This is a genomic window from Nocardia abscessus, assembly GCF_015477775.1.
GTDB classification, from domain to species: Bacteria; Actinomycetota; Actinomycetes; order Mycobacteriales; family Mycobacteriaceae; genus Nocardia; species Nocardia abscessus_A.
In genome coordinates, this window is the sequence record NZ_JADLQO010000009.1 from 226482 (window position 1) to 284152 (window position 57671).

Consider the following 57671-nt stretch of genomic DNA (forward strand, 5'->3'; position numbering starts at 1 on the left):
GACCGATCTCATCGCCGCGCGGACGCCCTGGTTGACAGTCCGCTACGCATTCTGAACCGCCGAGTCGCCCTCTGCCGAAAGCCGTCCGGGTCGACGGTCGTCAGCAGGTCTCGGACGTGCACCTGCGCTTCGTTACCCGACGCGGTGGCGGGGGCAGCTCACCGCTGGTTCCCGCCGTGCGGCGCCAGAGGGGGATCGGGGCGCACGTGCGCCCGCATCCCTTGCAGGCCGAACAGGATGAGAAGCTCGACCACGCCGCCGTCGGCGCTGCCCAGCCAGTGCGGCAAGGACGTGTCGAATTCGGCTGCCTCACCGGCGGACAACGTCAGGTCGCGCTCGCCGAGCACCAGCCGCAGGCGACCGTTGAGCACGTACAGCCACTCGAAGCCTTCGTGCGTCTGCGGCGTCGGTTCCAGCGGTTGCGGCCGAGCGGGAATGATCATCTTGAACGCCTGGGTACCGCCGGGCCGTCGGGACAGCGGAATGAAGATCATTCCGAACCGCCGGATCGGCTTCAGGTGGATGCGGGGGTCGCCGGTGCGCGGGGCGCCGACGAGTTCGTCGAGCGGAACGTCGTAGGTGCGGGCCAGCGGCAGCAGCAACTCCAGACTCGCCCGGCGCTGCCCGCTCTCCAGCCGCGACAGGGTGCTCTCCGACACCCCGGTCCGCACCGCGAGATCGGCGAGGGTGATGCCGCGGTCGCGCCGCAGCGCACGTAGCCGCGGCCCTACCGAGTCGAGCACATCGTTTGTTTCGCGGTCCACGAACTCATCTTGCCGGAACCGCAAGATTTCGTGCCAGATCGGGGCCGGCGCGGCGAGACTGAGCGCGTCCCGACCCAAGGAGCCTCGATGAGCACCACCGATGCGGTCACATTCTGGGACGGCGTCTACGCCGCCCGATTGGAAGCCACCACCCCGCAGTCGAATTACCTTCTCGCCGAGATGGTTTCGAGCCTGCCGCCCGGAAACGCGTTGGACCTGGGGTGCGGCGACGGCGGCGACGCACTGTGGCTCGCCCACCAGGGGTGGCACGTCACCGCCATCGACATCTCGGTCGTCGCGGTCGAGCGGCTCGGCCGCCTCGCCATCTCACACGGCCTCGGTGACCGCATCGTCGCCGAGTGGCATGACCTGCGCGAGTCCTTCCCGCAGGGCTGGTTCGACCTGATCTGCGCCCACTACCTGCACACCCCCTTCGACCTGGACAGGGCAACCGTCCTGCGCACGGCGGCGCAGGCGCTTCGTTCGGGTGGGCGGCTACTGGTCGTCGACCACGGATCCACCGCGCCGTGGTCATGGAACCAGGATCCCGACCCCCGGTACCCGACCCCGCACGAGGTCGCCGCAGGGATCGGGCTCGACCCTGCGACGTGGACGGTCGAGCGGGCTGACGCGCCCCGCCGGATCGCGACCGGACCGGACGGGCGCACCGCCGAGGTCACCGACCACGTCCTGCTCATCCGCCGCACCGCCTGACCTGCCGCCGAAGCCGCTCCCGCCGGAAGGAGCCACCATGCCCACTGCCTCCCGCCGCGCCGACACCCCGCCGCCACGGACCTCGAGCAGCGAGATCGAAACCCTGCGCGCTTTCCTCGACTACCTACGAGCCTCGATCACCGCGAAGGTCGACGGCGCCCCTGAACCGCAGGTCCGGACAGCCGCAGTGCCGTCGGGCACGAACTTGCTCGGACTGCTCGAGCACCTCACTTTCGTGGAGCGCTCGACATTCTTCGGAGACAAGGTCACCGACTGGCAGGCGACCTTCCAGGCCCCACCGGCCGACAGCGTCGCCGAAGTCGTCGCCCGCTACCGACGAACAGTCGAATTCGCGAACAAAGTCCTCGACGGGTGCACCGACCTCGGCGCATCCGTCCCCCGGCCGCGGCCGGACAGCCCCGCTCCCAGCCTCCGCTGGGCACTCACCCACATGATCGAGGAAACCGCCCGCCACGCCGGTCACGCAGACATCCTCCGCGAACTGATCGACGGCGCGACAGGCCGCTGACCCTTTGTCCGGGAGAAGGACCCCATGATCACCGCAACCCGGCCGCCGACGCGCGGCCTCCTCCGATCCGCACGAGCGATGGCTACCCTAGCGCTCACCCTCCTGCTCGCGATAGGTGCCGCAGCCTGCTCCGCCACCACCCGTGACGTCGCCCCCTACACCGCCGCGACCCAGGGCGACCCCGCGTTCGAAAACACTTTCCGGCACGAGTTCGCCGACGTCGACGGTGTCGGTATGCACTATGTGACCGGCGGCAGCGGCACGCCGGTCGTCCTGATCCACGGCTGGCCGCAGACCTGGTACGGCTGGTGGCCGATCATGCCCGCACTCGCCGAACACCACACCGTGTACGCCGTCGATCTCCCCGGACTGGGCGACAGCACCGACTCGCCGACCGGCTACGACAAGGCCACCCTCGCGCGATACATACACCCCCTCATCGCCGACCGGCTCGGAGTGCGCGACGCCCGCGTCATCGGCCATGACTTCGGCGCCGCCGTCGCATTCCAGTACGCCGCTCAGTTCCCCGCCGACACCGCACGTCTCGGCTATCTCGACCTGCCGCTGCCCGGGCCCGCGATCGATGCGCCCACATACCGCTCACTGAGCTGGCACATCGCCTTCCACACTCAGCGGCGGGTCCCCGAAACGGTGGTCGGCGACGACGTCCGCGAGTACCTGGCCCTGTTCTACCCACAAGTCTCCTTCGGGGGAACAGCATTCGGCGGCACGTCGGACCGAGCCCCCTTCACCGACGCCGAGATAAACGAGTTCGCACGTACCTACAGCAGGCCCGAGGCCCTGGCGGGCGGCTTCGAGCTCTACCGCGCCCTCGACAAAGACGTCCGCGACACCATGGCGGCAGCACCGACGGATGTACCGACCCTTCTCATGACTGCCCAGGGGCAACTCGATGCGGTCCGGGCCACCGTGGCCCCACGCCTGACCAACATTGTGCAGGCTGTGGACGTGCCGCGCGCGGGACACTGGCTCGTCGAGGAGAATCCCCACTTCGTCACCGCGGAACTACAGCGCTTCCTCGATTGATGACACCGTGCGCTTCCATAGGATGAGGACCGCTGTCACGGCAAGCAAGTCGGCCGGATTCGGTGGCAGCGGTCGATCCGAATTCCGGAGGTCGGGACTAGCGCAACCAGTTGTCCTCGTCGCGGTGCCGCCAGGGCATATCGAGCGGGCCGGGGTCCGTGAGGTTCGGCAGATCGGGGATATCGTGACGGTCACGGGCGGCGGAGTGTTTCCACTGATGGGTCTTTCCCTTGGAGATGCCGTCGCTCAGTGACAACAGTATCGCGAGCGTCAGCACGACCAGAGTGATCAATACGATGCGCGGGACGCCTTCGATCCCGGGCCAGACGCGATTCATCCCGATCGCGGTCAGCATGCACGCTCCCACTGCGAGGAAGCTGGGCATGATCTTGCCGTGGTTGTCATCGATGAACCCTGATTCGGCCAGCCATCGGCATCTGCGGGCGCTCATCGGATGTGTCTGCCAGCTCTCGGCGAGCCGGGTGACGATCCGTGTCATCACCCCCGCGACCAGAGCGATCGGGCGGCGAACTCCATCGGTCCAGCGCAGGGGAGACAACCAGCCGGCGCGACGGATACCCGCCGGCGCATCGGTGCCGCCCTCGAGCGCCGCCCACACCTCGGGGTCGGCTCCCCATACACGGGCATCGTGATCGGCTACCTGCTCCCGGGTGCGTTGCAGGCCCGCGTAGATCAGATGGCCCGTCACGATCAGCGATCCGAGAAAAGCCAACTCGCGCAACGGGTTCGCGGCAAGGTTGGGCCAGTTCCTGGCGTAGGTGCCTGCCGGGACCAGGCCGGTCGACAACCAGAGATGCACTGCCGCGGCGGGTACGGCGACACCGATGACGAACGTCAGCCACAGTGCGCGCGCACCGTATCCGATCAGGACGTCCCGGTTGTGGACGTGGGCCAGTTCATGCAGCACCACCGCCCGGAAAATGTCGGGCCGCCGCTGCTGCCTGCGCTGTCCGGTCCTGCCCAACTCCTGCTTGACCAGCCCCGCGCCGAGGCAGATCGTCGGTCGGCCCCGACGGCGGATGGTGACAGCATCCGTGCTGCGATCGAAGATCGCGACAACGAACTTCGGTGGGCGCGAGGTGAGTCCGGCGATCTCGGTGAGGTCGTCGACCGTGGCTCGAAGCTGGGTGGGCACCGTCCCCAGCGTCGCACGCCGGGCCCACAGCGGCCCGATCCAGTAGATGACCAACGCCGCGATCAGCACCGCAGCGGTCCACCAAAGCGCCGGCCGCACCGCCTGGGACACGGTTGCCGGAAAGCAATGAGAATACCGGCCGAATCCGACGGGGAGGCGCAGCATCTCGACGCCCCATGGGTCGGCCGGATCGAATCCGGCCGAGTCCAGACAGCGTTGGTAAGCGGCATCACCGTTCAAGGCCAGCAGCATTCGGGTGGACAGTATGAGCGACCATGCAGGGATCACCGCCAGCAGCAGTACACAACGGCGGCGAGTACCCCAGGAGAGAAAGCCGCGATGCCGCCGCGCACCGTCGGCGTTCCCGGTCACTGTCCGATATCCGGTTCGATAGCCCGGAGCCGGGCTACGACCTCCTCGGCCAGTTCCTCGGCCCTGGCGTTGTCGAATCCGCGCGCGACCGCGCCATCGACGACCTGGCTCCGCACGCGCCGCAGCGTTTCCGAATCCACCGGGGGCACCACCGGCTCCACCGATCGCCGCCTGCCGACCATGGCGCGCACCCGAGTACCGATCCTGGTCGTGGCGGCGTCGACCGCCTTTCCGGTCGCATGGTCGGAAAGTTGTTCGACCACCATCCAGACCAGCGGCAGCACGAACGGCGCGACATCGGCAAGCCCGAAACGCACCGGTCCCCGCCATCGCGCACCGGCGCGGCGCAGCGATCGGCTCACCTGCTCATCGTCCAAGGAATCCAGATTTTCCAGTAGCCACCGCTCTTCCGGAACCTTGCTTCCGACGACATCCCACACGATTTGGCGCACCGTCGTGACCATGAGCACCCCCTATTCGCCAAGTTCACCGAAATTGCGATAGTACCGATCGGGTACATCGGGTGCGGCTGCCTCGCGATGACCACATCGGCTCACAGACGCTCCGTCCTGTATGGGCCGCCACGGAGGTTCCGCCTCCAGCGCAAGGTGAGCTCGACGAGGCGCCCACAGCTCACCCAGGCCCCGAACCTCGCAACCGCGCCCAGTACCACATCCCGGGTCCTGACCACTCGATATGCCGCGATGGTCCTGCGCATGTACGAGCGCCGCAAACCGATCATCGCCGCCGTGAACGGCCCCGCGGCCGGTATCGGCGTGACGATGATCCTCGCCGCCGATCTCAGGATCGTCTCCGCCGCAACCGAGTTCGGCGAGGTGTCACACGGCGCGCAGTGGTGGCGAGCGCGGTTCCTCCGGCGCGTGCTTGGCACGCAGACCGCGACGAAAGCACCGTAGATACAAAGTGTAGACCTACACTGTTGACATAACGGTCTGGGCGGCGTCTACTGAAGGGACCAACCGATCCGAGCCAAGGCTTCGAGGATCGCCATGATCATCACTGTCAGGCCGGCCGAGTCGAGGCATCTGCAAGTCGGCTCGAGCGTCACCGCTCGACGTCCGGCGCGAACGCGACGCCGACGCTACGACCTCGGACTGGTCGGTTCAGCCCGCGGCGGGCCGCAGCCCTTCGACTCACGGGGCACCTTCGCTCGACACGGACACCCCAGCACCGCCGCCGGTGTGTCCGGCAAACGACCCCACCCCATCCTTCCGCACCGAATCAGGTACCGCTCATGATCATTCTCGGAATCGTCCTCCTCGTCGTCGGATTCCTACTCGGCATCCCGTGGCTCGTCACCGCTGGAGTCATCGTCGCGCTCATCGGCGTGGTGCTGATGATCGCGGGCATGGCCGGCCATGCCGTCGGCGGCCGACGGCACTACTACTGACCGATCCCCGCGCAGCCGGGCCGAGTTCCGGCTGCGCCGCGATTCGCCTACGCGGCAAGCGATGCAAGGAGAACACAATGCGACACTCCGCTACTCACAACACGATCGAGACAACGTCGATCCGGGACAAACGAACTCGATGCCGAGGTCAGGCGAGCGCTGTGCCCGACCCGCCGGAATTCGGTGGAGGTGCATGATGCGTCGTTTAGTGCCGTTGCTTCTGCTCATCTGGTTGATCATCGGTGTCATCGCCGCCGGTCAACGCGGATACTTCACCGAGCGTGACCAGAACTGCGCCAGCGCGGCAACCATCGCCGTCACCGTCATCGCGGGCCCGCTGAACTATGCGGGCGTCAACCCCAAAGTGAACGACTGCGATCTGCCCCAACCCAGCCCGTAACACGACACCGCGACGGATGTCCCGGCACCCACCGGTGCCGGCATCCCTGAACTCGTGCCAGGCCGAGGCGATTCCGGCCTGGCGTCACATCGCGACTCGGCGACCTTCATCAACCTCGGGTCGCCGCTGCACACCCCGTTCACCACCGCGGTTGTCCGGGTGTCCAACCTCCGTCGATTCAGCTGGATCCGAGGCAGTACCGATGACCGATAAGTCGACACGGACTCTCCCTGCGAGGACGCCACACACCCGCCGCGGCACCGACAACTACGACCATCTCGAACCGCTGTTCGCCCAGCTCGCCGAGCTGGATGTGGACGACCCGCGCCGAGTTACCCTGCGGGAGGTGCTGATCGGGCGATGCCTGCCACTGGCCGAACACATCGCCCGCAAGTACGCAGGCCGCGGCGAGAACTTCGATGATCTCCTGCAGACCGCCCGGCTGGGTATGGTGACCGCCGTCGACCGGTTCGACCCCGATTACGGGGCGACGTTCCTTTCTTTCGCGGTACCGACCATCATGGGCGAGATCCGCCGCCATTTCCGTGACTTCACCTGGGCGCTGCGAGTACCGCGGCGAATCAAGGAAATTCAGCAGAGCCTCGGCCCCACGATCGAGATGCTGTCGCAACGACTGGGCCGCATGCCCAAAGCCGGCGAGATCGCCGAGCAGCTCGGCGTCGGCGTCGGCGATGTCACCCAGGCAATGATCGCCCACAACGGTTACCAGACCTCTTCGATCAACGCGACCGCCGACTACGACAACGAGAACGCGCCGCTGTCGTTGCTGGACATTCTCGGCGTCGAGGAACCGGACTACTGCACCATCGAGGACTGTCTGACGGTTCAACCTCTCATCGCCGCGTTGCCCGAGCGTGAACGCGAAGTGCTGTTCATGCGCTTTTTCGAATTCCAACCCCAAACCCAGATCGCCGAACACCTCGGCGTCTCCCAGATGCACGTCTCGCGCATCCTGGCCAAGACGCTGAACTCGTTGCACGAGACGGCATTACGCGACTGAGCAGCCTGCTCGAAACATTGGAAGGCCGGAGAACCCGGCCGATGAGGCCCGGGGAGTGCACGCATCCAGCCTGTTCGACCAGCAGGTCGGATCGTCCCACGGCCGAATCGTTCGAAACGCTGTTCTGGGCCGGCCGGCCATGGAGGGCGAGTTGTCGTACGAGGCCGACAACGATGCGCCAGGGGGCGTCGAAGGACGGACTGTCGTCCGGGACGAGGCTAGCCCTGCATCAGTGGGGTGAAGCCCGCCGGAACCCACCTGAACGGTTATCGAAGAGTGTCCGTTGTGTGGCTGTGCCGCGCTGTCAGCGCAGCCCCGCCTTTACCGGCCGGACGTCGAATGTGGGACAGGTTCCGTCTAAGCGTCCATCGGTCATTTTTCCAGTTCAGGGCTGGTCCATCGGCGTTAGGGTAGAGGGGGGAGAGTGCGAGGAGTCGAAAGATGAGCACCACCATTGTGATCGTGATCGTCGTCGCGGTTGTTGTCATTTTGCTTTTGGCCGGTGTGTGGGTGTTGATGCGCAAACGGCGCGAACACCAGCGGGTCGAAGCCGAAGGCATTCGTAGCCGCGCGGCGGAACAAGAACTCGAGGTCGGTCAGCGGGAGGCGCGGGCGAAGGAGACTGCCGCCAAGAGCCGGGCGGCAAAAGCCGAAGCCGACGCCAAGGCGGCGCAGGCCGAGCAGCTTGCCCAGCAGGCGCACGTGCATCGCGGTGTGGCGGCGGAATCGCGGACCGAGCTGGACAAGGAGTGGGAGCGCGCGGACAAGGTCGATCCGGACTCGAAGGCAGGTGAGACGCCACGCGGGGCTGATCCTGAACGGCCGTCGCCGCCGAGAACCGGTGGCGTTGGGTGAATTCCACACCCCTGGACGCGCTCGTACGCGACAATGCCTTCGCCCGCGCGAGGGCACTACTCGAGCGCCCCATCGGCATCTCGCCGACTGAACCGGCCACCGACCCACACGGACAGCAGGTCGCCTGAACGTAGCCGATCCATAGGTTCCAATAATCTCCAGGCCGCAGCCGGCCGACGGAACAAGTCACCGGCGTAGTAAGCACCGGCCGTCGGAACGCCTGATGGGCGGTCGATGGAAACGGCGTGAAGAGCTTCCTGGACAGTCCGTGGTCATGGGCGACGACTTCGCTCGGCAGGACCGAAGTCGTTCACTGCTCAGGGTCTAGATACATTGTATGTCTACAGTGTAGACTTACAACGGTAACGGGACAGAGTTCCGACCGAGAGGAGGCGTCGAGTCGATGAGCCGTGTCAAGGCCGGACCAAGCGGTTCCGCAGACGCCTCGGCGGACCGCACCGCCCGGGAGGACCACACGGGCAGCCCGCTGACCCGGTCCGCGATGCTGGCGGCCGCCCTCGAGATCATCGATCGCGATAGTGTCGAGCACCTGTCGATGCGGCGCCTCGGCCAGGCGCTCGACCGCGACCCGATGGTGCTCTACCGGCACGCGGCCAACAAAGCCGCACTCCTCGATGGAGTCGCCGAAATCGTGCTCGAACAACTCACCGTCGACCCCACCGACCCGGACTGGCGCCGTCAACTGCGCATCATCGCCCGCGACTTCCGCCGACTGGCCGTAGCCCACCCGAACGTGGTTCCCTTGCTGGTCACCCACCCGCTGTCCACCCCGCTCGGACTGCGGCCGCTCAGCATCCTGCGGCCGCTGGAACGCACCCTCGACCTGCTCACCCGGGCCGACTTCAGCAGTACCGACGCCCTGCACATCTACCGCGCGCTGTTCGGATTCCTCTATGGTCACGTCCTCAACGAACTCCAGGAAATCATCGAACGCCCCGAAGAGACCGACGACGTGCTGCGTCTCGGCTTGTACCGCCTACCCGTCGGCGAATTTCCCTTACTTCGCGGCCTCGCCTCGGATCTGGCCGCCTACGAAGGCGGAGTCGAACTCGAACGCGGCCTCGACATTTTGATCAGTGGTCTCACCGAGACCATGACACCAGCCGCCACGCGGCCGAGATAGGAGCGTCGACCATGACGCCACCATTGACCACAACCACCCCGGGGTGGCCGGTGCCGTCCACCTCTCGCCCGCGGCTCGAGTTCGACGCAGCGGGCACCGGCGGGGTGTGGCGGCCGCGCGGCAACGACCTCGTGACCGAGCTACCGGATGTGCTCACAGCACTCGGGGTCCGGATCGGCCCGATTCATCGAGTGACCTATCACCTCGACGAATGGACCACCCCACCACGCAAACTCGCCAACGGCGGGCGTCAGGTCCGGCTCGACGGCTACCGGCACAAGCCCGCGCACACCGTCGATGCCCTCGGGGTCAGCGGTGACAAACTCACTCTGCGAGTGCACTTTCCGTTCACCGACAACGGCGAAATGATTGCCGCACAGCAATGTTGGGATTCCGAAGGCGGAACCGTCGACACGGACTGAGCGCCACGCATCACCCTGATCCGGGCAGCGTGGCGGTGAGACCGGTGAGCAGGATGTCCAGACCGCGTTCGAGCTCGGCTTCGCCGTCGTAGGCGGCCAGGGCGGGCGCGAGTTCGCGCAGCAGTGGGAACTCCGCTATCGGCAGGCGATGCAAACCGAGCCGCAGTACGTCGTCGGTCTCCTCGGGACGCTCCACGATCTCCTGCAACTCGTTGAGAACGTGCCCATACAGGAAGCCGAACACCGCACGGTAGACGTGCAGGGCGTCGGCGCCGGAGAACCCGGCACGGGTGAGCAACTGGAGGATGTCCTCCAAGGGACGGATCACCGCATACGGCCGCAGCCCCAACGGTGTGGCCAACGGCCGGGTCACCAGCAACGGCACCACCCGCGGATGCGCCAGCGCCAGCCCCCGGAAATCCCGGGCGAGGGCGCGCAGTTGCGCGACCCAGTCCGGGGCGGCGGGATCGACCGACAATTGCGCCAGCACCAGTTCGGTCACACCGTCGAGCACAGCCGCCTTGTTCGGGACATGCCGGTAGATCACCATCGGGTCCCGCCCGACCGCCTCGGCCAACCGCCGCATCGACAGCGCCTCGACACCGTCCCGATCGATGATCTCGAGCGCCGCGGTCAGCACGGTCGTCCTGGTGATCGGACTGTTGCCCCGGCCGCTGGCGGCGCGGTCGGGCCGTCGGTTCCCAGAGCGAGAGTTCGGGCGATCAATCGGAACTTCGGCCATCTCGGATGCCTCCCTCGTCATCAGAATCTCCGATGGTGTGTGACGAGTGTAGACCTACATCGTTGACATCCCGCGGTTCGGGGCATCCAGTGCGATCGCGGGACGGGATGTCAGCGGGTTGGTCTCCGCTCCCGTTGGTCGGACGGTGCGCCATGGGGCATTTCGACCATGCCGCCGACTGCCACTCGAGGGTGTTGTCGAGTCGGGAAGCGGAAGGAAACCGGTGTTGTCCGTAGCCATGGCCTGTGGGCGTCAGTGCGCCGACCGCTGAATCCGCCACGCGCGCAGCGGCTCGCCCATCAGTACGTCACCGTGGCCGACGCAGACGATATCGACGTCCAGTGCGGTCAACCGATGCGCGGCTGTGTCGACCGCCGCGCTGTCGAGGTTGAACACGCCTGGCATGGTGACACCGCGAACGTTGGCCAGTGTGTCACCGGTGAACAGCACGCGGTGGTGTGGCAGATGCAACGCCAGACTGCCCGCGGTATGTCCGGGGACAGCGAGGATTTCGGCGCCGCCGCCGAAGTCGAGCACCTCGCCGCCGCGTAGCTCGCGGTGGACCGGGGCCGGGCGCGGAGGTGGGCCCAGTTCGAGAGCCTCGGCGATCGGACGTTCCCAATCGCGCAACACCGGTGCCGGCTGCGGACGTTCGCCCCGCACGATATCGGCATCGGCGTGATGGGCCCAGATCTCGGCTCCCCATGCGGCGAGGTCGGCGGCTGAGCCGATGTGGTCGTCGTGGGCATGGGTGAGTATCACCCGCCGCACCTGGTCGGAGGCGAAACCCAAAGCGCGAAGGCCTTGCTCGATCTCTCCGGCAGCCCCCGGCAGACCGCTGTCGATCAGCGTCACCTCCGCTCCGTCGTTCCACACGTAGACGTTGAGGTCGTTCACCTCGGCGAACCGTAGCGCCCCGAGCTGCGGCAACACAGATACGATTTCCACTCTCGGAATTTACTGAGAACGAACCGGTCTGTCCCACGCGATCTGCTCTGAGCCAAACACACCCGTTGACACCGGGTGCTTCCGTTTTGTTGAGCGGTCCACCGATCATCAACTGCGACAGCATGTCTGGGAGAAATCCAGCAGCAGCTCGAAACGACTGGGCGGCCCGTCGAAGCTGCCGCCAGGCTCCCTTGGCTGGCCGGTGTCGGTGCGGGGACGTTATGATCGACGCGATGATGACTCATTCTGTTCAAAGATTGGGGGTTCCATTCGTGCAAGGTGAGTGCTGATGCTCACTCACATCGCGAATGGGGACGACTCCCGTTTTTCCTTCTGGCTGCGTGTGCGTGAATTCGCCGTGCCGCCCTCCATGATCGAGACCGCTACCGCCCGCCGTCGCGTGGGGGACTGGGCAGGCGCGTGCGCCGCGGCAGGCTTCGATGTCGATTTCAGTTTGCGGTCGGTGGCGCGTAGCCACGGGCACGAACTCGCGGCTCGAATCCGGACCGATCTCCGCCATCTGGCTCCTGACCTGTTGCGCTGGCATCTGCCCAGGGTTGCTCCGGACGGGTTGTTGCGGCCAGGTCTGACCATCGCCTTGGCGCGGTACGACGCGGCACCAGACCAGCGCGGCGGCGCACATCCCGTGCAGCTTGTCGTCCGGACCGCGCCGGCATGGGCGGATGCCGGTCAGCGAGTCAGCCTCGCGCTGTGGGACGGATCCGCCGCCGGGCCCGGTGCCTGCCTCCATCCGCATCCTCGTCCCAACCGGCGTTTCCGCCTGGATCTCCATCGCCACCTTTGGGACGCGCGCAGGGTCGATGAGCTGGGGACACGGTCCGGGGCCCAGCGGGCCGCAGACGACCGCGCGATGCTGGATGCCGAGCTGCTCGCCACGGTTCCGCAGGTCCACCGCTGCGCCGTCGACCGCTGGGCGGCCGAGGCGGAGATTCTGCGCCACGCCGAGGGACGGCGTAGCAGTACTTTCGTCGTGCGGTTCGGGGCCCGGCAACGGTTGATTCTGGACCTGGACGCCGACGGCGACGGGCCGCCCGTGGCGCGGATCGCGTCGGGATACCCGGTCGGCGACGTCTCCGCGCTGCCGGTCCTGCCCGACGCGGCGACCTGGGTGCTGCCTGATCTAGAACTGATCCGCACCGGCGCGATTGCCGCCGATCGGCTGCATCCGCTGGTCGCCTCGGCACTGGCACCCGGCTGGCCGCCAGCTGATGCCTCTCGGATCCCGGACCGGGCTGGTCAACCGCGCGTCGTGCAGTGCAGGGGAGAACAGCATCGGATCGGACTGGTCAACGGGGTCTTGTCCGCGCTGGACCACGACCGGGCCGAAATCCGGCGGGAGGAACTGCTGGTCGCCCTGACCGGCACTCCGCTGCCTTGCCTGCAGGCTATTGATGAGGCGCACCGTCATCCGGACTGTCTTGTCGGCGTCCGTGAACGGTTGGACCATGGCGACACCGCCGGCGCGCTGGCCATCGTAGAGGGACTGCTCGGTGCCGACGCGTTACTGCGCGACGGTGCTCTGCGCGACGAACTCGAAACGTCCGCGCAACGGCGAATCACCTACGGACTGTTCAGGGCAGGCCTGTCCGATCCCGGACTCGGCCGCATTCCCCCGGTTCGCCGTCCACGCGAGCGCCGCGCGCACCCGCGCCACGCGACCTCGCACTGACCCGGCGACCTTCGTCCCCTATCCACTCGACCCCCAAGGTGATCACACATGCTTGCTGCTGTCCGCACATCCGCCGATCCGGCCCAACCCTCCCAGCTCGACCTCGCCGACGAGTTGCTGACGCTGCTGCGCGAGGTAACCACCGAACCACGCCCCGACACCCAACTGGAAGCCCTGGCGCTGGCCGTGGCCGCCGACCTGCCGGTTCTCCTGTGGGGTGAACCGGGGATCGGGAAGACCGCGGCCCTGACCCAGCTCGCCGCCGACCTGGACCTTCCGCTGACCACGGTAATCGCGAGTGTGCATGAGCCGTCGGACTTCTCGGGCCTGCCCATCGTCGGAGACGATCCCGCGGAAAACGGAGTCCCGATGGCTCCGCCGGACTGGGCCGTACGACTCGTCCGGGCCGGCCGCGGACTGCTGTTCCTGGACGAGCTGTCCACTGCGCCGCCGGCTGTGCAAGCCGCCCTGCTCCGTCTGGTCCTGGAGCGGCGGATCGGCAACATCCAACTGCCGCGCGGTGTCCGGATCGTGGCCGCGGCCAACCCGCGATCTTCGGCGGCCGATGGCTGGGAGCTGAGCCCGCCGCTGGCCAACCGATTCGTGCACCTGCAATGGACCCACGATCACGACGTCGTCGTGCGCGGCCTCGGCGGGACCTGGCCCCACGCGACCTTGCCGCGGCTGGCTCCGGAGAAGTTGCGCGAGGCTGTCGCTTTCGCGCGCCGCGCGGTGTGTGTGCTCCTCGCGGCCCGTCCCGCTCTGGTGCACCAACTACCCAGCGCTGAAACCCGCCGGGGTGGTCCCTGGCCGTCGCCGCGAAGCTGGGAGATGACACTGTGGCTGATCGCCTTCGCCACCGCGGCAGGCTCATCCCGCGACGTGCTTTCCCTGCTGGTCCGTGGCACGGTGGGCGATGGGCCGGGCTTCGAACTGCTGGCCGGCCTGGACCGGATGGACCTCCCGGACCCGGAGGCGCTGCTCGCCGATCCGGCGGGCGCGGTCTTGCCCGAGCGAGGGGATCTGCGTCAGGCCGTGCTCGACGGTGTGGTGGCGGCAGTCCGCAAACGCCCGGAGAAATCCCGCTGGGATGCGGCATGGGCGCTTTTGGTCAAGGCTTCGGAAACCGGAGCGCCGGATCTGATCGTCGTTCCCGCAACCACTCTCGCCACGCTACGCCAGGACCACTGGGACGTGCCGGCGGCGATCGAGGAACTCGCCGGAGTGGTATCGGTGTCCCAGGAAGCGGATCAGGCGGCCGACCGTGTCGCCGCGAAGGCAGGCCGATGACCGCGAACGCGCCAGGGACGCTGGACCGCGACAAGCTTTACGCCGCCCGACTGCACGCCGCCAGAGTCCGGCCCTATCTGGCGACCGCACTGTTCGCCCTCTGCGTGGTCGAGTCGCGCCGAGTACCGACGATGGGCGTCGACCGGTACTGGCGGTGCTACGTTTCGCCGGCGTTCGTGAACCGAACCTCGGTGCAGGACTTGGCCGGAGTGTGGGTGCACGAGGTGTCGCATCTGCTGCGCGACCATCACGGTCGCAGTGACCGATTCGCCCGGCAACACGACCTGACCGGTCCGGCGGAACGATTGCGGATGAACATCGCCGCGGACTGCGAAATCAACGACGACGCATTCGGCGACGGGCTGGCCCAGCCCGAGGCGGCTGTCACGCCCGCGTCCTTGGGGTTGCCCGAAGGGGAACTCATGGAGGACTACCTGCGCAAGTTCCGGCTCGGACCGAATACACAGGGCATAGCCTGGCTCGACTGCGGCAGCGGCGCCGACGGATTGGAACGCGAGTGGGAGCTGGGACCGGACGGTGCGGACGGCCTCAGCGAACAGGAACGAGACGCCGTCCGGTTCCAGGTGGCGCAGGGCATCATCGGCCGTCCGGGCAACACCTCGAAAGGATGGCAGCGCTGGGCGGAAGAGGCGTTCCACCCGCCACAGCCATGGCGCGATCTGCTGGGAGCGGCCATGCGCTCGGCGATGTCCGGCGCCGGTGCGGGCGAGGACTACACCTATGGCCGGCCCGCCCGGCGCTCGGCTGGAGTGCCCGGGGTGGTGCTGCCGAGTCTGCGGCGAACGCCGCCGCGGGTCTCGGTGCTCATCGACACCTCGGGGTCGGTCAGTGACACCGAACTGGGCAGCGCGCTCCTCGAAGTGGCCGCCATCTCCCGCGCCGTGGGCGGCCGCCGCGACCTGGTCACCGTGCTGCCGTGCGACGCGGCGGCGAGGATCGTGCACCCGCTGTGTCGGGCCGAGCGAATACCGCTGGTGGGCGGTGGGGGCACGGACTTGCGTACGGGCATCGCCAAGGCGCTGCGAGCCCAACCCCGCCCCGATGTCCTGGTGATTCTGACCGACGGCCAGACACCCTGGCCGACCAGGCGGCCACCGTGCCGGACAGTGGTGGGCCTGTTCCGCCGGCAGCACGCCGCTTCGTGGCGCGAACACGATCCCGAGTACGTTCCGGACGCGCCGCCCGCGTGGGCCCGAGTAGTCGATATCGGGTAGATGCCCCGCCGCTCGGGGACTGTGGGCGCCGACGACAACTGATCGGCCCGGGCGGTCGGCTGTCCGTTGGGCATGATGTGCGAAATATCCGGGAAAGCCGTGCGGCTTGCGAATCGGGCGTCCGAGCTCGAGAATAGCGGGTTGGTATGCCGGGTGGGGAACGCGAGGAGAACAATCCAAATGCCATATGCTGTAGTGGGTTTGATTACCCTCATGCTGTGGGTCTACTGCATGGTCGACGTGATCATGACACCCGAAGCGGAGATCCGGCAGCTGCCCAAAGGCCTGTGGTTGGTGATCGTGCTCTTTGTCCCAACAATCGGAGCGATTCTGTGGCTGGTGCTGGGCCGACCGCCGAGTGTGCCCGGACGGTCGCAGACAAGCCGATACCCGGAGTACGAGCGTCCGGGTCGTTACGTGCCGCAGAATCCGGCTGCCGATGAGGAGTTTCTGCGAGGATTGCGGGAGCGAGCAGAGCAACAGCGTCGCGACGCGCAGCGGCAGGAGCAGCAACGTCAGGCCGAGGCGGAACGGCGTCGGGCGGCCGAAGAGCCGTAGAACATCAGCCGCTGCGCAGTGCCGGCAGCCCTGTCTCCAGCAGCGGTCCGTCACGTCACCAGCACCCGGCGACTCGTCTCCGGATCATGTACATGGCAGGGGAACGGATCATGCCGGGCCTGGCGATCGGGCCCGCTTCGAGGCGGGATGGGTGTGCGCTGGGGTCAGTCCGCGCGGGGTTCGAGCCGCACGGGAAGAGTGAGGGGGCCGCTGGTGATGAATTGCGGGCTGTGCGGGATCAGGGCGGGGTCACAGGCGAGGCTCAGGCGAGGGAACGCGTCGAACAGCGCGGACAACGCGATCCGGGTTTCGAGCCGAGCCAGCGGTGCGCCGAGGCAGAAGTGCGGTCCGTGACCGAAAGCCAGTTGGTCGTGGTGATCGTGATCGATGTCGAAGACATCGGCGTCGGGATACCGTCGTAGATCCCGTCCGACCCCGGCGAACCACCCGACGATGGCGCCGGCGGGGATGTCGACCCCGGCGATGCTGACATCCCGCAGCGCGTAGCGGTTGAACATCACGCAGGCCGACGAACGGAAACGCAGTGCCTCCTCCACCACATCCGTCCACCGGTCCTCGGCGCGGGCCTTGGCGAGTTGCTCGGGATGGGCGCACAATGCGATGACCGCGGTGCCCAGCAGGTGCACTGTCGTCTCGTGTCCGGCGATGATCACCAGCCACAACGTTTGCACCAGTTCCTCGTCGCTGAAACCGTTCTCGGCGTTGGCCTGCAATAGGGCCGAGGTCAGGTCATCACCGGGTGCGCGCCGCTTGCGGTCGAGCAGTTCGGCGAGGTATGTCAGCATTTCCTCCACCGCGGTCTTCGTTTCGTCGCCTGTGCTGGTGTGTGACACGACCGCCGTGGTCCAGCGCCGGATCTGTGCCCGTTCGGCGGCGGGCACCCCGAACAGTTCGCAGATCACGCGCACCGGTAGCGGTGTCGTGAAGTGGGACACCAGATCGACTTCGGTGTCGCGACCGCGGAGGTCGTCGAGGAGTTCGCCGGTGATCTGCCGAATTCGCGGTTCCAGCGCGGCTACCCGGCCGGGGGTGAACGCTTGGCCGATCGTTCTGCGCAACCGGCGGTGATCGTCCCCGTCCTTGTTGAGCATGTGATCGATATCGGTCAATGCACGCAGGGGCCAGTCCGCCGGGATGGTTCCATCGTGCAATGCGGGGCAGTTGCGGGCGTTCTTGCTGAACAGTGTGCCGTCGCCGGCAAGGACTTCGCGCACGGCCTGGTGGCCGACCGCGAGCCAAGCCGCGACCGCACCGGGCAACTCGATCGGGACCACCTGCCCCCGGTGTCGGATCCGCTCATATGTCTCGAAGATGGATTCTCCAGCGGTGGGCAGTTGGATCACGGCTTCGGCCATGCTGTCTCCCAAAATCGCGAACAGGTGGCGCACGCAGCCGGGTCGGGTGCGGTGCCCGATGAGTGTGGATCACGGCTCTGTGCTGCTTCGGCCGAATCGGAATCCTCTGCCCCAGAACGGAATTTCGCGGAACGAAACCGATCGACGGGGGTCGTCGGGACTGGATGCGCCCGCGCCCTGAGGTAACGAGGTCTCGAAGTGCCGTTCCAGCTGGACGGACTTATGTCGGAGATGTGCCGCACCGATGAGTTCGTCGGCCTCGTGTCGTCTTATCGAGTATGACTACACCCACAATCGGCAGTCTGTTGTTGTCCAGCACCGATCCGGCCCGTCTGCGTGATTGGTATGCGGCGGTCTTCGCGCCGAAGGTCGACCGTACGCCCGGCGAGCCCGGCTACGATGTCCTGGACTTCGGCGGTTTCTACGTGATGATCGACAGCCGCGACGACGTCGGGGCGGCGAACCCCGAACCGGGCCGGATGATCCTGAACGTCGATGTGGACGACGCCCGGGCGGTAGCCGGTCGCATCGATGACCTCGGCGGGCGATGGCTGGCCGAACTGGACGACCGAGACGGCAGCCTGTTCGCCACCGCGATCGACCCTGATGGCAACTACGTTCAACTCATCCAGCTGAGCCCACAGCATCGGGCTGCGATGACCGAGAGAGGCGAGTGATGCTCACCGACAGCAACGCGTTCAGTGGATTCTCGGTAGACGACATCGAGGCGGCCGAGAGGTTCTACGCCGAGACGCTCGGGCTCCGGGTCTCCGAGGAGAACGGGATGCTCCAGCTGCATCTCGGCGGTGGGGGCACGGTCCTGGTGTACCCGAAACCGGACCATACGCCCGCGACCTTCACGGTATTGAACTTCCCGGTCCCCGACATCGAGGCGGCCGTCGACGAACTCATGCGCCGCAACGTGCGCTTCGAACGCTACGAATTCGCCGAGCAGGACGAGAAAGGCATCCACCGCGGAGGCGGCCCCCTGATCGCCTGGTTCACCGACCCCGCGGGCAACGTCTTGTCCGTCCTGGAGCAATAACGCGCCACCACCATCGCCGTCATGGCAACCCGAGCGCAGCACGCCGCACACGATGTCGGCGTGCTGACGCGAACAAATAATCGGTTGCCTGTCGGCGATGGTGGCGGCTGCAATGTCCGGCATGGTCACCCAGGCGCGCCCGCCATGGCGCGATGAGATGAACGCGGAGCGGACCGACGGATCCGTTCAGATCGGCGCTCTCGTTCCGCTGACTCGGCCTGGCTGGGTCGAGGCGGGCAAACACCTGCTCGCTGGACTCGAGCTGGCCGTTCGCGAAGTCAATGAGGCCGGCGGAATCGCCGGAAGACCACTCGAGCTGGTGGTCCGAGATACCGCGGCCGATCCACAGAGGGCCGCGGCGGCCGTAGACGAATTGGCTCACCTGGGCGTGGCTGCTTTGGCGGGGGAGTATCACAGTGTCGTCGCTCGGGCCGCTGCCGCCAGGGCCGACGCCCTCGGCCTGCCGTTCCTCTGCTCGTCAGCGGTTCTCGACGCGCTCACCGACCAACGAACGGAATGGGTCGCGCGCCTCGCCCCGGCGCAGTCCCACGGCTGGCAGATCTACGCGGACTTCCTCCTCGGCGCGGGCCACAGGCGGATCGCCTTAGCAGCCGAGTCGAGTGTCTACTGGGCATCTGGAACCCGCATCTTGCGGGACTACCTCGCTCCACGCGGCGGCACCGTCATCGAGCTCGACATGCACGCGCTCGCCCCCAGGGCCGTGTGCGACGAACTCGTCGACAATCGCGCGACAGCCCTCGTTCTTCTGGTCGGCCACCCGGAGCCGGCAGTGTCGATCGTCAGGTCTGTCCGCCGCGACCAGCGCCTCGCCGAGATCATGATCGGCGCTCCGGCCGGGCAACCGGAGTTCGCCGAATGGGCGACGTTGCTCGGTGACGACAGCGCCGCGATCCCATTCCTGCGCTACCTGCCCGAGCGCCTCAGCCCACTCGGTGCCCGAGTCGAGACGGCGTTGCGCGCGCGGCTGGCCGAAGCGCCCTCCTTCGTCGCCTTCGAGGGCTACGACACGGTCGCGGTCCTCGCCGATGTGCTGCGTTCGCACGGCGCGGACCGAGCGCGCATTGCCGAGGCCTGGTCGCGCGTTGCGGTCGAAGGCACCCGCGGGCAGATCCAGTTCGCCCGCGCGCCAGGCATCAGTGTTTGGCAATGGGCCCGGACGCCGATCCAAGTCGCCGATCGAGATCCGATGGAACCCGATCGCTTTCGGATCCTTCACGCCAGCTGAGACCAGTACGAAGGTCCGACTGCCCAGATCCGTCCGAATCGAGGCTGTCTACTTTATGGCAAATTCACCGCAATTACGCGCAACAGGTGATGGGGGTTGCGTAGCGGCAAAAGGAAATCCGGCCCCCCAAAGGGGGTGGCATGGACGAAGCGGTGATCTGCCGAGTCCGAATCAGGCGGCAGGCTGGGGCTGGTTCAGGTCCCTGACGCCGGTGATCGCATCGATGATGTTCACGATGGCGGAGGTGCCGCCGTCGAGGGCCGAGCTGCCCGAGTCGAGCATGGCGGAACCGGAGGACGAGCCGGCCGAACCCGTGGACGAGCCGCCGTCGGCCGAGCCCGAGGCCAAGCCCGCGGAACCGGTGGCGGCGGAGCCAGTGGCGGCGGAGCCGGAGGCGGAGGCCACCGCGACCGGGCCGAAGAACAGGGCGGCAGCGGAGATGGTGCCTGCGGCGACAACGATCTTGCGAGAGAACATGTACGGAGCTTCCTTCCACAGTTGGATAACAACGCCATCACGGCGCGCACCAGCAACGTTAAGAAAAAGAAATCTCCAAATCCACTTCTCTTATTGTGGTAATAATCACCGTTAATAGTGGGCTAACAACATATTGTGCCGAGGTAACGCAATTTGATCTTTACTCCAGGTGGGAATTCGATGATCAAATTCGGTTGTTTTCGCGACGGCGCCGCGTATCGGCATGCGGCGGAACCGATCCCAAACCGGTTCGAGGTTGAAGGACCTTGCAGAAGACGAAGCCGCGCAGGGCCAGGAAGCGCATACCGCCGACCCCCGCCATGATGGCGATCACGGCGCCCGCCTGGGCGATCTCGCCGAGGCCCGGGGCCCAGAACTCGAAACCGGCCAGCGCTGCGGTGCTGATCAGAAGGCCGATCAGCGCTAGTCCGCCGCCTTCCCACTGTGCGGTGAACCAGCCGACCCGCCCGGCCGCACGAAAGGTGAGCCGCCGGTGCAGTTCGTTCGCGATCACCGTGCTGACGATCGAGCCGGCGATATTGGCGGCCAGCGGGCAGATTCCGTGCACGGCCACGAACAGCAGGACATAGGCGACGTTGCTGGAGCCGCCGACCAGGGCGAATCGAATCAGCTGGGCGAAGGCGTGATCGCCGCGCAGATACCGCATCACGCGGTCGAGTCGGTCGAGCCATTCCGTGCGCAGCATTCGGTAGGGGACGGCGCCGATAGCCTGAGCGATGCCGTCGACGATCGCCTCGTTCCCGTTGGCCTTCCGCAGCCCCGAAGCGGCAATTGCTGTGCTGTTCACATGAGTACTGTCGCCAGCCCGGCTGACACCGATCTGACGCCGACCTGACACGCTCCCTGATGCGATGTTCGGCTTGGCTGCGCGGACCTGTCAGATCGGTCTCGTAGCTCGGCCACATCGAGGGGACCGAGCCCGCGGTGATCGCCCTGGCCCTCATGGGGACGTGCATCAGCCTCGGCCGGCGCGCCGGCATCCGGCAACTCGCCCGCAGAGACGACACCGCGGTAAACCCCTACGTCGGTGGCCGCATGGGCGCCAGGATCAAGGAGGTGACCTGCAAGGTCGCGAGGACTACGTCGGCCCGTGGCTGCCCGAGCCGCTGCTGCTCGACGAGCGCGACGCGGCGGCTGACATGGTGCTCGCCGAGTCGGTGTCGATGGCGATGCTCGTGCTGCTGGAAGCACTCACTCCCGACGAGCGAGCGGTGTTCGTGTTGCGCGAGGTGTTCGGCTTCGACTACGACGACATCGCCACGGCGGTGGGCAAACCCGTGATGACGGTGCGCAAGGTGGCCCACCGCGCCCGCTCGCACGTGCAGGCGCGACGCAAACGCTTCGAACCCGTCGACGGCGACGGTTCCGCGTCAGATCAGCCGGTAGGGAGCCGACAAGCCGCAGTGCAGTGAGCGACCCCGCACTCGGCCCGCCACGCACCGGCAGCCAAGGTTCGTTGTGAACAGCGAAGACCCGAGGTGCGTTCCTCAGCTGTCGGACGTGACCACGGTGCCGGCTTCAGCTGCGGTGCGCCGCCGCCGGGCGCGGTGGGCGAGTGCGTCGAGGATGCGTTGCCATGCCGGTGATGCCTCGGAGATCCGGGAAGAGACCAGCTTCAGGTAGCCCGGCCGGCTGCCGTCTCGTTCGTATTCGATCTCCCAGGCGTCCAGGTCGTCGATGAGCTGGTCCAGGCGTGGATCGTGCGGATCCCAGTCGACCGATTGATCGCAGGCGAGATACAGGCGCGTCGTCTCGGGGTCATCGAAGCCGGCGTTCTTTTCCCGGATCCGCTGCGGCATGGCGCGTGGATCCAGTGCTTGCATCAGGATCCACGAGTCGCGCTCGAGTCGTACCCGCAATTCACTGATCCCGAGACCGCGCATTCGGTCCAGGATGGCGACCACTTCGGCAGGCAGGACAAGCCGTTCGCCGCTGGCCAATTCGGCGATCCGGCGGCGGTTATCGGCGAGCTGGTCGATCTTGCGCTGCAGTTCGGCGTCGATGTCGGTAATGGCCGAGGCGAATTCGGCCGGCTGCGCGTGCAGCAGCGCGTCGATACGGGCCAGCGGAACGCCGGCATCGGCGAGTGTCCTGATCCGGATGAGATCCACCGCCGCCTGCGCGCTGTAGCGACGGTAGCCCGAAGAGTCACGGTCGGGCTCGGGCAAGAGGCCGACGTGATGGTAGTGACGAACGGTGCGCACGGTCACGCCGGCGGTCACCGCGAGTTGACCGATCGTGAGCACCGTCCTCCTATTCTTCGTGAAACGTGATCGTGCCGAGTCTAGGGGCGAGCCGCGCGGTCGATGACGTCGCGGATCGCCTGGACCACGGCGTCGGGGCGGTCGAAGCAGAGCCGGTGGTGCACGGTGTCGGAGAGAATGCGTTGTTCCCCGCGCGACACCGCGCTCACCAGGACCGCGTCCATTCGCCTTCTGCCGTCCTGCATCTTCTGCATCGTCTCCGCCTGCTGGGCGGGGTCGGTGCCCAGCACGCTGAGAGCGACCACCGGGACATCAGGAAGGTTGGGTCCGGCCCGCAGTTCGGTGGCCAATTCGGTCAACATGCTGCGCTCGGCGATGCCGACCCGGATCCATTCGTCACTCGACTTGGCATCGATCAGCGACCGCCGGATGTGCTCCGGGTAGTCCGCGAGCAACTCGGCGCGCATCTCGCGCAGGGCTGAGCGCAGCCGTTCGAGCTGATCGGGATCGGATGCCATCTGCTCGGCCGCGGCCAGCCGCATCGCGGGCGGCATGAAGTCGTCCCAGTCGCGGTGCAAGCCGTCCAACCAGACCAGACCGGCCACCTCCCGCGGGTACAGCTGCGCGAACCGATGCGCGTAGAAGGCGCCGAGGGAGTGTGGCGCGAAAATGTACGGGGCGGGGATGTCCTGGGCGCGCAGCAGTTCGTGTAGTTCTGTGGCGACCGCGGCGGCGGTGCGCGGCAACGGGAGGGGATCGCTGTAGCCCGTGCCGCCGCGGTCGTACACCACGGCGGTGGTGAACTGCGAAACATGTTGCTGGACGCCGAAATAATCCAGACCGACCGCGCCGGCGCCCGGCAGGAACACGACGGCCGGTCCGCCGCTGCCCAACCGATGCACGAAAATGCGGCGGCCGTCGATCTGCTGGAACCCTCCGACCGGCGGAGCGAGCCGAGCCGAAGCAATGCTGTTGTTCGTCATGCGACAAGGCTCCAACCCTGACGCAGGGTCAAGGTCAAACCCATGTCACCACGGCACTATCCCTGCGTCGTCGAAGAACCCACCGGTCGGTCCTTCGTCGGGCAGGGTCGCGAGCCGGATGGCAATCGCCGCGCCCTGCTCCGGAGTGCGGACGCCACGAAATCCGTTGAGATCGGTTGCGGTGAAGCCCGGGCAGGCTGCGTTGATCAGGATGTTGGTGTCGCGCAGTTCCTTGACGTATTGGACGGTGACAGCGTTCAGGAACGTCTTCGACGCGGAGTACGCAGCGGAAATCGGGCCCGTATCGATACCCGGGGTGGTCTGCAGAGTAAGGGAGCCGACCGTGCTGGACATGTTGACGATCCGCGGTGAGGCGGAGCGCCGCAGCAGCGGTAGCACCGCGTTGGTGACGCGGATGACGCCGATCACGTTGGTTTCCACGGCGGCGCGCACGGTCGCGGGGTCGACGGCGGAGGGCGTCTGTGGCATGCCGCCGGTTATTCCGGCGTTGTTGACGAGCACGTCGAGGCGTCCGATGCGGTCCTCGATCAGCTCGGCGGCGGCGACCACGCTCGCGTCGTCGGTCACGTCGAGCGGTACGCCGAACGCATCGGCACCGGCCGCCCGCAACTTCTGCACGGCGGCTTCGCGGCGCTGTTCATCCCGGGCGCCGACACCGACACTCCAACCGAGGGCGCCCAAGCCGGCCGCGATCTCGTACCCGATGCCCTTGTTCGCGCCGGTCACCAGCGCGATCGTCTGTTCACTCATACGGTCGATCCTGTTCCGGGTCCGGCGGGACGTCCAAGACCGACTGAGTGGACAGCGATACCGCTCGGGTATCGACCCGGCTGGACGCCGGATAACCTGAGAATCGTGGAGACACGGGAGCTGCGATACTTCGTCGCCGTCGCCGAGGAACTGCACTTCGGGCGGGCGGCGCAGCGGCTCGGGATCGCGCAGCCCCCACTGTCGCGGGCGATCGGGCAACTCGAACGGCGGCTCGGGGTGGTCTTGCTGCAACGAACCAGTCGCGCTGTCACCCTGACCGAGGCCGGGTCGGTGCTCTTGGGGGAGGCTCGGGCGGCGCTGGACGCGGTCGAGGCCGCCGACCGACGCACCCGCCGCGCGGCCCTCGCCGCGACCGGCCGCGCTGGTGTGGTCCTGGCCACGAAGGCCGGAGCGTCCATCGAACTGCTGTCCAAACTTCTCGACGCCTACGCCGCCGAGCCCGGCTCGGTCGCCGTCGAGGTGCTCCTGTGCGGGATCGGCGAACAGGAGCGCCTGCTACGCGACGGGCGCGCCGACGTGGCTTTGTTGCATCGGCCGTTCGACGCGATGGCCGGATTCGACATCGAGGAGCTGTACACCGAGGAGCAGGTCGTGCTCCTGCCTGCCGGGCATCCCCTCGCCAACCGGACACACGTGCGGATGGCCGAGGTCGCCGAGCTGCCCGGCCTACCGCTGCCACGCTGGCCTCGACGAGACGGTACATACCCGGACGGCCCTGGTCCGCAGGTTCGCGACCATACCCAGCTGCTCCAGTTGATCGCGCTCGGACGGGCTTCGGCGATCCTGCCGGAGTCGGTCCGAACCCATCTTCGCCGCGACCACGCCGCCGTGCCGGTGCTGGACGCGCCGACCGTCACGACGGTGATCGCGTGGCCACCGCACAGCCGATCCAGAGCCGTCGCCGATCTCGTCCGGACTGCTACACGCCTCTAGGTTGTGCCGAACTCGCGTTCGACAAGGCCGAACGCAGGTTAGGATTCACATGTCATGGGGCAGCGCAGGCCCGTATGCGGAGCCGGTAATCTGCCGTCGGCGGTCACGAGTTTTGTGGGTCGACAGCGGGAGATTCGCGAGGTCCGGGCACTGCTGGCGACTGCCAGACTGGTCACTCTGACCGGCGTGGGCGGGGTGGGGAAGACCCGCCTGGCCACGGAGGTAGCCGCTGCGTCCGGCCGCTCCTTTCCCGATGGGGTGTGGTTGGTCGACCTGGCTGCCGTGGATGATCCGCAACGGGTGGCGCGGGCGGTGGTGACCAGTCTCGGGATGCCGGATCTGTCGCACCGGACAGCGGAGCAGCAGATCGTGGAGCGCCTCGCCGACCGGCAGGTGCTGGTCGTGCTGGACAACTGCGAGCACCTGCTGGACGCCTGCCGCCTGCTGTGCCACTACCTGCTGCGTGCCTGCGCGGGGCTGCGGATTTTGACCACCAGCCGCGAACTGCTGGGCGAAGCGGGTGAGCACGTCTATCCGGTCAGCCCGCTGTCGGTGCCTGCTTTCGACGAGTCCGTCACACCTGTGGCGGTGGCGGGTTTCGACGCTCCGATGCTGCTGATGGAGCGTGCTCGGGCGGTGCGTCCGGACTTCGAGGTCACCGAGCGTAATGCGGGCACGGTGGTGCGGGTGTGCGAGCGGCTGGACGGGATTCCGCTCGCGATCGAGCTGGCCGCGTCCCGGCTGCGATCACTGCCGTTGCAGGCGATTCTGGACCGGCTAGAGGATCGGTTCGCGTTGTTGACGGGGGGTGCGCGAGCCGCGCTGCCGCGACAGCGGACGCTGCGTGCGCTGATCGACTGGAGCTATGAGCTGTGCTCGCCGGCCGAACAGCTCCTGTGGGCGCGACTGTCGGTGTTCGTCGGAGGGTTTACCCTGCATGCCGCGGAGGACGTTTGCGCAGGCCGTGATCTGCCGCGTGCGCAGGTGCTGGACCTGATCGATCACCTCGTCGCGCAATCGGTCGTCGTGCTTGTCCCGGCCGAGGATCAGACGCGTTATCGGTTGCTGGAAACGATCCGCGAGTATGGATGGCAGCGGGTGACCGAGCGCGGCGAGGGCTCCGCGCTGCGCGACCGGCACCGCGACTACTACCTCGCGTTCGCTGAACGGATCGCCGGACAGTGGAACGGGCCCGGCCAGGAGACCGGCCTTGCCCTGTTGCGCGCCGACCGGGGAAACCTTGGAGGGGCGTTGGAGTGGGCGACCAGCAGTCCGGGGAGTTCCCGCGAGGCGCTGATTTTGGTTACGGCACTGCGCTATCACTGGTGCGCCGACGGATTCCTCGGCTCCGGGCGACGCTGGATCGACCGCGCCCTACGGATTGCCGCCGACTCGGACGCCGGGCGGATCTCCGCACTGTGGGTAGCGGGATGGGTGATGGTTCTGCAGGGCGACCTCGACGCCGCCGAGGCGGCGCTCGATGAATGCGCGGCGCTCGCCGCAGAAGCCGGAGACCACCGTGCGCTCGGCTGGGCCAGTAGCCTGCGCGCCACTGCCGCGGGATTCCGGGGAGATCTCGCCGCTTCCGTGACAGGATTCGAACGAGTGGTCGAGAGCTTCTCCGAGGACGACGAGCTGGTCCGGATGACACTCTTCCAGCTCGCGGTCGCCTATACGCACGGGCGTAATCCGAGAGCATGTGCGACGGCGCGGCGAGCGATCGAGCTGGCCGACCGGCGCGGCGAGAAGTGGACGAAGTCGTACGCGGTCTGGGCACTCGGCTACGACCAGCTGGTTCGGGGGGATTTCGACGAGGCGATCGCCTCGGCTCACGCTGCCCTCGAGATCCAGCGCGAATTCAACGACCATGTGGGTACAGCGCTGATGATCGAGCTACTGGCCTGGACCGCGGCCGCCCGCGGCGAGCACCGCCATGCGGCCCGACTCCTAGGAGCGATCCACATGATGTGGCGGCGAATCGGTACCTCGATCGCAGCGTTCGGGCCCCGGATGCCGGAACTACACGCTGTGTGCGAGCGCATCGTGACCGATTCGCTTCCTGAGGCGACGGTGCGTGCGGAACGAGTGCGTGGCGAAGGACTCGATCACGACCAGGCGATCGCCTACGCGCTCGACCGGAGTGCGTGCGGCCCGCAACCTGCGACGGTGCAAGCGGGCGTGCTGACAGCACGCGAGCGGCAGGTCGCCGAGCTACTCGCCCAGGGCTTGAGCAACCGGCAGATCGCCGAGCGACTCGTGGTGTCGCCCAGAACGGTCGACCGGCACGTCGAGAACATCCTCTGCAAACTCGGCTTCTCTTCTCGCGCGCAGGTCGCCGCCTGGACGGCGCGTCCGCGTTGAACCTGCTGTTCGGGCGCACCCGGGGGGCGCTCACGAGGCCCTGCCACCAGCTTCTCGCCAACGAGATCGGTGCCGGACCGGGTCGTCGGTCCGGCGGCACATGACGCTTCAGGCGCCCGCGAACTGCGCAAATGGGTATCGAGTGGGTGTTTTCACCCATGCCGCGCAGTGCCGGATCTGTGATGCTCGTCAGATCGTGACGAGCAGGAGGTCGGTTTTGACAGCATTTGACATCGCCGCGAAGTACCGTCGGCAGTCGGAAAGCAAAAGAATCGCAAGTCGCGCCCGCGATGTGCACCGCAATGGGGGCGGAGATGAATGACGTCCGTCGAACCGAAGCGGAGGGCCTAGGCGTCACATGGCGCTTGCTTCAGGACCATTTGATTTCGATTCTCGCGGTGCACAGTACATACGATGCATCGCCGATCGTCTCCTTCGGCCCCGACACTTACCCAGATCTCGTGCAAGCACGAGAACTTCTTCCAGAACTGACGAGGTTGTGGGACGCGGTGCGCCACGAATTCTGGGCAAGGCTCATTCCGCCACCACCTCGATCGTCGCAATCAAGGTGATCAATTGCGTGTAGAACTCGCGGCCACTCACTCACCTGAGTGCCGCTGCAGTATCAAGCGGCAACAGCGCGGTCAGTGCGCCGAAGCGGCCCGCGGGCGGCGGCCAGAGGTCGGCCGAACACGACGCGCAGTGCCGTGACAGCCATATCGGCCAATCCGCGCACACCAGGCGCCATCGTCGCGACCGAACGTACCGTGCGTGTGTCGGCGGGCGGTAACTGTTCGGGGTAGCGGTGCCCTTCGGGAGTCGGGTTGGCCTCGATGACTTGGTCGAGAATCGGGTACAGCGGCCGTAACGCGGCGATCACATTGGCGGCAGCGCGTCGGCGACCAGCAACCATTCCGCCTGCGTGACAGAACCGCGGGCGCGGGCACCGCGCTGCAGGACCAGGAGGGGTCGCAGCGTTCGGTGACGGCATCGATTGCCGATTGGAAGGCCAACAACGGCCGATCGGGATCCGGTGCGGCACCTGGGGGCAGTAGCACTGTGGTGACCGCGGCCTCCGCCCGGCCGTGCAGGTCGCTACTGCGATACAGCAGTTGCCATGCCGAAACTTTCTGCGGCACAGCCCGACGCAAAAGCGGGTTGTGTCCGGCCCGCCGTCGACCGCGGACATCCAGACGCATTCCAGCGAACATCACAAACCTCTGGTCGGTAAAGGATCAACGAAATTTGCTCGCCGGACAGTTCGGCCTATCGGGCAACGAGTGCCACGACGCTGCTTGGCGTTCGGCGTCAGTTGACTCGTTCCGCGTAACCGGGCGGCAATTCGCTGGGGGCGCAGGCGATGACGGTGTCGTCGTTCTCGCCGACATGTTCATACCACGTGATGGTGGCGAGTTCGCTGACCATATGGATCGGATAGGTCGGGCCTTGGTCACGATAGGAGGTCATCCGGTCGAGGAAGTCGTTTTGGAACAGCACTGTGCGCTGGGGGTGCTCGTGCACCCAGCGCGGGAAGAAGATGACTCCGTGCAGACGCCGCTGCTCGGGTGAGATGTTCACGGCGACGGAGGTGCCGGTGGGCTCGGTCCAGGAGACTTTGAAGTGGCCTGTAGCGATGCGGACGGCGTCGACGTGCTGGTCTTTGACCCATCGTCCACCGACCATGCCCGAGTGTATTCGGTAGTCGATGGTGTGGTCGTTCTTCACGTACATCTCGTACTGCCATCCGTTGTCATAGCGGTATATGAACCGGTGCCCCACCAGGCCGGCCAACTCGGCCATCGGCGCCTCGTGGTCTTCGGTGAGATGTGGGACGGTGCTCATCGGAGTAGCTCCTGGGGTGGCTGGGGCGGCGAGCGCCCACGAAGCGGTTACTTTTGTCGCAAAAGTAATCACGGATGTCCACCTGATGCAAGTGCACAATGAGGTCATGGATGCCATCGCCGTGCGGGCCCGATCGATGCCGGAGCCCGATTTCGAGGCTCAGCTCAGTGCCCTGCTCGGGCCGTTGCGGCGTGCGGTGCTGCATCGCACGCGGGCCGCCGAGGGGTTGCCGGACCTGCCGGAACCTCAGATCGAATTACTGCGGTTGCTGGTGGCCACCGGCGGCCTGACGCCCACCCGCGCCGCGAGCGAACTCCGGATGGCGCCGTCGACGATCAGCAACCTCGTCAAGACGATGGCCGAAGCGGGACTGGTCGATCGCAAGCCACTGCCTTCCGACCGGCGCGGCGCGATACTGATGGCCTCCGCTCGGGCGCGGCAGTTGCTCGACCGGTATGACCGAGCCAGCGCCGCGATGTTACGCGAAGCCCTCGACGAGCTCCCGGCCTCCGACCGACCCGCGATCGAGTCCGCACTGCCCGCGCTGCAACGTTTGCTGACCATACTGGCGAGTGATCCCGACGCCGAGTAGCTGCCCGCGACCCGGTTCGTCCAATCCTTCCCGCGCTCGACGCCACCCCTGTAGCTTGCTTTTGTCACAAAAGTAGATTTGTTTCAGGTCGGCGCCTCCGTGGCGATGTATCAGGCGTCGACCCCAGGTGTGCAGGAGTGTTCTCATGCCGGTCAGCGTCGGGATATCCCAGCGTGTGCGCCCGCTACGGTGGTTGGTCGTTGTCGTGGTCTTCGTCTTCGGGGTCGTCAACTGTCCCGCCACCGGTATAGCCGGCGCCGACGAGGGCCCCTCTACGAGTGTTTCCGGTGGCGTGATCCGGGGCGCACGCGTCGACGGGGTGATCGAGTATCTCGGAGTCCCGTTCGCAGCCTCCACCGGGGGCGTCAACCGTTTCGCGCCGCCGACGCCCACCCCGCCATGGACGGGTGTACTCGCGGCCACCGCGCATGGTCCGCAATGCCCGCAATCACCTCCGCTGCCGTGGATTCCAGCGGTGCAGCCCGCGAGCGAGGACTGCCTCAATATCGATGTCTATGTCCCGGAACATCCTGCCGCGAGCGAACTTCCGATCATGGTGTGGTTCTACGGTGGTGGATTCGTACTGGGATCCAACGCACAGTACGACTCACCCGCCCGGCTGGTCCGGGATGGCCAGGTCATCGTCGCGATCCCCAACTACCGACTCGGTCCGTTCGGTTTCCTGGCCTTACCCGAACTCGCTGCGGGCGAAGGTGGTGTCACCGGAACTTACGGCACTCTGGACCAGCAGGCAGCACTGCGATGGATCCGCGACAACGCCGCGGCCTTCGGCGGTGACTCGGACAACATAACCCTGTTCGGCGAATCCGCCGGAGGCATGAGCGTCTGCACGCAACTGGGCTCACCGACCGCCCGCGGTCTCTATGCCAAAGCCATCATCGAAAGCGGTTCCTGCGCTCGCAGTCCCCTCGCGCCCGCCTCGAAAGAACAGGCCTATCAGCGATCAGCCGACTACGCCACCAGTCTCGGCTGCGCCGAGGCCGCAACTCGCCTCACGTGCCTTCGGGCACTACCGGCCGACCGGATGCTGGATTCTCCCACGACAACTTTGCACACGATGGCTGTCACCTGGGCTCCGGTGCGCGACGATGTCGTCGTCACCACTCCGCCGGAGAACGCCCTGGCCGACGGGGCAGCGCGCGACATTCCGCTTGTCGTCGGCAGCAACGCCGACGAAGGCGCGACCTTCCTCGCCCTGCTCGACTACGCTCGCGCCACAGTGCCGAGCTCAACAGACTACGTGAGCTGGGCTCAGGAAATCTTCACCAGCAACGCCGATCGCGTTCTGCAGCGATACCCCGTATCGGCCTTCCCGACCGCGGCCGAGGCCAAGCAGCACGTGATCACCGACGGTTTCTTCGCCTGCCCAGCGCTCTTCACCACACAAGCGGCCCGCCGCGGCGGTGCTCGAGTATGGCAGTACCAGTTCAACGAGGCGCCCTTGGGACGAAACCCGCTCCTGCCCGGAGCCTTTCACGGCGCCGAAGTGCCTTACATCTTCTCCGGACTGATGGGTGTGGCCATCCCGCTACCGCCCGCAGCGGACCGCCTCTCCCAGCAAATGCAGCAAAGCTGGGCACAATTCGCACACACCGGCGACCCCGAAACGCCGGCCTTCACCCCGTGGCCGTCGACTTCGAACATCAGCCTCGAACTCGGCAGCGACAACATCACTGTCACGCACTCCTTCGCCCGACAACACCACTGCGACCTATGGTCGGGCATCAGCCACATCGGCTAGGTTGATCGGATCCGGCTCTCGCGGCCAGCACCTCTCCCAACGCCACTGGGGATTCAGCGACCGCTATTCGGCACGTGCGTGCGTTCGCCCGTTCCGGGGACGAGCGCTTCCCGGAGCCCTCATTTCACGGGAGCACCGAACGCGGCATGGCGGCGGCGATTTCGCGCCGTGACCGCAGGCCGAGTTTCGTCAGGATGCTCGACACGTGCGACTGAATCGTGCGTTCACCTGATGCCTTTCGGATGGCACAAGGACTGACTGCCGCACCGAGGCGGCGGCGGGGCCGGGCGCCCGGCAGGTCATTCAACTTTTCGCGGACGGTGTTGGTTCGCGCGGATCCGGGATTTCCCCGGATGTATCCCTTGTCCGGCCACGACGCCTCGGCCACCTTCGATGCGCTCGACTAGGCGCTCATCGACCTCCGCGATCGTGAGCCAGAGCTACCCCAGCCGGGCGTGAGGCGGCCGGTGAGGGCCGCCCGGTGTGTGATCGGCGGGGATATGCGGGCGAGGTCGATCTGACTGCCGTGGTTCGGATTGTCGACGGGCCGCACACCAGGTCGGGCTCGATCCGAGACTCTCGCGACGAATCGTATTGTCGCGGTGCGGATTGCGTTCAGCGGGGATGTAGGGTGATGCGGGCGTTGTGGGCGGGGCTGAGGCCGGTGTGATAGCGCCGTGGGGGCTCGACGGGGCCGGGGGCTACACCGATGCGGCGATGCTCGAGGATGGTGCGGAACAGGATGCGCGCCTCCGCCAGGGCGAATTGGGCACCCAGACAGCGATGCGCGCCTGCGCCGAAGGTCAGCCAGGTACGGCCGTTCGGTGGCTCGTCCAGAAAGCGTTCGGGGCGGAAGGCCATCGGGTCCGGGTAGTGCCGTGGTGATTCGTGGATGAGCAGGATCGGGACTATGACGATGGCGCCCTTGGGGACGTGAACACCGTTGACCACTGTGTCGCGCAGTGCCCGCCGCCCGGTGAACGGTGACACCGGGCGGACCCGCATCGTTTCGGCGACCACGGCGTCGAGGTATGTGTCGAGCCGGGCACCGTCGCCGGCGTCGACCGCTGCGTCGATCTCGGCCATGGCTGCCGGGTGGACGGCCAGCATGGCGGCGATCCAGCCGAGCGTGATCGCGGTGGTCTCGTAGGCGCCCAGCAGGACGCCACGCATGTTGCGGGCCAATGCGGCGTCGTCGTGCTGATCCAATTCGGTGCCGACATACCGGGACAGCACATCTTTGCGGCCGTTCCCGTCTTCGGGCGAGGCCCGGCGCGCGGCGATTTCCTCGATGATGATGGCGTCCACCTCGGACTGCCGACGGCTGAGCGGCGGGTAGGGCAGGGTGTAGCCGCCGACCAGCGGGGTGAGCAAGGTGACGGCGAGAAAACCACGACTTTCGATTTCCCCGAACCACCGGCTCACCGCCTGTTTCAGCCGGTCCCTGCGGGCCGGAGCCACGTCGCCGAAGACGACGCCGAGCAGCACGCCGATGGCCAGGTCGTAGCCGACCTTCAGAAATTCGAACGGTTCAGCGACAGGCCAGGTGGGCAGTTCGCGCTGGACCACCTCCACCATGAGGTCTTCGTAGGACCGGAGTGCCTTGCTCTGGAACGGCGGCGCGAACAGCTTACGTTCGCGGCGATGTTCGTCACCGTCGAGGAAGATCAACGTCTGTTTGCCGAACATCTTGTCGTGGCTGGAGAAGCGGCTCAGCACCTGCCCGACCGAGAAGTCGTCGTGGTTGGCGAACAGTTCTCGCACATCGTCCATGTTGTAGGTGACCAGCATGGCCGGAAATCCTGGCGGCGAGACGACGAACCGTTCGCCGAATTCCAGCAAGGGGGAACGGTGCGTGCCGGGGCGCATCAGCCCACCGATCTGCGCGATGTGGCGGTTGCGTAGCCGGGGTAGTTCACGCAGAGATATCGGGGCATGCGACATGTAGCCATCCTTAACCTGTTGCTCGGCGACTCGCAAACATGAAATCCCCGCAGTGGCAATAGGAAGCGAGCGCCCTGGCACCGTCCGGCGTGGGTGAAGTGGTCGACGTATCGGCAATCCCGCGACCACGTCGTCAGGCGCGTCCGGGGCCGGGACGCTTCGGTGGACACCCCACAGACCCGAGCGATGTCCACACGGCGGATGCCCGGCTACGAACTGCCCGGCGGGTTCCGGCCGGTAGCTGACCGGATCCGCTCGGGCAGCAGGCAAACCGTCCGGCCGATGTCTGTTCGACCTCCGAGAAACGTGTCGGGCAGCCGCGGAGCGAAGGTGGGCCCGGCAATGTGCGAATCATCACCGGGGCCTAGCACTTCAGTGGGTTGCAGCCCGTCGGGGGCGGTGGATCCTGCCCCGAGCTGCTCGCCTGGCCGGCTGCCGCCGTGTGGAACCGCCCATGGTGCCGGGCGTCGCAGACGCCGGTCACTACACCATCGGTCCGGCTGGAGGTCGGGCAGACGTCACCTGGACGTATGCGCGAGGACGGCGGCGGCCAGCTCCTCGTGCACTTCCAGCGGCAGCGTGTGGCCCATGCCCGCCACGATCATCAGCCGCGCCCCCGGGATCCGCTCGGCGATGACCGCGCCGTGGCCTGCCTTGACCGGCTCATGGCTGCCCTCGATGACCAGCGTGGGCGCTTTCACCTTGTGCAGCACGTCCACCGGCTCGAAGTCCGGCTCGGCCGCTGCGGCCAGCCGGTGGTTGGCCACGGCGTTCAGGTCGCGGGCCCGGTCGTAGATCCGTTCCTGTAGCCGACGCGCCGCGTCCTCGTCGAACGGCAGCCCGGTGCCGTGCAGCAGGCGCTGCTCGGCGATCATGCCGTCGATCCGGGCGCTGCGGTCCTCCGGCGGTGGGGTGGCCATCAGCGTGCGGTAGAAGGACGTGAACTCCGGCGCCGGCTCGGGCAGGCTTCCCTCGAGCTGCGGCTGCCCGAGCAGAGCTCGCATGATCACCTGACCTTCGCCGCCGCCGAGCGGTGAGGAGCCGATGACGGTCAGCGAGCGCACCCGCTCCGGCCGCTCCACCGCGATGAACTGGGCGAGCAGCCCGCCCGCCGAGTGGGCTACCAGGTGCGCGCTCTCCAGGCCGTGGGCGTCCAGGACGCGGTACACGTCGTTCTTGATGTCGTCCCATGTGTACGGCTCCGCCGCGAAGTCGACGGTGTCCGACATTCCGGTGTCACGGTGGTCGTACCGGATCACCCGGCGGCCGCCGGCGACAAGGCGGCCGACGAACTCGTCCGGCCACAGGATGCCCTGGGACATCGAGCCCATGATCAACAGGATCGGCGCATCCGTCGCGGCGCCGAACTCTTCACTCCATATGTTCACGTCACGCATAACTGAGAAGCATGTCCTCCCGGCCGGTTTCCGGCCTCGTCGAGATCTTCACGGCATGCCCGGGCCTTGCCAGAATCCCGGAGATGCCAAGTTGTTCAGGCGGAAGGATTTCCTTCTCGCTGTGATTCGGTTCGTGTCATCAACCCGGATCACCGGGTGCGGCGGACCGTGCCGGCCGGGGCCTTACCGCGCTCCGCGCCTGCTGTGCCGGGGCCATCCGTTGTTGGCGTTGGTGTCAGCCCGGGGAAGAACGGGGCAGGCCACGAATCGCTGCGCCTTGTTTCGAATCGGGTAAGTGCCGTGCTGCTTTCGCATATCGGTCGCGCCTTTCGTGAAGCCGGTGAAACACGAGCCTTCGGCAGGGATGAGACGAGCTCCGCCTTACCGCATCAGTTGTAGTACTCCACATGAAGTGATTGAACCATAGTGCTACAGATGGAGTGGTGTCAAGTGGTTCCGCGTGGATTCTGAGAGCCGCCCGGCGTTGCTGGATCCATCGACCGAGGTCTTGGCCCGGGAGGGGCCCGCAGACTCACATTCCATGCGGTGGACAGGGAGGATTTCTCGCGCTCCGCGAACCCGGCGTCGAAGCGCCGATCGGCTACGGCGGCGTGTCGGCCAGGTTGTCCGGATCGGAGACGACGCCGGCGTTCCAGTCCGCGGCCAGCAGGGTACGCGACACGACGAACTTCGGTTTGGCGCGCCAGATCGGCGCGAAAGCCTGGTCGTGTGGATGCGTGGACAGCTGTTCCGCGCGTGGCCAGAAGAACGACATCATCTCCCACACCGCCCGGCCGTACAGGAAAGCGTCCGCGTCCTCGGCCAGCGCGTCGGTTTCTTCGGACATTCCGGAATCCATGACGGGCCAGTCGAATTCGCCATTGGGTCCTTTGGCGGCACCGGGGCTTCGGCGGTCGGCGGCCGTGTCGCAGGGTCCGGAGAGGACCCCGCGACCAGCTGTCAGCTGTGCGCCGGTCCCGCACTCTGTTCAGGCGGCGTCGAGAGCCGCGGTGATCTTGCGGGCCATCGCCGCCACGGCGGGGCTGGGCTCGCCCTTACCGGACCCGGCGGCGGCTTCGACAGCGACCAGGACGGTGTCGCGGAAGTTGTCGGCCTCGGCCGGATCCTGCTTGCCGAGCAGGTTCATGGCCGCGGTCAGGCTCGGCAGCACCTGGTCGGCGAGTTCGGCGACGGACTTGCCCGGCAGGTGGATGTCTTTGGACTTGGCGGCCAGCACGTGCCCGGCCAGCCCGGTCGCCGAGGTCAGGGCGATGGAGCCGTGCGAGATGCCCTTGTGCGGCGCGCCCGCGGCGGCCATCAGCGACACCGCGCCGTAGGCGGCGGTGCGCAGGATGCTCTTGTCCTGGTCGGTCAGGGTGATGGTGATGGACATGTCGTGTACTCCTCGAAATCGGTAGTGGCACCGACCGGCACCGTGTCGGTGCCGGTCGTTTTGTTCGATGAACACACTCTGGCCGGGCCGACTGACACCGACCTGACACACACCTGACACCTCCACTGGCACCACGACCGGCTATCAACCCCCCAGAACAACCGCACCGCGCTACGCCAGGGTGCCTCGAGACGCTGTTCAACGGCCTTGCCGGCCCGCGGGCAATCGACCTGCCGCTGAGCCGCGACTGTCGGCCGGTGCGTCCATCTCGCGGGTGGTTCGTCTGAGGAAGCGGACTCGCATCCAACGGGGTGTGAGCACACCTTCTTCCGAGAGGAACGTTTCGATGACGATTCATTTGTTCGACCATCTCGCTGACCATGTCGGTGGCGTGCGATGACTGCCCCGACCGTCGTGGTCGAGGATCTGCACGTCGCCTACGGCAAAACCTGGGCGCTCGACGGTGTCGACCTGGAAGTCGCAGCTGGAACGACGCTGGGGGTGCTCGGCCACAACGGTGCGGGCAAGACCACCCTGATCCGCGCCCTCACCACCCTGGTGCGGCCCACCGTCGGCCGCGTGCAAATCGGTGGCCTCGACGTGATCGCCGACGCCACCGACATTCGCCGTCGGATCGGGGTGACCGGTCAATACGCCGGACTCGACGAATTTCTCACCGCCCGGGAGAACTTGGAGCTGATCGGCCGCTTGGCCGGTCTGCGCCGCACCGCCCGCGCACGAGCCGACGCACTGATCGACCGGCTCGGGCTGCACGAGTACGCGACCCGGCGGGTCGGGGAACTCTCGGGCGGCTCCCGCCGTCGTGTCGATCTGGCCGCAAGCCTCGTCGGTGACCCCGCGGTGCTGTTCCTCGACGAGCCGACCACCGGTCTGGACCCCCTGGCTCGTGCCGGACTGTGGGACGTCGTCGAGGAGCTCACTACCGCGGGCACCACCGTGGTGCTGACTACCCAGTACCTCGAGGAAGCCGACCGGCTCGCCGATCACATCGTGGTCTTGAGCCGTGGCCGGGTCGCCGCCCGCGGCGCTCCCGCCGAGTTGAAACGGATCGTCGGCGGCAAGGTGCTGCACGCCATCGTCCCCGCCCAGCAGATCGCGGATCTGCCGTTCACCCCGGACGTCGACCGGGTCGACGGCACCCGGGTGCGGGTGTCGGTCACCGTCGACGACGCCCCCACCGTGACCGCGCTGGTCGCCGATCTGCACCGCGGCGGCATCGACGTCACCGACCTGGATGTGACCTCCCCGAGCCTCGACGACGTCTTCACCCACCTCGCCCACACCACCGGAGCCCACCGATGACCACCACCATGACCACGATCGGGCGTTCCCCGATCGGGAGCCAGCTCGCCGCCTTGACTGTCCGGAACCTGCGCACCAGCGCCCGTGTCCCGCAGCTGCTGATGTTCTCGCTGACCATGCCGATGGCGATGCTCGTGCTGTTCAGCCAGGTGTTCCGCAGCGTCGCCGCCGGACCCGGCTTCCCCGCCGGGGTCAGCTACATCGACTTCCTCACCCCGGCCATGCTCGCGGTCTCCACGGTGATGGCCGGCACCAACGCCGGAGTCTCCGCCGCGATCGATCACACCAACGGCCTGCACGACCGCTTCGCGGCCCTGCCGATGCGGGCGACGTTGCCCGGGATGGCTCGCACCATCAACGAGGCCGTGTTCACCCTCGCCCGGGCTGCGCTGCTCGGGATCGCCGCCGTGCTACTGGGTTTCGACTTCCATGGCAGCGGCGGCGACGCTGTCGCCGCGGTCGTGGTTCTGGTGGTGCTGGCGGGGGCGATGAGCGCCCTGTTCGGCCTGATCGGGGACCGGCTACGCCGCCCGGACGTGGTCCAGTTCGCCGGGATGATGGTGATGATGCCGCTGATGTTCGTCTCGAGCGCGTTCGCACCGATCCAGACCATGCCCGGCTGGATGCAAGCCATGGCCACTGTGAATCCGGTCGCGCACGCCACCGACGCCCTGCGTGGGCACGTGCTCGGCACCGCCACCGGCGGAGACACCGCCACCGCCCTGGTCGCGGCGATCGGACTATGGGCCGCGGTCACCACCATCCCCGTGCTCACCCGCTTGGTCCGGCCGACACGCGCCCGCTGAACCACGACGAACCCGCCGCGTCCTTCCTCTCCGGCAAGGGAGAAGGACGCGGCGGGCTTTGCGTATGCGCTATTGACCCGAACCGAGCACCGCGATGGCCTCTACCCCGCGAGGGGTAGAGGCTCATCTCGGGTGCTGTTTCAGCGGATACGCCTGATGCAGGCGCCGATGGCGCTCATGTGGTGGCGTCGAGCAGATGCAGTTCCTCGGCCACGATCAGATCGACCTCTTCGTCGGTGAGATCCGACAGCAGATGTGTCGTGAGCATCGCTCTCACCTCCTCACCGCGCTTATCGGGTCTGTCGAATCGGAGATTCCGATATCGACTTCGGCACCCATACAGACGTGACACTCCGGATCGGGACGCACGGGTGCGTCCGATCGGAGTCATCACCGTCAGTACGTGCGATGACGAACCAAAGGCTCGCCACCGCGCTAGCAGGCGAGGATGCTGGAGACGGAGAGGAACCACGATCATGAGCCAGCCAACGGCCACCACCGCGACCACACCACAGCCGCAACCCGGTGATCTCGACCAGCTCTGGCGCCGATTTTCCAGCGATCTGCGGGCCTTCATCGCCCGCCGGGTCTCACACCCGCAAGACGCCGACGACATCCTGTCGATCGTGTTCCTGCGAATGGCCAAAAGTTTGGACAACCTGCGCGAGCAGGATCGGCTGCTGGGCTGGATGTATGCCATCACCCGCAACGCGATCACCGACTACTACCGGTCCGCCCCCCATCGCCGCGAACTCCCCGTCGACGCCGTCCCGGATAAACCCTCCGCGGGCGAAAATGAACTCGACACCGACGCGGCGGCGGAGAAAGAACTCGCCTCCTGCCTGGCGCCAATGCTTGCCCGGCTGCCCGCCGAGCAGGCGGCCGCAGTGCAGATGGTCGACCTCGACGCTCACACGCACGCCGCTGCTGCCGGTGAAGCGGGCATTTCGATATCCGGGATGAAATCCCGCGTCCAACGCGGCCGCGCTGCCCTCCACGCCCAACTGCACGCCTGCTGCCAGATCAGTCAGGACCGCACCGGCCACGTGCACGACTATCAACCCCGTAGCGGAACTTGCGCCTGCGGGGACACGCCACCATCGGACCGATAGATCGCGCCCCGACCCGCACTATCGGCACATCGGTTGTCGAAGACGCTCGGATCGGGATCACTTCTCGGCCCGTGCTTCGCGACGAATCCACTGGAACAGGGATGGGTTGTCGACCGTGGTGATGACGCTGACCGTCGTACGGAGGCAGCGGTCGTCGTCCAGCAGGGCCAGCATGCTGGCGGCCAGATCCGCGCGGGCGGTGAACCTGCCGTCGGCGTGGCCTTCGTGGACGGTGTAGTCGGTGACCGACGGCAGGTGATAGAGCCCGCTCGGGCGCACGATCGTCCAGTCCAGATCGCTGGCGCGGATCAGCGTTTCCATTCGTCGCATGTCCTCATAGAGCGTCTTGCCCAGCACCCGCGTCACGTACGGCAGCAGCACCCGGTTGAACAGGATCCCGCCGTCGGAGTACGGGTGCGGGTCGACTCCGCTGGAGCTGACAACGGCGAGCCGACGCACCTGATGCCGCTGCATCGCGGCGACGATATTGGCCGCACCATGCGAATAGGTGATGATCGGTTCCTTCGCGGCAGGCACCCCGAGCGTCGAAAGCACCGCATCCCGCTGCGCCACTACGGCATCGACAGCCACCGCATCGAGCACATCGGCACCGACGATATCGAGCCGGTCATGGTGCAGGGGAAACGATTCCGGTTGTCGGGTGACCGCAGTGACCTGATGTCCGGCGGCCAGTGCCTGGCCGGTGAGCAGGCGGCCGGTGGGGCCATTGGCGCCGAAGACGGTAACACGCATCGTTGTCCTTCCTAGAACCTGGAGGCACCGGCACGGGCGGTGGAGAACGCGCTGTGGACTCCCATTTCCTCGAGCGCGACCGCGCCGCGTCCGGCCAGGTAGGCCCGCCGGACGGTGTCGTCGGTGTGGGTGAACTGGGTTATGGCGTCCCGGCGGCCGAGGGAGATGCCGCGGTTCCAATACGGGAAGGTGTGCGGTTCGGGCTCGCGGTTCTTGCGCAACCGGGCGAAGTTGTCGGCCGCGTGAATGGCCTGCGGCAGCGCGGTGTAGCAGGCGAAAGGTGTTGCCGCCGCGTATGTTCCGGCGATCTGCTGGTGCAGCCGGACTCGCTCCACGAAATCCGAGCGCGGGTGATCAGGGTGATCTGCGCATCCTTGACCTCCCTGATCACCCGGTTCGCCACGAGCGTGCCCGAGTAGCCGCTGCCGACCACAACCACCTGCATTTCGGCCCTCCTGTCTGGGTAACTGGACCACCACAAGTGGCCGGTGGCCGCAGACCTGTGACAGTGCGGTCATGTGACGAGCGACACCGCCCTCCAGGTGTCACAAAGCGGGCGGGACGCGCCACTGGTGCATGACATCGTCGACAGAGCCGACAGACAGGAGAGTGATATGAGCGACGACGAACGCGGGGACTCCGCCACCGAGGCCTTCGTCGCCCACCGCAACCTGTTGTTCACCGTCGCGTACGAGATGCTCGGCTCAGCCGCCGACGCCGAGGACGTCCTGCAGGAGACCTGGCTGCAATGGGGGAAGTCGATCAAGGAACAGTGCGGGATCAGCGCGCCTTCCTGGCCCGGATCACCACCCGGCAGGCGATCCGGCGGCTGCGCACACTCGGCCGCCGACGGGAATCCTACGTCGGCCCCTGGCTGCCAGAGCCGCTGCTCACCACCCCCGACGTCGCCGAGAACGTCGAGTTGGCCGACAACGTGTCGATGGCGATGCTGCTGGTGCTCGAAACGCTCACCCCTACCGAGCGAGCGGTGTTCGTGCTGCGCGACGTGTTCGACATGGCATACGACGAGATCGCGCAAGCCGTGGACAAGAGTCCCGCAGCGGTCCGCCAGATCGCCCATCGTGCCCGCGCACACGTAGCCGCGCGTCGGCCGCGCGGAGCCGTGTCTCCAGTCGAGACCCGCGAAGCACTCGGAGCGTTCCAGCGAGCGGTCGAGACCGGCGATCTGCAGGGCCTGCTCGACATCCTCGCGCCGGACGTCGTCTTCTTGGGTGACGGCGGCGGAGTCAAGCAGGCGACGCTGCGACCCATCGTGGGCGCCGACCGGGTGGCACGCGTGGTGAGTGGCGGCACGGGCTGGATGGGCGGCCGGGCATCGGCCGAGCCTGCGCAAGTCAACGGCTGGCCCGCGCTCATCATCCGGCTCGACGGGGAGATCGACGGCGTCGTCGCGGTGCGGATCGACGACGGCTCGGTCACAGGGCTCTACTACGTCCGCAATCCCCACAAGCTCTCACACATGCAACGCGAGACCGCGCTGGACCGTTGACCCCGGCACAGGCGGAGCAGTGCGGTGCGAGCCGCTCGATGCTCGCACCGCTCCGGGTGAGGGTTACTGGCAGCCGCACCCACCGCCTGCCGCCACCGGACCGCAGCACGTCGCCTTTTCACTGTGATCGCAGCACGTGGACTGTTCGGTGCTGCAACACGGGGGCGCCGCAGGCTGCGGGGGTACGTCCGTCCGCTCTGCCGCCGGGGACTCGAACTCGTTCGGGTCGGTCATGGTGACTCCTTGATCCGTTGGGGTTGGGCACCAGGACAGACGTCGGAGAACAGGAAAGGACGCACCCGGGCCGCCTCGGGATTCGAATGACCTGCGCTCGGATTAGGATGCCGGCGGTGGGATTGCTGTTCGAGACGCGTGCGTCGGATTCGCTATGGATCGACTCTGTCTGGACGTGCCGGAGCGAGCGGGTCGCGCAGATGACCTCCGTCGCGACCGAGACCTGGGGCCTGGTTTTCTGGGAACAGCACGGCACGGCGTACGCGGGCATCACAGGTCCGGAGAGCCGCTGCGATACCGCCCCTGTGCCCGAAGGCGCGAACTTCGTCGGGATCCAGTTCGCGGTCGGCACGTCGCTTCGCGCGGTGGCCGCAACGTCCCTGGTCGACAGCGGGGTCCTCTTGCCAGATGTGACCAACCGGACCTTCTGGCTGGCCGGTGCCCGCTGGGAGACACCGCGTCCGGACGACGCCGAGGCGCTCGTGGAACGGCTCGTCCGAGGCGGAGTCCTGGACCGCGATCCTTTGGTCGCGGACGCTCTGCGCGGGCACCGTCCCGCGGCCACCGATCGCACGCTCGAGCGTCGTTTCCGGGCGGCGACTGGCCTCACCCGAGGCGCGGTGCGGCAGATCGGGCGCGGCCGATCTGCCGCGATACTGCTCACCGCAGGAGAGCGCCCGAGCGATGTCGTCGACAAGCTCGGGTATTACGACGAGCCCCATCTAGCCCGCGCGCTGCGACGGTACGTCGGGCGTACCGCACGGGAACTCCGTGCGGGCATCGGCGGTGCGTTCGCGCTCGATCCCGCTCAGCGCACGACCCTGTATACGAGCTTGGCCACTCCATTGGAGTAGGTCGCGGACTCCTCGAGGCGCAGCTGCTGCTTGTCGCGGTCCGCCCTGCTGAACAGACTCTTGCCCTGCCCCAGCAGCACTGGGAACACGAGCAGGTTGTACCGGTCGATCAGATCGGCGTCCGCGAGACGCCGGGCCAGCTCGGCGCTGCCGTGAATGAAGATGGCGCCACCATCGCTCTGCTTCAGCGCGGCGATGTCGTCGATCGACCGCAGGATCGTGATCGGACCCCATCCCTCGATCACGGCGTCGTCGGTGAGGCTGGTCGAAACCACGTACTTGGGAAGTTCCTTGTACGCGGCGTGATCCGCGGAGTCGCGCCAGAACGGGGCGAACGCCTCGTAGCTGCGACGGCCGAACATCAGTGCCGTCGTGTCGGCGAGTTCTTCGCCTTTGAGCGAAAAGGCCTCGGGCACGAACTCGGTGTCCATCACCCAGCCGCCGCTGCGGTGCCCCTCCTCCTTGCCGCCCGGCGAGTCCACTACACCGTCCAGCGACATGAAGCCCGTGTAGACCAGTTCGCGTGTCAAAGTTCCTCCTCAGATCCGAAAGCGGAGACCGCCTGTAACTGCCCGGCTGCAGCCCGCCCGGCTGTAGACCGTCCGAGCGGTCACCGGAACACCGCTGGTCGACAGCCTATCGGCGGCTCGCGCCGCGGTCTTGGACAGAACCGACACCACTTTCGGCGTGCCATGCCTGCCCGGCCGCAAACGTCCTGTGGCGTCTCGAAGTCGACTTCTTTACTGCTTGGCCAACGGCTTGGCCCGGGCTGCCCGCACAGGGTCGGCCCTACACCATTTCGCCTGTGCTCGCTCGTTCGTCAAGGCCGCCGGATTGTCTTCGCTGGAGCCCGTGAGGTTCGCGTGTGGCCTGCCCGTCAGCCCCTCGACCCGCCGAGTTCGAAGGCCAGTTGCTGGGTGAGCCCGTTGATGCCGACCGGAGCGAGGAGCGGGAACGGGAATTTCCAGGTGGGGTTCATGCGTGTGCCCCCTCGCGTAGCGATACCGACGCGAGGCTACCGGCGTTCACCGCTACTCGTGGAGCCGGTCAGCGCCGTCAGGGCACATCCAACACACTTACCGGAACCCCGTAGGGCAGAAACCGCACCCGACGGCGATCATCAGTGTTGTCGCGATGCGCGCGCAAGGCCTCGAGCTCGCTCGGAAAGACCTGGTCGACCCTGGCCTCGCCGACGTCATCGATGCTGTAGATCGCCCACACCCCGCTGCCGGTCGCCCCGGTGGTCTCGCCCTCGGGTTCGGGTGGACGCGGCCGTTCCGGTTGGACGAACTGACCGAGCAGCGACGCCAGGGAACCGACGCTCGCGTGGTCTACGCGATCGAGGTACACGCCGGCTTTCCCGAGCAGGTCGCGGAGTTCGGTTCCCGCCCCACGCAGTGCGCGTTCGAAATCTTCCGGATCGATGCCGAAAGGCCCGTTGGTTGCCATCGCATGTGCTCCTGGGGACGAGTTGGGCGCTACGTCCTCAGTGTCCTCGCGAAACGCCGACTTCGCCACGCCGACCTCTCCCGTCTTGAACGCCGTCACGTTTTTCGATGCCCAGGCGATCTCGGCCGGTGGTCATCTGCTGATTCCGGCCATCACGCTGCTGTTGGCTGCCGGTGACCGAACGGTCGGGATCGGCTGTGGGGATCACCGACCGGTGGGCTTGCCATGGCTGGTAAATACCGGCATTGCGCCGAGACGCGAAATGCGAAATCTTCAGCCCTGGGAATTCCGAATCCTGACGACGAACCGATCCAGGCGATTTGTGGGAACTACTCGTGAACTGCTCGCGGTCGAGGTCGCATGTACGCGCCTCCGAGGCTACGGCCGGTCTGTCGTTCCCGGAGCACGGAGAGCGCCGTGACGCAGGCCGGGGATGACGGTCTCGCCGCGTTGGCCGATCGGATCGCGAACGGGCTGCGTGAGGTAGCGCCGCCCGGGTCGCAGCGGCTGGAGGCGTGGTTCGCGATGACGGTGGCCGCCGAATCGGCGGTGCTGGTGGCCGACGTCGGTATCGGGTCGGTCCGGTGCCCGGTACCGGATGCGGTGTGGGATGCGGTGCGCCGGCATCGGCAGGTGTCGGCAGAGGCCGACGGCGGGCCGTGGTGGCGGTTGCTGGTGCGCATCGAGGCAGACGGTGTCGAGGCCGTTGCCGATCACGGTGCGGTGCCGTTCCCCGGCGAACAATTGTTCGCACCGGAGGCCTATCTCGCCGACTTGGAACACTATCCGCGGGATCGGCTGCCGGTGTGGCTGGCGGCCTACCTCGGGCGTGGCGACCGTCGGACGCGGCCGCCGCGCGCCGCCGCCGACGCGATGCGTGCGGACCGGCGTGCCGGTTTGCGGGCGGTGGCAGTGGACAACGAACTGCCGGAGCTGGCCGTGTTGTGGGCCCGGTGGGCGGTGCTGGCGGCAGCGTTCGTGGCGGTCGGGTCGGGGCAGGGGCCGCGGATCGTTCCGTCGGTGGGCATCTTCGAAGGCGCGGGACGCAGCGGTTCGACGCTCACGCTCCTGCCCGGTGACCGGGCCGTGCTGTCGGGCGGTGTGTGGGATGCGCCGGTCCTGGACGCCGCGTACAACGCGGGTGCGGCAATGCCGGAATTGTTTGCGGGAGCGCCGGATTGGGTGGCCGACCCGGTGCTCAATCCGCGGGTGGCAACCGGTTTGCTGTCGTTTTGTTACTGGTGGGAGGCCGGTCAGTGGTACCGGGGTGAGTCCGCGCCGATACCAGAATGCGCGCCGGCGCTGCCCGCGGTGTGGACGGTCGGCACCGTGGCGGGTGTCATCGGCAACCTGTTGGACGACCGGTTGGGTACGTCGGACGCGGCCGAGTTGTTGGTGTCGGCCGCAGAGGCCGGTGCGGTGACGCGGGAGGCGATCGCGCAGGTCTTCGGTGACGGTGACGACACCGACATCGACGGTGCGATGTTCCAGTTCGTGCTGGCGGATCTGGACGCGAACCACGCCGAGGGGATCGGCGGAGCGGATGCGCTCGACGTCGTCCGGGATCACATCCGACGACAGGGTTATGACACTACGGGATACCCGCTGTCGACGTTGCGGGCTGATCGCATCAGCGTGGGCTGGGTGGTGCGTTCGCCCGTGCCACACGGTGAAATCGCCTTGGACCGTGCAGTTTTCTACGTCGCCGACGATGGCGTTGTGGAGCGCTCGACCACGTCTGTGCCATTGTCGGTGTTCGTCACCGGTTTCGAGCGACGGTTCCGGCTGCGCGGCAACGACCGAGCCTGACCGGGAGGGGGGATCGTGACGTGAACGGTGAAGTTCGGTTGGATCCGGACCGCCTGCGAGATCGGGGAGCGCGGCTGGCCGAACTCGGCGATCGCGTGGGGCAAACGCATGCGGGACTGCGCGATTCCCTGGCGCATGCCGAAGGCAGTTGGGGCGACGACGATCTGGGTCTCGCGTTCGCCAAGGAATTCAAGCCGCATACCGACCAGTTGCTTGCCAATCTGCGGGCAATGGAGGAGAGCCTGCACAGCGTGGCCGCGGGAATGGTGGACGCGGCAGGCCAATTCGAAGTGCAGGACAGGTACGGCGCCAGCCGGGTCGGCACTTCCGCCGACAACCTGGCACCGATCGGCGAGCCGGCGCCACTGCCCCGGCCGGACCGCAGCGCGGGCACGTCCTCGTATGCGGGCGCGGAGCCCATGACGTCCGATCCGGTGGCGACCTCTCCCGCGGCGACCTCTCCCGCAGCGGCAGATCCGGCGTATCCCCCGAACCCGGCGTATTCCACGGACCGCGCCAACCCCACCGATCGGTCCGTTCCCGGCGGGTCGCAGACACCCGACGCGTCCGCAGGACGCCCACGCTCCACGCCGGAGGGCGGTCCGCAGCAGGCCCCTTCGGATAAAGCAGCGGGCCGAGATGCGGCCCGGGGAGTAGACGGACCGGGCAGCAGTAACTCCGGCAAACCTGTCGGAGAACGCCGTCCTCCGGCAGTGTTCCCCCCGGCCGTCACCCGGGATGCACCTCGTGCCCCAGCCGGGCAGCAGGCGGCAGTCGGCCCACCGGGCGGTGCCGGGCGGCGAGACACCCCCTGGTCGGGGCAGCCGCCCAGAACGGCCGGACCACCCGCCGGCGCCCAGCCGAGACCCTCGAGTCCTCGGTTCGATTCTCCGCCGCGGAAGCCCAAGCCCGCCGACGAATTGCCGCGCGGACGCGATCGGCAGCGCCCCGGCGCGCGCCCGGTTATCGATCCCATGGTCGGCTGGCTGGCGCGGACGCTGGCCGAGCGCCACGGCGTGCGGGTGGCGGGATTCGATACCCCCGGCTTGCAGGTGTCGGTAATACGAGAATTCGTTGCCGCTGTGGACCGGGTGCTCACCGACTACCCGGTGATCTCTCTCGACGTCGTCGCGGTTATGGAGCTCGATGCCGGATCGGCGCCGGTGTGGTGGAGTCCCGAACCACGGGATACGCGAGGTACGGGCGCCGGTCGGTCCATCACCCTGGACCAGGGGACCGCGCAGAAGCCGAGGCAAGCGACCGGAACGACGGAGTCCGACGCCGAGTCGGCGGAGCTGGGCGTCTATCCGGCGACGCTCCGCGAATTCGGCCGGGCACTCGACTCTGCCGGTGGCGGTCGCGCACGCAGGCAGGCACAGCGCGTCCTGATCGCGGAGTACCTGCGTCTGGAGGCGGGGCCGAACCGCACACTCGCCGAGGTGGTGAGCGGTTACCGGCGCTGGCGTGCCGAGTTGGCCGGGGACGCCGCGGACGCACGCGGGTTCGACGTGAGCCGGGCACTCGGCGCCGCGTTCGCCGATGTCGTGCTGCGCGGCGACGAGGCGAGCCTCCAGGCGCGAGCACTGCACGCGGTGCTGGTCGACGCGACGTCGCGGCGGGGGTAGGCGGTGCCCGTGAACGGTTCGTGGTCGCTGAATCCGGTCGTGGAATTGCGTACATTGTTCGAGGGTTTGCCCACTGTGGTGCGGCGCCCGATCGAACTGGTGGTATTCGGGGGCGACCTGCCGCGCGCCGACGTGTCCGGCATGCGGTGGATGGCGGGGGAGCTGCGGTCCAAGGCCGCCGCGATGAACCGTCACGCGGAGGATGCGGAAAAGATACTGGCGCAGGAGGATTCGCTCGGTGCGCTGGGTGATCGAGTACGCGAGATATTGCATCTGCACCGCGAGGGCGCGGCCAGGCTGCGGGAGGAAGCGCTGGCCTTGGCCGATCAAGCACACGCGGCCGCCAATGATGCGGAGAAGACGCTGTGCGTGATGTTCGCGTTCGGCGTCGAGCTGGCCTGGCGCATCATCGCGACGCTGTCGGCAGCCGCCGCGGCCGGTCCGGCTGCGGAGGTGGCGGCGGCTCCCGTGGTGGAGTCGATGCTGATCGAGGGTCGAGGCAAGGTCGCGCTGATGCGCGCGGGTCTGGAGCAGGCCTACAAGGTGGGAGCGGCGAAGACGGCTGCCCGACTGTCGGCGTTGGGACCGCACCAGTTCGCTTTCGCGGTAGGCAAGGCCGCCGCGCTGCCCGCGGGTGTGGATGGCGGGGTGCAGCTCATGCAGGTCGGGTCCGGCGACCGGATTCCGACCGTCAAGGGCCCGAACGGGGAGAACCCGAGGGGTATCGATCTGAAGTCGATCGAAGCTGCGGCAGTGTCGGGCGCCGGGGGTGCGATGGGCGGCATAGCCGCGGGCACGATCGCGCCCAGGGTCTTTCCTCGTCTGGAGACCAGCCGCTCGGCGCTCGGGCTGGTGCAGGGGGTCGCGGGCGCGGTGTCCGGTTTGGGTGCTGCGGCATTGATCACGGGCTGGCCGGAACACTTCGAAGACGTCCTGGCGTCGCTGCTCAGCGGCGGATTCGCCGGAGTCGTGGATGTCCATGGTGGCGCCCACTCGAATCTCGGTTCCCCCCTCGCGAAAGTGATCGACGGCAGCGGGGCTTATGTTCCTCCGGATCCTGCCACGGTGAATCTCAGCAAGGATGCCGTGATGCGGCTGGCGGGGGCTCCCCAGAGTACGAAATCGCTGACGCCCGCTGCGCCTGCTCCGGTGGACAGCAACGTCGAGACCACTCCGCGGCCCGTCAACTCGGCCTTGCCCGGCCAAGCCATGGGCGCCGGAGCATCGCTACCGGGAGAGAACCTGGTTTCGTCGGGTCTCCCGGGTGCGACGGGCGATGGACAGCACGAGCTGGACGAGCCGGGAGAGCTGGCGGGGCGCCTCGCCGATTCGGGATCGGGTGACCCGGCTCCGGCCCCGGACGGACACGCGAACGGTCAGACGGGGGCTGACGGGCAACCGGCGGACCCCAATTCGGCTGCGCGGCAGGGTGATAGGTCATCGGCAGACGGCGCAGGCGATGGAGCACCCGGCGTAGACCTCCCCGCCGATGGCGACGAGCCCGCTGGTGGCGCCGCACAGAACGGTGGAAACGCGCAGGGCGGTAGTGGCGCGGCGCAGACCAGTGAGCCTGCGCATGGCGGCGGTGCGCAGGCCAGTGGCCCTGGCAATGCGCAAACCGAGGACGGCGGGCAGGCCGGTAGTGGCGGCGGTGCCCAGGCTCACAATGCTCAGACCGGGGGTGGCATTCCCGCTGCTGGCGCTGGCAATGGGCAGGCTGGTGGGGGTGTTCCCGGTGCTGGCGGTGGTGGCAATGGGCAGGCCGGTGGTGTTCCCGGCGCCGGCGGTGGTGCGCAGGCCGGGAGTGGTGTGGCTTCCGGTGCGGTCCTGTCGGGCGCGGGCGGCAACTCCGGTTCGGAACCGCAGAGATCGGTAGATCACGGCGAGGACGACGCGCAAGCGGTCGGTGGCAGCCGGAGCGCTCGGGCCCCGGTCGGCGACGGTGTGGCTGCGCACGAGCCGGCGGTCGCGCGGCCGCCGGGATCGGCGAAGGTCGATCCGCCGGCGGAGGTGCGCGATGCGTCCGGCCGCCACGGTGCGAGTGGGGAGGGCCCGGCCCGGGTTACGGCGCCGACGCATGCGGACGCACCGCCGGCGCACGAGCCGTCGGTGGTGCGCTCCGAGGATGCGGCGCCCGCTGACGCTCGGCCGTCCGTGCAGGACGGGCCCGACCGCCAGGCGGAGCAACTGGCACAGCAACTCGTGGCGTTGCCTTCGGCGGATCCGGCGACGAAGCAGGACCTCACCGCGGAGCGGCAGGCGCAGTTCAAGGCTGCGGCGAAGAAGGCGCTGGCGTTGTATCGGCTGCGGCAGGAGGAGCTGGCCGGCGAGTCGTGGGAGCAGCGCAGGCACGCGATGGAGCACGGCGATGGAGTGGAGTCGCTGCTGCGGTACATCGACGCGATGCGCGAGGGGACCGGGAAAACGCCGCGATGGAATCAGATCAAGGCATTCCTGCTCGGCGAGCACGGGTTCATGCGTCAGATGGGCACGGGGCAGGGCAAGTCCATGGTAGGTGCGCTGGATACGTTGTGGCAGTTGTCGCGCGGGGAGCCCGTGGAGCTGGCGAGCGGTGAATCGGTGCGGGTGCATCACGTGATCACCACGACCGAGGTGCTGGCCAACGAGGGGGTCCGGGAATTCGCGCCGGTGCTGCGCAGTCTCGGGTACGAGGTCGCGCGCTGGGATCCGCACAATCCGCCGGGCGAGGTGGAACGCCCGACGGTGTACTACATGACCTACGACGAGCGCGCGACCGCCGAGCTGTTCGACCGGCCCCCGCCGGGGAAGACCGCGACCATCGATGAGGCGGACGCGGTGCTGGTGCACAACCAGACGGTGCACTATCAGTCCGAGGGGCAGCGGGAGATCGCCTCGGAGGTGGAGGCGGCCGGGGTGTACCGGGTGCGTGACTTCTTGAAAGCTGTGTTGCGCAGCCGAATCACGGCAGCCGAGGACCTGTCGGTGCATCTCGAGAAGGCACTCCACGATGGCCCGTTGACGGCGCAGGAGGCCGGGGCGGTACGGGCGATGTCGGCGGAGGAGGTCGGGGCGGCACGGACGCTGACGGCGCGGTTGCTGCGCGAGCAACCCGAGGAGTGCCTCGACACGGTGAGCCGGTTGTGGGAGAGCTACGCCAGGCGGAAATTCACCGCCGAGGAAGCCGAGATGGCCCGGGCTTTCCTGGACGTCAAGGCGGGCCGGTTGAAACTGAATCGGGATTTTCAGGTCTTCGGAGAGGGTTCCGAGAAGAAGGTACAGATTCTCGACGAGTACGGGAAGCCGCGAAGCGATCCGAAGATCGGCACCGAGAGCCGGTGGTTCGGAGGACGCCACAAGATGGTGGAGGCGATGTTCGGCGCCCCGGTGTATTCCGATGGGACGGGATCGAAGCAGGTCACCGTGGAGGACGTCCTCGGCGGCTACGAACATTTGCATTTGATGTCGGGCACGCTGGAGCGGACCGCGGCGGAGATCAAGGAGAATTTCCCGGTCGAGGGTGGCTTGGCGAAGGTGGAGGACTTCGGCCGGTCGAAACTGGTCGGGGAGGAGGATCGGATTTTTCTCACCGAGCCGGAGAAATTGCGGGACGCAGTGGACCGGGTGCGGCAGTTGCAGGCCGAGGGGCGGCCGGTGCTGGTGATCTGCCCGTTCAACGATCTGGCTCGGAAATTCTCGCTGATGCTGACCAAGGCGGACGTGGAACACAACGCGATCGACGCCCGGTGGTTCGCCGAGCACCGCGACAACAATGCCGCCGAGGAGAACCTTCTGTCGGTGAAGGATACCGCCGGTGTTCGGGGCGCGGTGACGGTCGGCACGGGGATGCTGGGCCGGGGTTTCGACGTGTCGATCAGCGACGAGGTCGATCAGCTCGGCGGGGTGCACGCGCACATGCTGGGGCGTTCGCCGACCAATCCGGACGAGGACCATCAGTGGTCGGCGCGCGCGGGCCGCAACGGCCGCAACGGCAGCTTCTGTTTCAACGTCGCCGCGTCCGATCGCCTCTACAGCGAGGCACAGCAGCACGGTGCGCGGGTCGCGGTCACCCACTATCGGACCGCGGTGGCCAAGCACGCCGAGGCCACCGCCGAATACGCCGGAGCCGTACGTCAGGTGGGCAATGCAGACGCGGCACAACCGGGGGAAGCCGTGCGGGCGGCGCGGTCGAAGGTCGCGGCCACCGCGGCCGATGTCGCCGCGGCCGAGCGGGAGATGCGCAGCCTGACCTCCCCCCTGCAGAACGATGCGGCCGACCGCACGTATCTGCAGCGGGCGATGCGCCGCGCCAACCAGGCCAACGCGCCCCCGGCCGCAGGAGATTTCGCTGCCGCCTCGGCAACCTCGCCCCAGAACACCATCGCCGCGGGCCTCCCGCACACCGGGCCGGGCGCTGCCCATACTGCGGCGGGCGTTGACCAGACCAGGTCGGACGCCGGCCACGCCGGGGCGGGTATGGACCGTGCCGCGATGGAGGCCGTGCACGCCGGGCCTGACGCCGTCCAACCGCACCTGCGGGGGGACCGGTTCGCGCGGCTGGCCGGGTGGCTGGGGATTCCCGCATCGGTCCAGGCCGCCGCGGCGATGTTCGACACCGACGATGACGACGACCCGTTGAGCCGACTGCTGGAACGAGCGGGAGTCTCTTCCGCTGCCGTGGAAGCGCTCAACCAGCACCTCGACCACGCCCCACCCGCGGTGGTGATGCAGGCGGACGGCCTCACCGACGAGCAAGCGCTGAATCATCTGACGCCGCAGCGCAACCGGCTGGCCGCCGAACTCGGCTGGGAACCCGCACAGGTCGCCGGCGCGGAGGGCGTGCGCCAGGTCGGCGCCGCTGTCGACACGGCCCGCGAAGAGCTGGCGGACCTACTGGACGTTCCCGCCACCGAGGTGAACGCCGCCACCGCCCGCGACGTGCTCGCAGACGCGGCCGCCCGCCTGCTCGCCCCCACCGGAACTGCTGGCGACCCGGTCACCGAACTGCTCGTTTTCGCCGCTTCCACTTACCTGGCGGTCACCGCCCTGCTCGATCTCACCGTCGCCATCCATCAGCGCAGCCCGAAGAGTTGCGTCAACAACGGCGTGACGATGATGCGGGTGCTGTACCCCGATAACGAGCACGCGTACCACATGCCCGACGACATGCCACTGCGGGGCCATGACGCCGAAGACACGCAGCGGGCCTTCGGCGGCGCCTTCCGGGCATACGGGTCGCTGGACGAGGCCGCCGAATCGCTGAAAGAGTGGCCCGGGGGGAGCCAGGCGCTGGTCTACAAGTGGATGAACAAGGGGCAAGTCGAGAGCCACTTGGTGTTGCTGGTGAACGACAGCGATCGGCGCGACGCCCCGAATCTGGTCGTGGTGGACATCGCGGCCGCTCCGGGCCAGGTGCCGATCACCCCGGCGGATCTGGCGGGTCGGCCCGCGCTGCTGAACAAGGCAGTTCCGTTCCAGCAGTGGCGGCGGGAGCAGCAAGCGCTCATCGAACGACTGAAGGAGGCCGATCGCGGCGTTTTCGCCATCGAGTTCGACAACGAAGGCCGGCCCCTCGTCCGCGTTTCCGCAACACAGCGTTCTGCTGTCGCCTCCCAGAACCCCGGACTTCCCCCAGCATCGCTCTGGTCGAGCCGGGCCCCACCGCTGCGGCGGAACGAGTTCGTGCTCGCCGGTCATCGCCCGTCCGGCGACGGCTTCCTACCGGACGGCTCCGTCCCGGCCGATACGAGTCAACCGGACACGCAGCCCTCGAACGTCGGCTCCGGCCCGGCGATGCCGCACGACGAGGCGGTAAGGCGCGCCACGGCCTCGGACTCCATGGAAGGCCGCATCGGTAGCAGGCCACCTGCGGGACGCGACCGCGAGCCGACCTGGTACGAGCGCATTGCGGCGGGTTTCACTGCGGCCGATGCGGAGAGGACAGGTCGGGCCACGCAAGGCGGCACACCCGAACTGGGCTGGCTGACGTCCGTGTTGGGTGTGCCGACCGCGTATTTCGATTCGCCGGTCGGTATGACCGTGCTCGGCGAACGCCCCGAAGACGCGCTCGCGGCCGACATCCTGTCGCTGTGGCACAGCCTCGGCGCACTGGCCGCCGAATTCGAGAACCGGGGCTTCGGGCAGTGGTACGAGCGCACCATGCTGCGGCTGACCAGCTGGGTGGTATCGACGCCGGTACAGCGGTACCGGAACTTCTATTCGGCCGAACAGGGCGGTATCGATGACAGGCGTGTCCCACTCGGCGCGTCGGGCGAGGTCGGTCTGGCAGGAAACCTGCACGCCGTCTTGAAGACATCCCAGGGCACACCGGGCGGTGGGGTGATGTTCGATGAAATGTGGGATGAACTCGGCGATATCGTCCACGGGATCGAGGGTTACTGGGTGCGGGATCGCCTGCATCTCACCGACAATCTCGACACATTCAACGCATGCATCCGGAAGGGACTGTCACCGGAAGACGCGGCGCGCGCCACGTTCACCGGAAAGATGGCGGACCGCAAAGGGTTCACCGAGGTCGTCGTCGGCGACCTGGACGGCGAACCAGGTGACTATGACAAAGTCGAAGTGACCTTCGTTCGGCCGAGCCGCCTCTGGGAGGTGCGCTGCCGCACCCTGGCGCATCAGACCGGAGTCCAGTTTCCGGAACTGTTGAATCGGGTGGGCTGGTCCGCCGAAATCGCCCGCCTGCGCGAGCACGCCGCCCGGCAACACGCGTCGATGCGGCGTACGCGCTCGCACCGTCCGGGCGACGCCGAGGTCCCCGCGGACTGGTTGAGCTGGCAGCAGGCGATCGAAGCGAAGGTCGCGCGGGTCGAGCAGCTGGCCGAGTGGGTCGCGCGGTGGTGGGCCGAGCAGGACGCGCAGGATCACGCCGCCGTCACCGCGGTCGCCGCCGATGTGGTGCGGCGCCACCCCGGCGCCCGGTGGGTGACGCCGGATACGGTGCTGCTGCCGAGTCGTACCGTCGTGGTGATCGCGGGGGACGGCCGTCACGACGACGCCCTGACCGACGTGCTGCTGCGCAATCTCGCGTTGCGCGCCGAACTCGCTACCGCGGGATACGACGTGCGACGGCTGAAACCCGTTGTCGAATACGACGGTTGGGGAAACCCTGCCGTGCGAGCGGAGGACCTCGGAACGGTCCGTGTCGGTGGGATGCGCGGGCCCGGTGGTTACATAGGCAGTCGGCCATCCTCGGACCCGGGGAACGCCGACCGCGGCACAGCCGATGTCGGTACGCCGGAATCGAATCCTCCGATCGATGCAGACGAACTCGGTGGGTTGCTTGCCGAGCACGGCGTCGCGGTGGGACGTGCGGCGACGCGGGTGTTGGGTGCGGACGTGCCGGGCGGGCAGGATGTCGACGAACTGTCGGTGCCGGAGTGGCTGTACCGGCAGTGCGAGACGGAAGGCTGGACTCCGGTCGGCGCACCGGGGCGCCAGGTGTTGGCGCACGGCCGGTTCCGAGTGTCGGTGGGTTGGCCCGGTGTCGGCACCGAGATGGTGTCACATGAGGACCTGGCCGGCCGGTCGTGGCAGCCTGCGGGGGATGGCCCGAAGGTCGCTGCGCTGGCCGACGCTTATGCGTGGCTGCAGGAGACGCAGGACCAAGCGTCGGCCGACCGGATCAAGGCTCACCTGCTGAGTCCGGCCCGTCCACCGCTGCCCGCCGAGGTGATCGCGCGCGAGATCGATGAGGTGACCGAGATCCTGCGGGCGCGGGTGCCACAGGAACAGATCGCCGATCCGGAGATCCGGCGCGGAATACGGCTGGCGGCCGAGGGGCTTTTCGCCAGCCGGACGCTGTACGGCCACCCCGACATCGGTCGCGCCAACCACCTCCACGACGACGCCTTCGAATTGCGCGAGTTCGGGGTAGCAGCTCTGTACCACAACGGCATGGGCGTGGCCGAGGACCTGCGCCACATCATGGACAACGGTGTCCTACAGGGCGCCGAACTGCGCGAGATCATGTCGGCGATAGTCGCCGACGCATGGAGCGATCTCGTCTACGGCGGCGGACGGCGTAGTGACAATCCCGAGGGCTACGACGAGTTGCGCTCGGCGCAGTTGCTCCACGCCCGCGCCTTGTCGTACGGGTATGACGCGGGCACCGCCCGGATACTCGGATTTGCCGTGAACGGCACCGGATTCGACGAGCGGACCGGAACCCAGATGATCGCCTCACCCACGGCTGCCGAGGAGCTGCGGCAGCGCTGGGGGAAGATGACCGACGGCGAATTCCATACGGCAACGCGAGTTGCCGAGTGGGTCGCCGCCGCGGACCTGCAGACGTTGTCAGAAGCCGACGCGGTCGTGCAGAGCATCGAATTGGCACTCGAGGACTTGATGTCACGCCGCTTCGACCCGGCACGTGTTTTCGGGCAAGTCCTGTCCGAGTGGGGTGCTCGGGTCAACGACGTCGACGAAGCGCTGCGGCTCGCGGATCGGTTCGGGCGCCTGACGCCGGAAGACGGGCACGTCACCGTGCGCCAAGCCCTCATCCACCGCCTGCGCGGCAACGCCGAATTCACTCATCCCGATAGCGGATACCGCCCGCCGGACGGGTGGCTCCTGGCCAACCGGGACATGCGCCGCGACCACGCCGCGAAGCTCCGGGAGATCGCCGACCGGTTGGCGAGCGACCCGGTGTACACGCCGCTGGACGCCTACCGCGACGCGCGCTCCCACGCGGCCGAGATGCGAGAGAGGTACAGCGGTTTCCGCTGGCAGGTGGTCGTCGGGCCCGGCGCTCACGCATCGGATCCCGCCGTCCTCGCCGCCACCGTCGCGGCTCGGCTGCCCGAATCGGACCGGTCGGGAATGTCCCAGAGCGTCATCGAGACGATGCCGCGGGTCGCAGAGATCGCCCGCGCCCAAGCGGGGGACGCTCCCGTGATAGTCGTTACCTCCTCGCAGGACACCGACGGTCGGCCGCGATTGGTCGCTCAGCTGGACTACACCCGGCCGGACGCCACCGATCCCGCTCCCGGCGTGACACCGGAGGAACTGCGCCGCGAGCTGTCCGACGTGGACTGCCGCATCGACATCGAGACCGCCGACGCCCTGCCGCGAGGCCAGGTCTGGCATCGTCTTCGGCTCGACTTCACCAGACAGCGGATCGCGACCCTGCCCGAAATCGCACCGGCGGTGTCGGCCGCGGTCCGATCCCTCCTCCCCGACATCAGCGGGACGCCGCCCGCCGACCCTGCCGCTCCCGGACGCCGACCCACCGGACCGGACCGGTTCGACGGCTATATCGGTAGTCGGCCGGAGCATGCTTCGGCGGGCGCGGAATCCTCGTCGGGGGACGAAAGGGAACGATTCGGCAACCAGCCGACGACAGGTCGGAGTGAAGGTCCGGCCGGCCTCATCGGCAGTCGGCCACAAGACGAGAGCTCGTCCGGCGACGGCGCACCCGCCGGTCCCGACTTCCAGGACTTGGTGCTCGCAGGCAGGGAGTCCGGACCAGCGGAACGTTCACTGGTCGAGGATGCGCCGGGGGTGCGGGTCGAGTCGGTGACCTTCGG

50 protein-coding genes and 2 pseudogenes (2 of these 52 cut by a window edge) are annotated in these 57671 nt (G+C 67.5%); 32 read left to right on the top strand and 20 right to left on the bottom strand.

Annotation, left to right across the window (positions count from 1 at the left end; all coding sequences use genetic code 11):
• Positions 1-55, top strand: the end of a protein-coding gene (locus IU450_RS23205) for a spore photoproduct lyase family protein (protein ID WP_195151844.1). It extends 1049 nt beyond the left edge of the window; 55 of the gene's 1104 nt are visible here — the last part of the coding sequence; its start codon lies beyond the left edge, outside the window; the stop codon is at positions 53-55.
• Between the two features lie 103 nt (positions 56-158).
• Here IU450_RS23205 and IU450_RS23210 read toward each other — a convergent pair whose 3' ends face one another.
• Positions 159-764, bottom strand: a complete 606-nt coding sequence (locus IU450_RS23210; RefSeq protein ID WP_195151845.1) for a helix-turn-helix domain-containing protein — start codon at positions 762-764, stop codon at positions 159-161.
• A gap of 87 nt (positions 765-851) precedes the next feature.
• Here IU450_RS23210 and IU450_RS23215 point away from each other — a divergent pair, with 87 nt between their 5' ends.
• The 3 genes from IU450_RS23215 to IU450_RS23225 all read left to right on the top strand — a co-directional run bounded on the left by IU450_RS23215 (position 852) and on the right by IU450_RS23225 (position 3054).
• Positions 852-1478, top strand: coding sequence for a class I SAM-dependent methyltransferase (locus IU450_RS23215; protein ID WP_195151846.1), 627 nt, complete (start codon positions 852-854; stop codon positions 1476-1478).
• A 37-nt stretch (positions 1479-1515) separates the two neighbouring features.
• Positions 1516-2007 (top strand): DinB family protein, encoded by a 492-nt coding sequence (locus IU450_RS23220; protein WP_195151847.1) that lies wholly within the window; start codon positions 1516-1518, stop codon positions 2005-2007.
• Positions 2008-2085: 78 nt separating this feature from the next.
• Entirely contained in the window at positions 2086-3054 is a 969-nt protein-coding gene (locus tag IU450_RS23225) for an alpha/beta fold hydrolase (RefSeq protein ID WP_228834967.1), read from the top strand.
• 97 nt (positions 3055-3151) lie between these two features.
• On the opposite strand, the gene IU450_RS23230 is transcribed toward IU450_RS23225, so the two are convergent.
• On the bottom strand, positions 3152-4462 hold the full coding sequence (locus tag IU450_RS23230; protein WP_195151849.1) for a M48 family metalloprotease: 1311 nt from the start codon (positions 4460-4462) through the stop codon (positions 3152-3154).
• Between the two features lie 116 nt (positions 4463-4578).
• Complete coding sequence (locus IU450_RS23235) at positions 4579-5034, bottom strand: hypothetical protein (protein ID WP_195151850.1); 456 nt, start codon at positions 5032-5034, stop codon at positions 4579-4581.
• 264 nt (positions 5035-5298) lie between these two features.
• Between IU450_RS23235 and IU450_RS41345 the strand changes: the two genes are divergently transcribed.
• The 8 genes from IU450_RS41345 (at position 5299) to IU450_RS23270 (ending at position 9835) form a co-directional block, all read left to right on the top strand.
• Entirely contained in the window at positions 5299-5499 is a 201-nt protein-coding gene (locus IU450_RS41345) for an enoyl-CoA hydratase-related protein (RefSeq protein ID WP_416382897.1), read from the top strand.
• Positions 5500-5837: 338 nt separating this feature from the next.
• Positions 5838-5993: a DUF6131 family protein gene (locus tag IU450_RS23245; RefSeq protein WP_169810549.1), complete on the top strand. Its 156-nt coding sequence runs from the start codon at positions 5838-5840 to the stop codon at positions 5991-5993.
• A 196-nt stretch (positions 5994-6189) separates the two neighbouring features.
• On the top strand, positions 6190-6393 hold the full coding sequence (locus IU450_RS23250) for a hypothetical protein (RefSeq protein WP_063052552.1): 204 nt from the start codon (positions 6190-6192) through the stop codon (positions 6391-6393).
• Between the two features lie 202 nt (positions 6394-6595).
• Entirely contained in the window at positions 6596-7414 is an 819-nt protein-coding gene (locus IU450_RS23255) for an RNA polymerase sigma factor SigF (RefSeq protein ID WP_195151852.1), read from the top strand.
• A gap of 441 nt (positions 7415-7855) precedes the next feature.
• Positions 7856-8269: a hypothetical protein gene (locus tag IU450_RS23260; RefSeq protein ID WP_195151853.1), complete on the top strand. Its 414-nt coding sequence runs from the start codon at positions 7856-7858 to the stop codon at positions 8267-8269.
• Positions 8266-8397 carry a hypothetical protein gene (locus IU450_RS40630; protein WP_267470586.1) on the top strand — a complete coding sequence of 44 codons (132 nt, stop codon included), beginning with the start codon at positions 8266-8268 and terminating at the stop codon, positions 8395-8397. The genes IU450_RS23260 and IU450_RS40630 overlap by 4 nt, the downstream gene beginning before the upstream one ends.
• Positions 8398-8672: 275 nt before the next feature.
• Positions 8673-9413 carry a TetR/AcrR family transcriptional regulator C-terminal domain-containing protein gene (locus IU450_RS23265; protein ID WP_195151854.1) on the top strand — a complete coding sequence of 247 codons (741 nt, stop codon included), beginning with the start codon at positions 8673-8675 and terminating at the stop codon, positions 9411-9413.
• 11 nt (positions 9414-9424) lie between these two features.
• Positions 9425-9835, top strand: a complete 411-nt coding sequence (locus IU450_RS23270) for a DUF5994 family protein (RefSeq protein ID WP_195151855.1) — start codon at positions 9425-9427, stop codon at positions 9833-9835.
• A 10-nt stretch (positions 9836-9845) separates the two neighbouring features.
• Here IU450_RS23270 and IU450_RS23275 read toward each other — a convergent pair whose 3' ends face one another.
• Both IU450_RS23275 and IU450_RS23280 read right to left on the bottom strand, forming a co-directional pair.
• A complete protein-coding gene (locus IU450_RS23275; RefSeq protein ID WP_195151856.1) occupies positions 9846-10577 on the bottom strand; it encodes a TetR/AcrR family transcriptional regulator C-terminal domain-containing protein in 732 nt (243 codons plus the stop codon).
• A 252-nt stretch (positions 10578-10829) separates the two neighbouring features.
• On the bottom strand, positions 10830-11525 hold the full coding sequence (locus IU450_RS23280) for an MBL fold metallo-hydrolase (RefSeq protein WP_195151857.1): 696 nt from the start codon (positions 11523-11525) through the stop codon (positions 10830-10832).
• 289 nt (positions 11526-11814) lie between these two features.
• Between IU450_RS23280 and IU450_RS23285 the strand changes: the two genes are divergently transcribed.
• The 4 genes from IU450_RS23285 to IU450_RS23300 all read left to right on the top strand — a co-directional run bounded on the left by IU450_RS23285 (position 11815) and on the right by IU450_RS23300 (position 16298).
• Entirely contained in the window at positions 11815-13215 is a 1401-nt protein-coding gene (locus IU450_RS23285; RefSeq protein ID WP_195151858.1) for a hypothetical protein, read from the top strand.
• A gap of 48 nt (positions 13216-13263) precedes the next feature.
• Complete coding sequence (locus IU450_RS23290) at positions 13264-14505, top strand: AAA family ATPase (protein ID WP_195151859.1); 1242 nt, start codon at positions 13264-13266, stop codon at positions 14503-14505.
• Positions 14502-15740, top strand: a complete 1239-nt coding sequence (locus tag IU450_RS23295; RefSeq protein WP_195151860.1) for a DUF2201 family putative metallopeptidase — start codon at positions 14502-14504, stop codon at positions 15738-15740. Before IU450_RS23290 ends, IU450_RS23295 begins: the two co-directional genes overlap by 4 nt.
• A 213-nt stretch (positions 15741-15953) precedes the next feature.
• Positions 15954-16298, top strand: a complete 345-nt coding sequence (locus IU450_RS23300; RefSeq protein ID WP_324197779.1) for a PLD nuclease N-terminal domain-containing protein — start codon at positions 15954-15956, stop codon at positions 16296-16298.
• A 164-nt stretch (positions 16299-16462) separates the two neighbouring features.
• Here IU450_RS23300 and IU450_RS23305 read toward each other — a convergent pair whose 3' ends face one another.
• Entirely contained in the window at positions 16463-17674 is a 1212-nt protein-coding gene (locus IU450_RS23305) for a cytochrome P450 family protein (RefSeq protein ID WP_195151862.1), read from the bottom strand.
• 278 nt (positions 17675-17952) lie between these two features.
• On the opposite strand from IU450_RS23305, the gene IU450_RS23310 reads away from it, so the two are divergent.
• The 3 genes from IU450_RS23310 (at position 17953) to IU450_RS23320 (ending at position 19965) form a co-directional block, all read left to right on the top strand.
• Entirely contained in the window at positions 17953-18351 is a 399-nt protein-coding gene (locus tag IU450_RS23310) for a VOC family protein (protein ID WP_195151863.1), read from the top strand.
• A complete protein-coding gene (locus IU450_RS23315; RefSeq protein ID WP_195151864.1) occupies positions 18351-18719 on the top strand; it encodes a VOC family protein in 369 nt (122 codons plus the stop codon). The genes IU450_RS23310 and IU450_RS23315 overlap by 1 nt, the downstream gene beginning before the upstream one ends.
• A 97-nt stretch (positions 18720-18816) precedes the next feature.
• On the top strand, positions 18817-19965 hold the full coding sequence (locus tag IU450_RS23320) for an ABC transporter substrate-binding protein (RefSeq protein WP_228834968.1): 1149 nt from the start codon (positions 18817-18819) through the stop codon (positions 19963-19965).
• Between the two features lie 171 nt (positions 19966-20136).
• On the opposite strand, the gene IU450_RS23325 is transcribed toward IU450_RS23320, so the two are convergent.
• The gene (locus tag IU450_RS23325) at positions 20137-20442 is read right to left on the bottom strand and encodes a hypothetical protein (RefSeq protein WP_195151865.1); all 306 of its coding nucleotides are present in this window, start codon (positions 20440-20442) and stop codon (positions 20137-20139) included.
• Between the two features lie 184 nt (positions 20443-20626).
• On the bottom strand, positions 20627-21148 hold the full coding sequence (locus IU450_RS23330) for a GtrA family protein (RefSeq protein ID WP_195151927.1): 522 nt from the start codon (positions 21146-21148) through the stop codon (positions 20627-20629).
• A gap of 385 nt (positions 21149-21533) precedes the next feature.
• On the opposite strand from IU450_RS23330, the pseudogene IU450_RS23335 reads away from it, so the two are divergent.
• Positions 21534-21833: pseudogene (locus IU450_RS23335) on the top strand (sigma factor-like helix-turn-helix DNA-binding protein); the annotation flags it as partial.
• Between the two features lie 117 nt (positions 21834-21950).
• Here IU450_RS23335 and IU450_RS23340 read toward each other — a convergent pair.
• The 3 genes from IU450_RS23340 to IU450_RS23350 are packed head-to-tail and all read right to left on the bottom strand — an operon-like array spanning position 21951 to position 24421.
• On the bottom strand, positions 21951-22709 hold the full coding sequence (locus tag IU450_RS23340) for a MerR family transcriptional regulator (protein ID WP_195151866.1): 759 nt from the start codon (positions 22707-22709) through the stop codon (positions 21951-21953).
• Between the two features lie 38 nt (positions 22710-22747).
• Positions 22748-23650, bottom strand: coding sequence for an alpha/beta fold hydrolase (locus tag IU450_RS23345; protein WP_195151867.1), 903 nt, complete (start codon positions 23648-23650; stop codon positions 22748-22750).
• Between the two features lie 45 nt (positions 23651-23695).
• Positions 23696-24421, bottom strand: a complete 726-nt coding sequence (locus IU450_RS23350) for an SDR family oxidoreductase (RefSeq protein ID WP_195151868.1) — start codon at positions 24419-24421, stop codon at positions 23696-23698.
• A 105-nt stretch (positions 24422-24526) separates the two neighbouring features.
• Between IU450_RS23350 and IU450_RS23355 the strand changes: the two genes are divergently transcribed.
• Positions 24527-25375 carry a LysR family transcriptional regulator gene (locus tag IU450_RS23355; RefSeq protein ID WP_195151869.1) on the top strand — a complete coding sequence of 283 codons (849 nt, stop codon included), beginning with the start codon at positions 24527-24529 and terminating at the stop codon, positions 25373-25375.
• A 54-nt stretch (positions 25376-25429) separates the two neighbouring features.
• A complete protein-coding gene (locus IU450_RS23360) occupies positions 25430-27736 on the top strand; it encodes an ATP-binding protein (protein WP_195151870.1) in 2307 nt (768 codons plus the stop codon).
• Positions 27737-29044: 1308 nt separating this feature from the next.
• On the opposite strand, the gene IU450_RS23365 is transcribed toward IU450_RS23360, so the two are convergent.
• Positions 29045-29578: a phenolic acid decarboxylase gene (locus IU450_RS23365; protein ID WP_324197780.1), complete on the bottom strand. Its 534-nt coding sequence runs from the start codon at positions 29576-29578 to the stop codon at positions 29045-29047.
• 106 nt (positions 29579-29684) lie between these two features.
• Here IU450_RS23365 and IU450_RS23370 point away from each other — a divergent pair, with 106 nt between their 5' ends.
• A complete protein-coding gene (locus IU450_RS23370) occupies positions 29685-30170 on the top strand; it encodes a MarR family winged helix-turn-helix transcriptional regulator (protein WP_228834969.1) in 486 nt (161 codons plus the stop codon).
• 145 nt (positions 30171-30315) lie between these two features.
• Positions 30316-31932 (top strand): carboxylesterase/lipase family protein, encoded by a 1617-nt coding sequence (locus IU450_RS23375; protein ID WP_195151871.1) that lies wholly within the window; start codon positions 30316-30318, stop codon positions 31930-31932.
• Between the two features lie 615 nt (positions 31933-32547).
• Here IU450_RS23375 and IU450_RS23380 read toward each other — a convergent pair.
• The 4 genes from IU450_RS23380 to IU450_RS23395 form a co-directional block, all read right to left on the bottom strand.
• Entirely contained in the window at positions 32548-33876 is a 1329-nt protein-coding gene (locus IU450_RS23380) for a cytochrome P450 (RefSeq protein WP_195151872.1), read from the bottom strand.
• Between the two features lie 518 nt (positions 33877-34394).
• Complete coding sequence (locus IU450_RS23385; RefSeq protein WP_195151873.1) at positions 34395-35273, bottom strand: alpha/beta hydrolase; 879 nt, start codon at positions 35271-35273, stop codon at positions 34395-34397.
• A 601-nt stretch (positions 35274-35874) separates the two neighbouring features.
• The gene (locus tag IU450_RS23390) at positions 35875-36120 is read right to left on the bottom strand and encodes a hypothetical protein (RefSeq protein WP_228834970.1); all 246 of its coding nucleotides are present in this window, start codon (positions 36118-36120) and stop codon (positions 35875-35877) included.
• A gap of 141 nt (positions 36121-36261) precedes the next feature.
• Complete coding sequence (locus tag IU450_RS23395; protein WP_195151875.1) at positions 36262-36666, bottom strand: hypothetical protein; 405 nt, start codon at positions 36664-36666, stop codon at positions 36262-36264.
• A 396-nt stretch (positions 36667-37062) separates the two neighbouring features.
• Here IU450_RS23395 and IU450_RS23400 point away from each other — a divergent pair, with 396 nt between their 5' ends.
• The 3 genes from IU450_RS23400 to IU450_RS23410 all read left to right on the top strand — a co-directional run bounded on the left by IU450_RS23400 (position 37063) and on the right by IU450_RS23410 (position 39907).
• A complete protein-coding gene (locus IU450_RS23400; RefSeq protein ID WP_195151876.1) occupies positions 37063-37989 on the top strand; it encodes an ATP-binding cassette domain-containing protein in 927 nt (308 codons plus the stop codon).
• Positions 37986-38795, top strand: a complete 810-nt coding sequence (locus IU450_RS23405) for an ABC transporter permease (protein ID WP_195151877.1) — start codon at positions 37986-37988, stop codon at positions 38793-38795. The genes IU450_RS23400 and IU450_RS23405 overlap by 4 nt, the downstream gene beginning before the upstream one ends.
• A gap of 476 nt (positions 38796-39271) precedes the next feature.
• Positions 39272-39907 (top strand): sigma-70 family RNA polymerase sigma factor, encoded by a 636-nt coding sequence (locus tag IU450_RS23410; RefSeq protein ID WP_195151878.1) that lies wholly within the window; start codon positions 39272-39274, stop codon positions 39905-39907.
• Positions 39908-39964: 57 nt separating this feature from the next.
• Here IU450_RS23410 and IU450_RS23415 read toward each other — a convergent pair whose 3' ends face one another.
• A complete protein-coding gene (locus IU450_RS23415) occupies positions 39965-40660 on the bottom strand; it encodes an NAD(P)-dependent oxidoreductase (RefSeq protein ID WP_195151879.1) in 696 nt (231 codons plus the stop codon).
• A gap of 11 nt (positions 40661-40671) precedes the next feature.
• A complete protein-coding gene (locus IU450_RS39915) occupies positions 40672-40995 on the bottom strand; it encodes a hypothetical protein (protein WP_228834971.1) in 324 nt (107 codons plus the stop codon).
• A 279-nt stretch (positions 40996-41274) separates the two neighbouring features.
• Between IU450_RS39915 and IU450_RS23425 the strand changes: the two are divergent.
• Both IU450_RS23425 and IU450_RS23430 read left to right on the top strand, forming a co-directional pair.
• A pseudogene (locus IU450_RS23425) lies at positions 41275-42170 on the top strand (RNA polymerase sigma-70 factor).
• A gap of 350 nt (positions 42171-42520) precedes the next feature.
• Complete coding sequence (locus IU450_RS23430) at positions 42521-43258, top strand: helix-turn-helix domain-containing protein (protein ID WP_195151881.1); 738 nt, start codon at positions 42521-42523, stop codon at positions 43256-43258.
• Here IU450_RS23430 and IU450_RS23435 read toward each other — a convergent pair.
• Complete coding sequence (locus tag IU450_RS23435; RefSeq protein WP_195151882.1) at positions 43213-43788, bottom strand: dihydrofolate reductase family protein; 576 nt, start codon at positions 43786-43788, stop codon at positions 43213-43215. The two genes, IU450_RS23430 and IU450_RS23435, sit on opposite strands and share 46 nt — an antisense overlap.
• A 526-nt stretch (positions 43789-44314) precedes the next feature.
• Positions 44315-44707: a hypothetical protein gene (locus IU450_RS23440; protein ID WP_195151883.1), complete on the bottom strand. Its 393-nt coding sequence runs from the start codon at positions 44705-44707 to the stop codon at positions 44315-44317.
• A 417-nt stretch (positions 44708-45124) separates the two neighbouring features.
• Between IU450_RS23440 and IU450_RS23445 the strand changes: the two genes are divergently transcribed.
• The 3 genes in view from IU450_RS23445 to IU450_RS23455 are tightly spaced (at most 20 nt apart) and all read left to right on the top strand, a layout consistent with a single transcriptional unit that may run on beyond the window.
• Positions 45125-46516 (top strand): hypothetical protein, encoded by a 1392-nt coding sequence (locus tag IU450_RS23445; RefSeq protein ID WP_195151884.1) that lies wholly within the window; start codon positions 45125-45127, stop codon positions 46514-46516.
• 20 nt (positions 46517-46536) lie between these two features.
• On the top strand, positions 46537-48141 hold the full coding sequence (locus tag IU450_RS23450) for a hypothetical protein (protein ID WP_195151885.1): 1605 nt from the start codon (positions 46537-46539) through the stop codon (positions 48139-48141).
• Between the two features lie 9 nt (positions 48142-48150).
• A protein-coding gene (locus tag IU450_RS23455; protein ID WP_195151886.1) for a helix-turn-helix domain-containing protein crosses the window boundary here: on the top strand, positions 48151-57671 show its beginning. It continues 11608 nt past the right edge of the window; only the first 9521 of its 21129 coding nucleotides appear in the window; the start codon lies at positions 48151-48153; its stop codon lies off the right edge, out of view.

Bases quoted from the DNA above. Each gene is read 5' to 3' on its own strand.
- IU450_RS23315 (WP_195151864.1), top strand. From the start codon at position 18,351: ATGCTCACCGACAGCAACGCGTTCAGTGGATTCTCGGTAGACGACATC.
- IU450_RS23410 (WP_195151878.1), top strand. From the start codon at position 39,272: ATGAGCCAGCCAACGGCCACCACCGCGACCACACCACAGCCGCAACCC.
- IU450_RS23325 (WP_195151865.1), bottom strand. From the start codon at position 20,442: ATGTTCTCTCGCAAGATCGTTGTCGCCGCAGGCACCATCTCCGCTGCC.
- IU450_RS23265 (WP_195151854.1), top strand. From the start codon at position 8,673: ATGAGCCGTGTCAAGGCCGGACCAAGCGGTTCCGCAGACGCCTCGGCG.
- IU450_RS23305 (WP_195151862.1), bottom strand. From the start codon at position 17,674: ATGGCCGAAGCCGTGATCCAACTGCCCACCGCTGGAGAATCCATCTTC.
- IU450_RS23295 (WP_195151860.1), top strand. From the start codon at position 14,502: ATGACCGCGAACGCGCCAGGGACGCTGGACCGCGACAAGCTTTACGCC.
- IU450_RS23285 (WP_195151858.1), top strand. From the start codon at position 11,815: ATGCTCACTCACATCGCGAATGGGGACGACTCCCGTTTTTCCTTCTGG.
- IU450_RS23345 (WP_195151867.1), bottom strand. From the start codon at position 23,650: ATGACGAACAACAGCATTGCTTCGGCTCGGCTCGCTCCGCCGGTCGGA.
- IU450_RS23440 (WP_195151883.1), bottom strand. From the start codon at position 44,707: ATGGCAACCAACGGGCCTTTCGGCATCGATCCGGAAGATTTCGAACGC.
- IU450_RS23395 (WP_195151875.1), bottom strand. From the start codon at position 36,666: ATGTCCATCACCATCACCCTGACCGACCAGGACAAGAGCATCCTGCGC.
- IU450_RS23225 (WP_228834967.1), top strand. From the start codon at position 2,086: ATGGCTACCCTAGCGCTCACCCTCCTGCTCGCGATAGGTGCCGCAGCC.
- IU450_RS23260 (WP_195151853.1), top strand. From the start codon at position 7,856: ATGAGCACCACCATTGTGATCGTGATCGTCGTCGCGGTTGTTGTCATT.
- IU450_RS41345 (WP_416382897.1), top strand. From the start codon at position 5,299: ATGTACGAGCGCCGCAAACCGATCATCGCCGCCGTGAACGGCCCCGCG.
- IU450_RS23255 (WP_195151852.1), top strand. From the start codon at position 6,596: ATGACCGATAAGTCGACACGGACTCTCCCTGCGAGGACGCCACACACC.
- IU450_RS23270 (WP_195151855.1), top strand. From the start codon at position 9,425: ATGACGCCACCATTGACCACAACCACCCCGGGGTGGCCGGTGCCGTCC.
- IU450_RS23230 (WP_195151849.1), bottom strand. From the start codon at position 4,462: ATGCTGCTGGCCTTGAACGGTGATGCCGCTTACCAACGCTGTCTGGAC.
- IU450_RS23215 (WP_195151846.1), top strand. From the start codon at position 852: ATGAGCACCACCGATGCGGTCACATTCTGGGACGGCGTCTACGCCGCC.
- IU450_RS23415 (WP_195151879.1), bottom strand. From the start codon at position 40,660: ATGCGTGTTACCGTCTTCGGCGCCAATGGCCCCACCGGCCGCCTGCTC.
- IU450_RS23275 (WP_195151856.1), bottom strand. From the start codon at position 10,577: ATGGCCGAAGTTCCGATTGATCGCCCGAACTCTCGCTCTGGGAACCGA.
- IU450_RS23320 (WP_228834968.1), top strand. From the start codon at position 18,817: ATGGTGGCGGCTGCAATGTCCGGCATGGTCACCCAGGCGCGCCCGCCA.
- IU450_RS23310 (WP_195151863.1), top strand. From the start codon at position 17,953: ATGACTACACCCACAATCGGCAGTCTGTTGTTGTCCAGCACCGATCCG.
- IU450_RS23330 (WP_195151927.1), bottom strand. From the start codon at position 21,148: ATGCTGCGCACGGAATGGCTCGACCGACTCGACCGCGTGATGCGGTAT.
- IU450_RS23245 (WP_169810549.1), top strand. From the start codon at position 5,838: ATGATCATTCTCGGAATCGTCCTCCTCGTCGTCGGATTCCTACTCGGC.
- IU450_RS23350 (WP_195151868.1), bottom strand. From the start codon at position 24,421: ATGAGTGAACAGACGATCGCGCTGGTGACCGGCGCGAACAAGGGCATC.
- IU450_RS23385 (WP_195151873.1), bottom strand. From the start codon at position 35,273: ATGCGTGACGTGAACATATGGAGTGAAGAGTTCGGCGCCGCGACGGAT.
- IU450_RS23390 (WP_228834970.1), bottom strand. From the start codon at position 36,120: ATGTCCGAAGAAACCGACGCGCTGGCCGAGGACGCGGACGCTTTCCTG.
- IU450_RS23365 (WP_324197780.1), bottom strand. From the start codon at position 29,578: ATGAGCACCGTCCCACATCTCACCGAAGACCACGAGGCGCCGATGGCC.
- IU450_RS23220 (WP_195151847.1), top strand. From the start codon at position 1,516: ATGCCCACTGCCTCCCGCCGCGCCGACACCCCGCCGCCACGGACCTCG.
- IU450_RS23370 (WP_228834969.1), top strand. From the start codon at position 29,685: ATGGATGCCATCGCCGTGCGGGCCCGATCGATGCCGGAGCCCGATTTC.
- IU450_RS23360 (WP_195151870.1), top strand. From the start codon at position 25,430: ATGGGGCAGCGCAGGCCCGTATGCGGAGCCGGTAATCTGCCGTCGGCG.
- IU450_RS23400 (WP_195151876.1), top strand. From the start codon at position 37,063: ATGACTGCCCCGACCGTCGTGGTCGAGGATCTGCACGTCGCCTACGGC.
- IU450_RS23405 (WP_195151877.1), top strand. From the start codon at position 37,986: ATGACCACCACCATGACCACGATCGGGCGTTCCCCGATCGGGAGCCAG.
- IU450_RS23300 (WP_324197779.1), top strand. From the start codon at position 15,954: ATGCTGTGGGTCTACTGCATGGTCGACGTGATCATGACACCCGAAGCG.
- IU450_RS23380 (WP_195151872.1), bottom strand. From the start codon at position 33,876: ATGTCGCATGCCCCGATATCTCTGCGTGAACTACCCCGGCTACGCAAC.
- IU450_RS23290 (WP_195151859.1), top strand. From the start codon at position 13,264: ATGCTTGCTGCTGTCCGCACATCCGCCGATCCGGCCCAACCCTCCCAG.
- IU450_RS23375 (WP_195151871.1), top strand. From the start codon at position 30,316: ATGCCGGTCAGCGTCGGGATATCCCAGCGTGTGCGCCCGCTACGGTGG.
- IU450_RS23250 (WP_063052552.1), top strand. From the start codon at position 6,190: ATGCGTCGTTTAGTGCCGTTGCTTCTGCTCATCTGGTTGATCATCGGT.